The 57,671-nt window shown below is 57.6% G+C and carries 50 protein-coding genes and 1 tRNA gene (2 of these 51 running past the window's edge); 20 read left to right on the plus strand and 31 right to left on the minus strand.

The window, feature by feature from the left end; translation table 11 throughout:
• From QPL94_RS15610 to QPL94_RS15645, 9 genes are all read right to left on the minus strand, one after another.
• Window positions 1–124 carry the 5' portion of a DUF6351 family protein gene (locus QPL94_RS15610; protein WP_285358618.1) on the minus strand. Its footprint begins 2,234 nt before the window's first position, so 124 of the gene's 2,358 nt are visible here — the first part of the coding sequence; it begins with the start codon at window positions 122–124; the stop codon falls past the left edge of the window.
• Between the two features lie 149 nt (window positions 125–273).
• Window positions 274–846, minus strand: a complete 573-nt coding sequence (locus QPL94_RS15615) for a Tll0287-like domain-containing protein (RefSeq protein ID WP_285358619.1) — start codon at window positions 844–846, stop codon at window positions 274–276.
• A gap of 97 nt (window positions 847–943) precedes the next feature.
• Window positions 944–1,849: a patatin-like phospholipase family protein gene (locus QPL94_RS15620; protein WP_285358621.1), complete on the minus strand. Its 906-nt coding sequence runs from the start codon at window positions 1,847–1,849 to the stop codon at window positions 944–946.
• 20 nt (window positions 1,850–1,869) lie between these two features.
• Window positions 1,870–2,547 carry a hypothetical protein gene (locus QPL94_RS15625; RefSeq protein WP_285358623.1) on the minus strand — a complete coding sequence of 226 codons (678 nt, stop codon included), beginning with the start codon at window positions 2,545–2,547 and terminating at the stop codon, window positions 1,870–1,872.
• A gap of 15 nt (window positions 2,548–2,562) precedes the next feature.
• On the minus strand, window positions 2,563–3,297 hold the full coding sequence (locus QPL94_RS15630) for a HupE/UreJ family protein (protein ID WP_285358626.1): 735 nt from the start codon (window positions 3,295–3,297) through the stop codon (window positions 2,563–2,565).
• A 148-nt stretch (window positions 3,298–3,445) separates the two neighbouring features.
• Entirely contained in the window at window positions 3,446–6,403 is a 2,958-nt protein-coding gene (locus QPL94_RS15635; protein WP_285358629.1) for an EAL domain-containing protein, read from the minus strand.
• Between the two features lie 457 nt (window positions 6,404–6,860).
• Window positions 6,861–7,910, minus strand: coding sequence for a reverse transcriptase family protein (locus QPL94_RS15640; RefSeq protein WP_285358631.1), 1,050 nt, complete (start codon window positions 7,908–7,910; stop codon window positions 6,861–6,863).
• The gene (locus tag QPL94_RS21400; RefSeq protein WP_350310640.1) at window positions 7,849–8,145 is read right to left on the minus strand and encodes a helix-turn-helix domain-containing protein; all 297 of its coding nucleotides are present in this window, start codon (window positions 8,143–8,145) and stop codon (window positions 7,849–7,851) included. The genes QPL94_RS15640 and QPL94_RS21400 overlap by 62 nt, the downstream gene beginning before the upstream one ends.
• 38 nt (window positions 8,146–8,183) lie before the next feature.
• Complete coding sequence (locus tag QPL94_RS15645; RefSeq protein ID WP_285358633.1) at window positions 8,184–8,438, minus strand: hypothetical protein; 255 nt, start codon at window positions 8,436–8,438, stop codon at window positions 8,184–8,186.
• Between the two features lie 618 nt (window positions 8,439–9,056).
• On the opposite strand from QPL94_RS15645, the gene QPL94_RS15650 reads away from it, so the two are divergent.
• Complete coding sequence (locus QPL94_RS15650) at window positions 9,057–9,680, plus strand: recombinase family protein (RefSeq protein WP_285358635.1); 624 nt, start codon at window positions 9,057–9,059, stop codon at window positions 9,678–9,680.
• A 713-nt stretch (window positions 9,681–10,393) separates the two neighbouring features.
• Here QPL94_RS15650 and QPL94_RS15655 read toward each other — a convergent pair.
• Both QPL94_RS15655 and QPL94_RS15660 read right to left on the minus strand, forming a co-directional pair.
• On the minus strand, window positions 10,394–11,779 hold the full coding sequence (locus QPL94_RS15655) for a DUF6538 domain-containing protein (protein WP_285358636.1): 1,386 nt from the start codon (window positions 11,777–11,779) through the stop codon (window positions 10,394–10,396).
• Window positions 11,780–11,910: 131 nt separating this feature from the next.
• Window positions 11,911–11,987 (minus strand) — tRNA-Arg (locus QPL94_RS15660).
• A gap of 84 nt (window positions 11,988–12,071) precedes the next feature.
• Here QPL94_RS15660 and QPL94_RS15665 point away from each other — a divergent pair.
• Both QPL94_RS15665 and QPL94_RS15670 read left to right on the plus strand, forming a co-directional pair.
• Window positions 12,072–12,779: a TIGR04283 family arsenosugar biosynthesis glycosyltransferase gene (locus QPL94_RS15665; protein ID WP_285358638.1), complete on the plus strand. Its 708-nt coding sequence runs from the start codon at window positions 12,072–12,074 to the stop codon at window positions 12,777–12,779.
• Entirely contained in the window at window positions 12,766–13,404 is a 639-nt protein-coding gene (locus QPL94_RS15670; protein WP_285358639.1) for a TIGR04282 family arsenosugar biosynthesis glycosyltransferase, read from the plus strand. Before QPL94_RS15665 ends, QPL94_RS15670 begins: the two co-directional genes overlap by 14 nt.
• A 13-nt stretch (window positions 13,405–13,417) precedes the next feature.
• Here the strand turns inward: QPL94_RS15670 and QPL94_RS15675 are convergent, their stop codons facing one another.
• Both QPL94_RS15675 and QPL94_RS15680 read right to left on the minus strand, forming a co-directional pair.
• Complete coding sequence (locus tag QPL94_RS15675; RefSeq protein ID WP_285358641.1) at window positions 13,418–16,270, minus strand: insulinase family protein; 2,853 nt, start codon at window positions 16,268–16,270, stop codon at window positions 13,418–13,420.
• Between the two features lie 25 nt (window positions 16,271–16,295).
• Window positions 16,296–16,595, minus strand: a complete 300-nt coding sequence (locus QPL94_RS15680; protein WP_285358642.1) for a hypothetical protein — start codon at window positions 16,593–16,595, stop codon at window positions 16,296–16,298.
• A 376-nt stretch (window positions 16,596–16,971) separates the two neighbouring features.
• Here QPL94_RS15680 and QPL94_RS15685 point away from each other — a divergent pair, with 376 nt between their 5' ends.
• Window positions 16,972–18,957, plus strand: coding sequence for an SDR family oxidoreductase (locus QPL94_RS15685; RefSeq protein WP_350310642.1), 1,986 nt, complete (start codon window positions 16,972–16,974; stop codon window positions 18,955–18,957).
• Window positions 18,958–19,014: 57 nt separating this feature from the next.
• On the opposite strand, the gene rnt is transcribed toward QPL94_RS15685, so the two are convergent.
• Window positions 19,015–19,671, minus strand: a complete 657-nt coding sequence (gene rnt, locus QPL94_RS15690; RefSeq protein ID WP_285358645.1) for a ribonuclease T — start codon at window positions 19,669–19,671, stop codon at window positions 19,015–19,017.
• Between the two features lie 58 nt (window positions 19,672–19,729).
• Window positions 19,730–20,767, minus strand: coding sequence for a dihydroorotase (gene pyrC / locus QPL94_RS15695; protein ID WP_285358646.1), 1,038 nt, complete (start codon window positions 20,765–20,767; stop codon window positions 19,730–19,732).
• 161 nt (window positions 20,768–20,928) lie between these two features.
• Between pyrC and QPL94_RS15700 the strand changes: the two genes are divergently transcribed.
• On the plus strand, window positions 20,929–21,849 hold the full coding sequence (locus QPL94_RS15700; protein WP_285358647.1) for a flagellar protein MotY: 921 nt from the start codon (window positions 20,929–20,931) through the stop codon (window positions 21,847–21,849).
• A 37-nt stretch (window positions 21,850–21,886) separates the two neighbouring features.
• Here the strand turns inward: QPL94_RS15700 and QPL94_RS15705 are convergent, their stop codons facing one another.
• Complete coding sequence (locus tag QPL94_RS15705) at window positions 21,887–22,813, minus strand: histone deacetylase family protein (protein ID WP_285358648.1); 927 nt, start codon at window positions 22,811–22,813, stop codon at window positions 21,887–21,889.
• A 172-nt stretch (window positions 22,814–22,985) separates the two neighbouring features.
• Here QPL94_RS15705 and QPL94_RS15710 point away from each other — a divergent pair, with 172 nt between their 5' ends.
• A complete protein-coding gene (locus QPL94_RS15710; RefSeq protein ID WP_285358650.1) occupies window positions 22,986–25,730 on the plus strand; it encodes a bifunctional acetate--CoA ligase family protein/GNAT family N-acetyltransferase in 2,745 nt (914 codons plus the stop codon).
• A 10-nt stretch (window positions 25,731–25,740) separates the two neighbouring features.
• Here QPL94_RS15710 and rdgC read toward each other — a convergent pair whose 3' ends face one another.
• The 8 genes from rdgC to QPL94_RS15750 all read right to left on the minus strand — a co-directional run bounded on the left by rdgC (window position 25,741) and on the right by QPL94_RS15750 (window position 31,514).
• Window positions 25,741–26,670 carry a recombination-associated protein RdgC gene (gene rdgC, locus QPL94_RS15715; protein WP_285358651.1) on the minus strand — a complete coding sequence of 310 codons (930 nt, stop codon included), beginning with the start codon at window positions 26,668–26,670 and terminating at the stop codon, window positions 25,741–25,743.
• A 61-nt stretch (window positions 26,671–26,731) separates the two neighbouring features.
• The gene (locus QPL94_RS15720) at window positions 26,732–26,932 is read right to left on the minus strand and encodes a DUF2788 domain-containing protein (protein WP_285358653.1); all 201 of its coding nucleotides are present in this window, start codon (window positions 26,930–26,932) and stop codon (window positions 26,732–26,734) included.
• Window positions 26,933–26,957: 25 nt separating this feature from the next.
• The gene (gene yaaA / locus QPL94_RS15725; protein ID WP_285358655.1) at window positions 26,958–27,728 is read right to left on the minus strand and encodes a peroxide stress protein YaaA; all 771 of its coding nucleotides are present in this window, start codon (window positions 27,726–27,728) and stop codon (window positions 26,958–26,960) included.
• A 12-nt stretch (window positions 27,729–27,740) separates the two neighbouring features.
• On the minus strand, window positions 27,741–27,974 hold the full coding sequence (locus tag QPL94_RS15730) for a glutaredoxin family protein (protein ID WP_137437860.1): 234 nt from the start codon (window positions 27,972–27,974) through the stop codon (window positions 27,741–27,743).
• Window positions 27,975–28,724 carry a YciK family oxidoreductase gene (locus tag QPL94_RS15735; protein WP_285358659.1) on the minus strand — a complete coding sequence of 250 codons (750 nt, stop codon included), beginning with the start codon at window positions 28,722–28,724 and terminating at the stop codon, window positions 27,975–27,977.
• Between the two features lie 21 nt (window positions 28,725–28,745).
• Entirely contained in the window at window positions 28,746–29,414 is a 669-nt protein-coding gene (locus QPL94_RS15740) for an HAD family hydrolase (protein WP_285358660.1), read from the minus strand.
• On the minus strand, window positions 29,411–30,139 hold the full coding sequence (gene ubiG / locus QPL94_RS15745) for a bifunctional 2-polyprenyl-6-hydroxyphenol methylase/3-demethylubiquinol 3-O-methyltransferase UbiG (protein WP_285358661.1): 729 nt from the start codon (window positions 30,137–30,139) through the stop codon (window positions 29,411–29,413). The genes QPL94_RS15740 and ubiG overlap by 4 nt, the downstream gene beginning before the upstream one ends.
• 34 nt (window positions 30,140–30,173) lie before the next feature.
• On the minus strand, window positions 30,174–31,514 hold the full coding sequence (locus tag QPL94_RS15750; RefSeq protein ID WP_285358663.1) for a TRZ/ATZ family hydrolase: 1,341 nt from the start codon (window positions 31,512–31,514) through the stop codon (window positions 30,174–30,176).
• 159 nt (window positions 31,515–31,673) lie between these two features.
• Between QPL94_RS15750 and mtnA the strand changes: the two genes are divergently transcribed.
• Window positions 31,674–32,738, plus strand: coding sequence for an S-methyl-5-thioribose-1-phosphate isomerase (gene mtnA, locus QPL94_RS15755; RefSeq protein WP_285358664.1), 1,065 nt, complete (start codon window positions 31,674–31,676; stop codon window positions 32,736–32,738).
• Here the strand turns inward: mtnA and QPL94_RS15760 are convergent.
• The 4 genes from QPL94_RS15760 to QPL94_RS15775 all read right to left on the minus strand — a co-directional run bounded on the left by QPL94_RS15760 (window position 32,727) and on the right by QPL94_RS15775 (window position 39,287).
• On the minus strand, window positions 32,727–33,449 hold the full coding sequence (locus QPL94_RS15760; protein WP_285358666.1) for a helix-turn-helix transcriptional regulator: 723 nt from the start codon (window positions 33,447–33,449) through the stop codon (window positions 32,727–32,729). The two genes, mtnA and QPL94_RS15760, sit on opposite strands and share 12 nt — an antisense overlap.
• Window positions 33,450–33,483: 34 nt before the next feature.
• A complete protein-coding gene (locus QPL94_RS15765) occupies window positions 33,484–35,658 on the minus strand; it encodes a carboxy terminal-processing peptidase (RefSeq protein ID WP_502881552.1) in 2,175 nt (724 codons plus the stop codon).
• Between the two features lie 237 nt (window positions 35,659–35,895).
• Window positions 35,896–38,046 (minus strand): 3-hydroxyacyl-CoA dehydrogenase NAD-binding domain-containing protein, encoded by a 2,151-nt coding sequence (locus tag QPL94_RS15770; protein WP_285358667.1) that lies wholly within the window; start codon window positions 38,044–38,046, stop codon window positions 35,896–35,898.
• A gap of 32 nt (window positions 38,047–38,078) precedes the next feature.
• Window positions 38,079–39,287, minus strand: a complete 1,209-nt coding sequence (locus QPL94_RS15775; RefSeq protein WP_285358668.1) for an acetyl-CoA C-acetyltransferase — start codon at window positions 39,285–39,287, stop codon at window positions 38,079–38,081.
• Window positions 39,288–39,478: 191 nt separating this feature from the next.
• Between QPL94_RS15775 and QPL94_RS15780 the strand changes: the two genes are divergently transcribed.
• The gene (locus tag QPL94_RS15780; protein WP_285358669.1) at window positions 39,479–39,745 is read left to right on the plus strand and encodes a late competence development ComFB family protein; all 267 of its coding nucleotides are present in this window, start codon (window positions 39,479–39,481) and stop codon (window positions 39,743–39,745) included.
• Here QPL94_RS15780 and QPL94_RS15785 read toward each other — a convergent pair.
• Window positions 39,742–42,219 carry a DUF349 domain-containing protein gene (locus tag QPL94_RS15785; RefSeq protein WP_285358670.1) on the minus strand — a complete coding sequence of 826 codons (2,478 nt, stop codon included), beginning with the start codon at window positions 42,217–42,219 and terminating at the stop codon, window positions 39,742–39,744. The two genes, QPL94_RS15780 and QPL94_RS15785, sit on opposite strands and share 4 nt — an antisense overlap.
• 151 nt (window positions 42,220–42,370) lie before the next feature.
• Between QPL94_RS15785 and QPL94_RS15790 the strand changes: the two genes are divergently transcribed.
• Window positions 42,371–42,838: a regulatory protein RecX gene (locus QPL94_RS15790; protein WP_137437871.1), complete on the plus strand. Its 468-nt coding sequence runs from the start codon at window positions 42,371–42,373 to the stop codon at window positions 42,836–42,838.
• Here the strand turns inward: QPL94_RS15790 and mltF are convergent.
• Window positions 42,833–44,326: a membrane-bound lytic murein transglycosylase MltF gene (mltF, locus tag QPL94_RS15795; protein WP_285358728.1), complete on the minus strand. Its 1,494-nt coding sequence runs from the start codon at window positions 44,324–44,326 to the stop codon at window positions 42,833–42,835. The genes QPL94_RS15790 and mltF overlap by 6 nt on opposite strands.
• A gap of 78 nt (window positions 44,327–44,404) precedes the next feature.
• Here mltF and QPL94_RS15800 point away from each other — a divergent pair, with 78 nt between their 5' ends.
• The 3 genes from QPL94_RS15800 (at window position 44,405) to QPL94_RS15810 (ending at window position 49,281) form a co-directional block, all read left to right on the plus strand.
• Window positions 44,405–44,596, plus strand: coding sequence for a hypothetical protein (locus QPL94_RS15800; RefSeq protein WP_285358671.1), 192 nt, complete (start codon window positions 44,405–44,407; stop codon window positions 44,594–44,596).
• A 2-nt stretch (window positions 44,597–44,598) separates the two neighbouring features.
• Window positions 44,599–48,507 carry a phosphoribosylformylglycinamidine synthase gene (purL, locus tag QPL94_RS15805; RefSeq protein ID WP_285358672.1) on the plus strand — a complete coding sequence of 1,303 codons (3,909 nt, stop codon included), beginning with the start codon at window positions 44,599–44,601 and terminating at the stop codon, window positions 48,505–48,507.
• Between the two features lie 462 nt (window positions 48,508–48,969).
• Window positions 48,970–49,281 carry a YqfO family protein gene (locus QPL94_RS15810; protein ID WP_285358673.1) on the plus strand — a complete coding sequence of 104 codons (312 nt, stop codon included), beginning with the start codon at window positions 48,970–48,972 and terminating at the stop codon, window positions 49,279–49,281.
• A 3-nt stretch (window positions 49,282–49,284) separates the two neighbouring features.
• Here QPL94_RS15810 and QPL94_RS15815 read toward each other — a convergent pair whose 3' ends face one another.
• On the minus strand, window positions 49,285–49,836 hold the full coding sequence (locus QPL94_RS15815) for an NUDIX hydrolase (RefSeq protein ID WP_285358674.1): 552 nt from the start codon (window positions 49,834–49,836) through the stop codon (window positions 49,285–49,287).
• Window positions 49,837–49,935: 99 nt separating this feature from the next.
• On the opposite strand from QPL94_RS15815, the gene QPL94_RS15820 reads away from it, so the two are divergent.
• The 8 genes from QPL94_RS15820 to cobD form a co-directional block, all read left to right on the plus strand.
• Window positions 49,936–50,523 carry an NUDIX hydrolase gene (locus QPL94_RS15820; RefSeq protein WP_285358675.1) on the plus strand — a complete coding sequence of 196 codons (588 nt, stop codon included), beginning with the start codon at window positions 49,936–49,938 and terminating at the stop codon, window positions 50,521–50,523.
• Window positions 50,524–50,735: 212 nt separating this feature from the next.
• Window positions 50,736–51,428: a GntR family transcriptional regulator gene (locus tag QPL94_RS15825; RefSeq protein WP_285358676.1), complete on the plus strand. Its 693-nt coding sequence runs from the start codon at window positions 50,736–50,738 to the stop codon at window positions 51,426–51,428.
• A gap of 15 nt (window positions 51,429–51,443) precedes the next feature.
• Complete coding sequence (locus QPL94_RS15830; protein WP_099618898.1) at window positions 51,444–51,869, plus strand: cobalamin B12-binding domain-containing protein; 426 nt, start codon at window positions 51,444–51,446, stop codon at window positions 51,867–51,869.
• Between the two features lie 76 nt (window positions 51,870–51,945).
• Window positions 51,946–53,367: a phenylacetate--CoA ligase family protein gene (locus QPL94_RS15835; protein WP_285358678.1), complete on the plus strand. Its 1,422-nt coding sequence runs from the start codon at window positions 51,946–51,948 to the stop codon at window positions 53,365–53,367.
• The gene (meaB, locus tag QPL94_RS15840) at window positions 53,368–54,348 is read left to right on the plus strand and encodes a methylmalonyl Co-A mutase-associated GTPase MeaB (RefSeq protein WP_285358679.1); all 981 of its coding nucleotides are present in this window, start codon (window positions 53,368–53,370) and stop codon (window positions 54,346–54,348) included. It abuts the gene before it with no gap.
• Complete coding sequence (locus tag QPL94_RS15845; protein ID WP_285358680.1) at window positions 54,335–56,032, plus strand: methylmalonyl-CoA mutase family protein; 1,698 nt, start codon at window positions 54,335–54,337, stop codon at window positions 56,030–56,032. Before meaB ends, QPL94_RS15845 begins: the two co-directional genes overlap by 14 nt.
• Before the next feature lie 42 nt (window positions 56,033–56,074).
• Window positions 56,075–56,632, plus strand: coding sequence for a cob(I)yrinic acid a,c-diamide adenosyltransferase (locus QPL94_RS15850; protein ID WP_285358682.1), 558 nt, complete (start codon window positions 56,075–56,077; stop codon window positions 56,630–56,632).
• Window positions 56,633–56,663: 31 nt separating this feature from the next.
• Window positions 56,664–57,671, plus strand: partial view of a threonine-phosphate decarboxylase CobD gene (gene cobD / locus QPL94_RS15855; RefSeq protein ID WP_285358685.1) — the 5' portion only. The gene runs 9 nt beyond the window's last position; only the first 1,008 of its 1,017 coding nucleotides appear in the window; the start codon lies at window positions 56,664–56,666; the stop codon falls past the right edge of the window.

A 57,671-nucleotide genomic window follows, 5' to 3' on the forward strand; every position in this document is an offset into this window, starting at 1 on the left:
TGACCTGGTTCGGGTCGCTGGACAGGACTTTCAGGCTAATGTCCGGGTCTTTAAAGCAGCCGGTAAGAACAGTTGCTAGCAGAGCCGCCATTATCAGACGGCAACAGGTTGTTGTCGTGGTCATGCTGGATCCCTCCATATCGACGTTGTTGTTCGATTACTCCTTTTTCAAAGGCTAGTACGGTCTGCGGAAAATAACAGCTAACCGAACAACGAATGTCGCTATGGCAGGATCAATTGTGGCCGCTGGGGATTACCGGCAATCCAACGGTACTACCGCGATGATCTGGAGACTACGAACGCACCACGCAGATCACCTTCGGAGAATCCGGTCGCTTTGTCTTCAGGGTACAACTCTGCCAGTTTGTCCTTCACCTCCGGAGCGATCGATTTGCCGTGACAGCCGAGGCAAAGTTCCTGTGTCGGGATCGCGCTCATGTATCGGAAAGCAGGTTCGCCTGCGGCTTCGGATACCTGCCAGACCTCGACCGGCTTGCCGTTTTTGACGGGCTGTTTCTCCATCGCATGAAGTTGCATTTCCTGCCAGTCCGTTGGGGCGTTATCCGGATTCCGGACTTTCAGACTGGTCCGGCTGATGGTCCATTGCTCGTCGCTGTTGTCGGCGGCAATCTCCGGGGCCACGGTATTGCAGACGCCAATACCGTTGCTGAGGCCACCCTCCTTGATCGCGGCCTGCAGCGCCTGTTTCAGGGAGCCACTGAAGGCGTTAACCATTGAGCGTGCCTCGGCAACCAGCTCGTCCGTGGACTGTGTCGGCGGCTCAGCCACGGCAGGCATGGAAAGAATCGAAAACAGCACTGCAGTCTTGATAATCGGTTTGGCCATTGGGCACCTCCCTGGTTGATTTGCTGGTCTGTGATCAGTATATCGTATGATCAGGGACCGACAATTGAGCCAGAGCAGGTACTGAGAAGGTTGGGACTCACGGCACTGCCGGTGCTGGCGTAGTTCCGGTGGTCAGTGATGGCGAGATGGAATTCAGATAGTGCAGTCCTGCTTCGTAGCCCTGTTGGTAACCAAGCTCCAGCAGTGCCGGTTTGCGTGTCAGGCGGCCTACCGGGAAGTCTTCCGGCGGAGCAATAACGCGAATGCGGCAATCTTCAGGCGGGTTCTGGATGAACTCCAGGGTTGCGTTGTAGCGCTCTGGTCGGAGCAATGTGGCCTCGGACAACGCCGGATACTCCCTGAATAGCCGTTTGGGCACGGAAGGGAATCTGGGCGGTTTCTTGCGATAGCCGGGCGGGCGTGACAGCACCACGGTAATGTCACGGGCGCCGTCGTCATAGGCCCTGATGACCGGTATGGCATCGGCCACGCCGCCATCCGTCATGGGTTCGCCGTTGATTTCCGGATAATCCCGGTAGGCGATGGGTATGGCGCAGGACGCGGTAAACACGTCGTGCATGTTGCGCTCATCGATCCGGAAATAATGCGCTTTCCCGGTACGGGCGGAGGTCGTCGTAACCCACAATTCGGTTGTCCCCGACAGGTAGTTCTCCAGGTTCAACGGCACATCGGCAAACGACTGACTCCAGAGCCAGCGGACATCACACAGGTGCCCGCCACGCGCAAACCGTTTCCAGTCAATGAAATCCGGTTGGCAGGCATGGCCGGTGATGATTTTGCGATTGCGCCCGTGGTCTCCTGCGAGGTAGCCAATCAGATTGGTGGAGCCAGCTGAAACCCCATAGGCCCGCCAGAAGGGCTGGTAGTCGTGCTCAAGGAAGGCGTCGAGAACACCCGCAGCGAATATGCCGCGCATGGCGCCACCCTCGACAACAAGGGCTTTTGAATTGGCAGAGCGGACGCTGGTCTGGGTTTGAGTCATGGTCTGCGCAGGGGCTCCGGTTAAAGCAGTTTCTTCAGCTCACCGTAATCACCACCGGTACGAAGCACCAGCGTGATATCCTTATCGTTCCGGTTGCGGAAAAACCAGCCGTGGTTGCCGGTAAATGCCGCTTCCAGCTCGCCTTCGTCTTCCGGGACGCCACGGCCCTTCTCATAGGAGATGGACTGGCCGCTGCCGTCACCATGGGTATCGTAGTTGATGGGACCGCCTTCGGAAACCCATGAGAAGCGAGCAGTGGCGCCTTCCTCCATGGTGAGTTTGAACTCCGTGCCTTCGCCGGGGGTGAGAACAACACGCACCTCATCGTCCCATTCGGGTTCGGCCGCAGGCGTCGGGGCGGGCTCTTCGGCTTCCGGCTCAGCTTCCGCCTCAGCAGTCACGATGGCCTCTGAGACCGGCTCGGCCGGTTTGGAGGCGGGCTCTTCGACGGAGGATTGCACCGGCACCATTTGCGCGGCCTCATCGGCGGCGGCTTCTTCGGCAAGCTGTTCCTTGATTTCGCCCATCTCCGTCAAACCGAGCAGGCGGCCGGCGCCTGTCGGGTCCAGGGCATACTCGGCGGGCATCACCACGGTAACCAGCAGTACCGCCGCTACAATGGCTGCGATGATGGTCGAGCGAACCAGCTTCGCCGTGCTGGGCAATTCGTTACGTGACGGCACATCAGTGTTGTACATAAAAGGTCTCCAGAATCAGGCAATAAAGTAGCCGGTGAGCTGATAACCGATGAGCAGGAAGCCTGCGCTCATCATGGCCACGTTGGCAGTGTAGGCATGGCGGAAAAAACCATCGGTTTTACGCCAGAAACTCATGACAATCAGGATCATGGCCAGGGCAATGAGCTGGCCGATCTCCACCCCCACGTTGAACGCAAGCAGGTTCGGAAGCAGCCCATCCGGGGAGATGTCGTACTCGATGATCTTGGTGGACAGGCCAAAGCCATGGAAAAAACCAAAGATCAGTGTGGCGGCTTTGGTATTGGGCTGAAAACCAAACCAGCGCTGGTACGCGCCCAGGTTATCCAGGGCCTTGTACACCACCGAGAGACCGATGATGGCGTCAATGAGATAGCTGTTAATGCCGACATTGAAATACACCCCCAGAAGCATCGTGGCGGAGTGCCCCAGTGCAAACAGGCTCACGTAGATTGCGATGTGCTGCATTCGGTAGAGGAAGAAGATGACCCCGAGAAGGAACAGAAGGTGGTCATAGCCGGTGACCATATGTTTGGCCCCCAGGTACATGAACGCAATAAGATTTACCCCGGTGATTTCCTGGATGTAGCCTTTATCGCCCTGGGCAACGGCATGGGCCAGTACATCGGCGCTTATACCCAGCAACCCGAGCGTGAGGAAAATCCGGAGGAGAAGGTGTCCGCGGGCGGTTGTGGGGGTACGCCATTGCCTGTCAAACCGGGGTGACAGCATAACGACTCCTGTAGTTTTCTTTGAAAAAGTGGCAGTGCAACGAGATCACGTGGTCGCATACGTGGTGGATCGGGATCCAGAATGGTAAATGATCACAGGCGTCTATGACATTGCGATATCGTTAAGCACCGGAGGCGCGGCTTTGGGATTATGCTGAGCCAATCCTTCGAGTCCGGTACCAGGACTCGAAATCCTCCCCGGACATGGGCCGGCAGAAAAAGTAGCCTTGTGCCTGCCTGCAGCCACGCGAACGCAGATAATCCAGTGCTGCGGCTGTTTCGATACCTTCGGCGACCACTTCAAGTTCCAGAGTATTTCCAAGTGCCAGCATTGAATCCGTAACGGCACGACTGCTCGTGTCCTGCTCAAGCTGGAAGATAAACGACTTATCGATTTTGATCTTATCCAACGGCAGGCGCGTCAAGTGTGCCAAGCTGGAATGCCCGGTCCCAAAATCATCCAGCAAGATGACAATGCCCAGGTCCCTTAGCCGCGTAAGGACAGAAATGGCTTCGTCAAGGTCGTACATTACCGCGGTTTCCGTGAGTTCTAACTGCAACATGGCCGGGTCGATGGCATGCTCTTTGAGGAGCTGCTCGAAGTGATCAATGAAGTCCCGATCACGGAACTCTACAGCGGACACGTTAACCGCAATGGGAATGGCAGCCAGCCCGTTGGCAGTCCATGCAATGGACTGGCGGATGGCTTCCTGAAGTACCCAGCGCCCTATGGGGTTTATAATGCCAGTGGCCTCCGCAATAGGAACGAATTGCTCCGGGCTTATCTCGTCATTACCCAGCCGCAGCAGAGCCTCGACACTAACCACCTCATGGGTATGAATGTCGATTACAGGTTGGTAGAAGAGGTGAAAAGCATGATTGTGGAGCGCCATTTTCAGCTCCTGTTCAATGCTGATCTGTCGATTGATTCCAGCGGTAAACGCCGAGGAATAGAACTGGAAATTGTCCCTGCCTCCCTGTTTAGCCTGGTACATCGCCGCATCGGCATGGCTCACCAGGGTATCGATGTCTTCGCCATCCCGGGGGAAAATGCTGATCCCGATGGAGGTTGAAACAGAGAGCGTCAACTCTTCCACCAGATATGGTTCGTTGATTTTTCGGATAATATGAAGGGCCAGGTCTCCGGCATCAGTGGCTACGCTGATATCCTGTAACAGAACCACGAACTCGTCGCCGCCCATTCGAACCACCAGGTCTTCGGCGCGCAGGCTGCGGGTAATCCTGCTGGAGATTTCCTTGAGCACCTTATCGCCTACGTCGTGTCCGTGGGTGTCATTAATAGGCTTGAAACGGTCCAGATCAAGAAACAGTACCGCAGCGCACTGCGAGGTTCGCAGATTGTGGGGCAATAAATGGGCGGCATATTCGAACAGCATGGCCCGGTTCGGCAGACCCGTTAATGGGTCATGCAATGACGCATGCCGTATTTCTTCGTCGGCCTGTTTGCGCTCGGTTATATCCCTGAAAAAAACCGCAAGCCCACCGTCAAGGGCAGGGTAAGCTCTTACTTCCAGCCATTTCTGGTTATCGTCGGGAGTTGTAAGGGAGAATTCCATTGCGGCCGGTTCTCCGGTCTCTCTGACCCGGGTATACAGCTCTTCGACCGCCGTGCCTTGCTGCTCAGGCCAAACCTCCCAAAGGTTTCTACCGATCACCTCAGGAGCGGGTTGGTGGCTGATGCGTTCCGCCTCGGCATTGAACTGGGTCATCGTCCAATCGGCGGACATTGCGGCAAAGCCTTCGGTCATGCTGTTCAGAATGTATCGGCTGTAGTCCCGCTCCCGGCGAAGCTCCGCCTGCGCACGGGCAGATTCAACAGCAGCCCAGGTCCGGTCTACCACGTCTTCAGCCAGGGCAATTTCCTTTGCGGTCCAATGGTGGACTTCCGAGTCATGAACCCCCAGCAGTACCCGTAACGAGCCGGCTTTCATGACCGGTACCGCCAGGACCGCCTTTATCCCCCTCTCCAGGTAGGCGTTTGCATAATCGGCCGAGCGTTCGTCAGCGATGACGTCGCCGAGCACAAACACCTCTCCGGCGCGAATTTGAGCCGCCACCACCGGGCCGAATTCTTCCAGCGGCAACTCGTCCCCAACCATTGAGACTGCGCCTTCACTTGTCCATCCTGGCATCACTGTTACGGTTTCGCCGGACTTTGAAACGTCCCCGTAGAATACCCGGGTCACACCCAGAAACTCGCCTAATAAGGCGGTGGCAGCAGCTGTAATCTCATCGGGGTCAGCCAGCGAACGCAGGCTGTCCGTTAATTTCAAACGAAAACTATTCCGCCGCTCGCTCTCTTTCTGGTGGTCCAGAGTTTCAGCCAGTTCACGGTTGACCCGTTCCAACTCCTCCTGGGTCAGAACCTGATCAGTGACGTCTGTGCCCTCTGCGAAGACGCCGCTGATTTTGCCGTCCGGCCCCCAGAGCGGTTGGTACACAAAGTCAAGAATGCGCTCATTTACCGGACCCCCGGGCGTCACCTGTACACCGTACTGCGCGTTGTTTGCCCTATAGGTGGTGCCGGTAGCGTATACATGGTCCAGAATATCCTCAAAGCCCTGTTCAACCGCATCCGGCAGTGCTTCCCGGATGGTTTTACCCAACACTGGCCGATGACCAATTAACTGCGCGTGGCTGGGATTGGCGATTTCGTAGCGATGCTCCGGGCCACTCAGATAAACCATGAAAGCAGAAGCATGGTTGAACATCTGGCTCAGAAGATCGCATTCGGGATTGAACACAGGCGGGGCGCATTCCTGGTCCGTGGCTTCAGTGCAGACAGAAAGAACACCGCCAATACGCCAGGAGGCAGCTTCTTCTTCTTCGAGTGGAGTAAGACTGAATGTCCAATGACCGTATTTCTGTTGGCCGTAGCGTGTATAGGGGAGTTTATAGTTGAGCTGTTTGATCGGGCCTTTGCCCCTCATAACCTGTTCAACGTCTGTGCCAATGACGGGCCAGGCCTCTTTCCATACTTCTCTTGCTGGCCGACCCAGAGCGTGGGGGTGTCGTTCGGGCCCCAGCGCCTGTCGGAAAGTATTGTTATAGAGGCACAACGCTTCCTGACCCCAGAAGATCATCATCGGTTGTTCCAGGTTAAGCATGAGGCGCACGGCCGTGCGAAGAGATTGCGGCCACTGGTGGGGTGAGCCAAGGGGGCTCGTGTGCCAATCATGGTGGCGTAACAACTCACCCATCTCGCCCCCACCTGAGAGGAATTCAAGTGCGGAGGTGGCGGTCCTGCCTGCTTTATCTGACATAATCCACTGTGGGTCTTGAGAGTAGGCTTTCAAACCAGCTTAGCACATAGAGGTTGGGGCGGATGTTTACAAATTTATAAGGATGGGGCCTCCTATAAAACTGTCTTAACGAGCTGGGGTGTGCTGGTCTAGAGATCGGTGCGGAAGGGTAATTGGTACCCCCGGCAGGATTGGTTACCTGTTTATGGGTGGTCAAGGTATTGAATAATAAGGCTCAAAACTGTGATGGCTTCTTAATGTATCACACCTTGTATCACGAGTTGTACCGCAGAATACAGCTTCAAAGGTTTGGGTCTTGACCCTCTCTACGAATGTGATCGAGCTCCTGGAGGTACTTTGTGCCAGCCGTTCTGTTTAGTTTTTTGAACTCTCGGATTTTCCCTTCCAGGCTTCTGATTCGCTTTTCTATGGATTCTCTTGTTTGGCTAGGGTCATGGAGGTCATTTCTGAGGTGGTGAAGCATTGACCTCAACAGGTGTTTCCGCTCTTTACCGGCAGTTGGGCGGCCCGAGTTAACGATGACGTTGTGCACTCTTTGTTGTCGGTTCCGGTCCATTACCTCTGTTTTCCGAGTCTTGATCTTCAAGCCGTTAGCTAAGAATACTTTCTGCGATGCCCGGACGATCTTGTTTTTCTGTGCTGAGCTCAGTCGACAGGTGGTAGACACAACGATGTCATCCACATATCGGCTGTACCTGATGCCATCCTTTTCCAATTGTTGAACTATCACTGGCTCGACTCTCCATAGAGCGAGGTTTGCCAAAAAGGATGATGTAGGAGAGCCTTGTACCAGTCCGCCTTGATACGTAGTCAGTTTGGTTAGAACATCTGATACATCTTCTGAGAACAGGAAGAGGTCTCTCCAAACGGCATACACGAGCTCTTCTCGAATAGAGGGGAAGAAGTTAGTGGCATCAATTCGGATGACCGTCCCTTGTCCTGAGTGCCTTCTAGCGTTGATAAGATAGTTGGCTTCTGCTGATCTAAGTTCCGATTCCGGTGTCCCTTCTCTTGACTTCGATAGGGAGCCGGTCAGGTATGGAGGGTAATAACAGTTCCTGAGGATGTGACTGTTGACGCGTTGCAGTATTGGTTTCAGCGGTTGCTTGAGACTGAAAATTTCCCGCACAGTCCCGTCAGGTTTGCCTTCCCGCGAATGTAGCTTATGGTAAGGCCCCGTATCGGATGCAATCTTACGAAGACATTCAATGTCCGTTTGAAGAGCAGCTTCTAATGCTTCTCCGGAGGATATCCGCTTAGCTCGGTATCTAGGCGAGAGACCTCTCGGACGAAGCCTTAATGAGTTCGCTGGTGACTTGCTTGAGCTCACTGCGAGTTTCCTTTGATAGGGATGAAAGTTCATCACCAGATGCAAGGAAAACGAGAAGGCTGGCGGGAATTCCTAGCGCTTCGGATATCTTCTCGATCGACGCCAATGTGGGTTCCCGTTCCCCCTGAATAATGAGCGTCAGGTACGAAACTGAGATTCCTGCATCTTGAGCGAGCTTGCTCTTGGTATACCCTTTGAGCACTCTACATTGTTCAATAGCTGACCCAAGGTTCATGGGTTTGGTCCTCGAAAATAGATAAGAGGTCTGGGGCGTCAATTCAAGTTCCGGAAGAATTCAGCTACCTCCGGAAGAACCTTCACAATGGAGCCAAGGCTGACTAGGCAATCGGTTATCAAAGCCTGCCTTTTCGCCTCTGAAACTTCATTGCGATGTGCTGACCGGATATTCTCAATCAGCTCATCAAGTTCATTACCGACTTGACTGCTATACCCTGGCTTCCCTTTCAGCTCTTTTTTCAAGCGCGTCAACAGCGCTTCAACACTAGTACTGCTCAGTTGATCTTTCATTGCTCTTTCTCCGGTTGCGACGCGGATGCGCCTGCTCCCGATACACAAACCAAGTCGCTATGCCGAGAAAGGACATAGAGGATGAAGGAAGCCAGAGTCCCAGACCTCTACCTAGCAGCGTTGCTGCTCCCTGCTGCTCCCCCTCGCTACGTGGCGCTCGGCACTATGGCTAAGGTCAGCGTGCGCTGTGCGGGAGAGCTTGCCGACCCCAATGGTTGCGGGTCATGACTTGGTTAAAGCAATGATCAACTGTTAAAGAGCCGCTTCCGGGCGAAACACCCGTCCACACTTTGATGATGCATAGAGTTTTGCTGAGAGTCAAGGAAAGTTTTCTGTCAGAAAAATTTGAGCCCCATCTATCATGCCGGTGTTCGCGTGATTTACCCCCCGTACCCCGTCCACGAGTCTCCAGTTGCAACGTAGGGGTCTTTCTCTGACCACATACCATACCCCGTGACCCCTAGCCTCATCTCCAGTCATATCGCTGGTACGTTTTAGGTACACCTGAACAGAACCACTGTTCCTGCCTGTTGATGATGGTTCGATAATTCTGTTGACAGACCCAAAGCGAACCGTCAATATGAAACTACTCAAACCGAACCGGAGTGGTAGCCAAGCATGTACGTCAGGGCATATCTCAGAGCATCAACCAAGGAGCAGGACGCAGAGCGGGCAAGGGAGCAGGTGGAGAGTTTCGCGCAAGAGCGGGGTCTGACCATTGCTGCCTTCTATGTTGAGAACGAATCAGGGGCCAGCCTCAAACGTCCTGAGTTGTTCCGCCTGCTAAAGGACAGTAAGCCGGGGGACATTCTCTTGGTGGAACAGGTAGACCGTCTGAGCCGTCTGAACGCTGAGGACTGGGACAGCCTGAAGCGGATGATCACAGACCGTGGTGTCCGTGTGGTGGCCCTAGACCTCCCGACGTCTTGGATGATGATGAGGTCAGACGACGAGCTAACAGCCAGGATGATGGATGCCTTGAATAGCATGATGCTGGATATGCTGGCGGCGATTGCACGGAAGGACTTTGCAGACAGGCGTAGGCGTCAGGCTCAGGGCATCAAGAAGGCCAAGGCTGAGGGGAAGTATAGGGGCCGTCCTGCTGACAGTGAGAGGCACCAAGTCATTGCTGAGATGATCGACAAAGGGATGAGTTGGTCGCAGGTAACCAAGGCTACTGGGGCGTCACGGTCTACCATCTCCCGAGTGCTGAATGATCGCAGGGTAACGATTACGGAATGACGAAGTTACGTTGTGGGTCTGATGTCCTCCCCCCGGTCTTTTTGATGGGCTGGAGGGCATGCTGAGGCGTAACTATCAGGGTTCCTCCGGCTCTCTGTGGGCTGTTTCGTGTCCAGGGTGACCTTCTTATAATTCGGCTTCAGTAGGTGCTGTGGGCTCTCTGAGGAGGTCTGCAAGCGTAGGCGCTCCATGTTCTCAGGGACTCTGGTCTGACTCACAATTGATCAATATATCTACAGTTCTTGTTGGGAAATGACCCTCTGAAGGCCTTCTGCCGCAAGGGCTGAATAATGTCGTACCTAAGGGGAAGCCCAGAGATCATAACTATAAGTTAGGCATCTCGTTCCCTGACCACTAGTTCCGTTACCTCTCCTTCCTCATACCTATAGTCTAACTCGTGGTTAGACCCCTGGTTCCAGCTTGGAGTCAAACTACGGGCCCGTGTCTGTGGTGTTCTCCAAGTCAGTCAGAGGATGTGTTCACGAGCCTTTGCCTATGGCTGAGTAGAACCATTGAGGTCATCAGCAGTACCAGTTCAGTGACCCCTGGTGATAACTCTGGGTGTGACCCTGAGGCAGCGATCAGAACGACTGTATGCCCTTGCTCAGTGTCTTGAGCCAGAGCCCTTGTAAGTTCCTGACCTCATGAGAGGAGCAGAACCAGTTAACTATCATCTTGGTCTCAAGCCAAGCGCCCCACCTCTTGCCATACTTTCAGCCCAACTCTCGGTTAACCCCGTAGGTTGGGCTTTTTTTCTGACTCAGGGGTGAACTGCCGGTTGTGAGGTCTCCGACTGGAATAACGACTTTCAATAGGTCACCCTGCTTTCGCTTCAACATGCGACCTATGCCGTAGGTGTCATCCATATCCCCAGCGCCATGACCCTGAATCTCATCCCGTATGTCCTTGGTCACGTCAGCGTTACGTAGCCTGTCCTTCATCGCATGCCGGAAACTGTGGGAAGTGAGTCCCCACGGTCTCAAGCGTTTGTTCACGGCTGCCGACGCTGAGTCATTGCCCCTTGGTTTGGCATAGTTGGGAAACAACCACTCATGCTTACCACGGTGAGACGCTATGGCCTGCCTTGCTGCATGGAGAGCAACCCCGACAAGTGGAACAAAACGCGGCCTACAGTCGTTCTTGAGTGTCCGCCACTCGTTATCCTTGAGGTCGATGTGAGGTGTCTCATGGTCAAGCACAACGTCCGCCAGCTTGAGGCCTGAGATTTCGCCTACTGACGCGCCAGTCTCCAGTTGCATCAAAATTATGAGAGCAGTGGGTGAGGGGTCATCCAAGAACTTTACGACAATCTCCCTCAGTTCCGTATCACTGGGAACCTTCTTGTCCTTTGCGTCTTTGCCTTCGTTCTGGATGCTGACCGAGCGGAATGGGTTAGACCTGTTCGCCTCAGTCTCGGTAATGCACGTTTGGGCAATAGCCCTAAGCTGATTCAGTTCACGCCTGACGGTTCCTGTCGCCATGCCGTCTGCCAGCCTATGATCAATGTAAGACCTGACGTGCGAGCGTTTGAGGTCAGCGAAGGATATATCACCAGTGACCCCGACGAACTGGCTCCAGTAGCGACGACACCGCTCGATAAACTGAGGGTCATTGCCCTTCGTGTGGTGCTGCTCGTAGTAGGTGAAGACCCCTGATAACCGTAGTTCCTGTGGATTCTGTAACCGCTTCAGGGTCTCTTGTTCAACAGGGGTCAGAAACTCTTCGACAGGTGCATGCTCGTAGGTTTCCCAGCATTGGCCGGCGTATGCCTGCCTTTTGGGTTCAGCCACCGCATCAACGAAGGAATCGGGGTCCTGGTAACGCTCAGCCATGCGGGAGGCCGCTTCTATGGTCTCACTAGGGGTCAGGCTCCTGTCCTGACTGAGTGCCGCGAACTCGGCCTTGTACGTCCGAGCCAGTCGTTCAGCTTTACGCATGGCTTCCAGTTCGTCTGAGGTCCTCAACGACTTGCGTAGGCTCTGCCTGCCGTAGTGAGACACCAGTTCAGTGGGGATGCGCATGACAAACTGCCAGACGTTGCCACGCTTCTGAAGGTAATTGGTTTTGATGGACAAGGCATAACCCAACTTCACTATCACTGCATACCGCTCCTACAATGGGAACCGGCAATCTACGGCTGATGTATCACGCCGTGTTGCCACTTTGTATCACAGTGAGCCTATGGAATATCGTTCAAGACCTTGAAAAAGCAGGGTTTCTCGCGAAACTTTGGTACCCCCGGCAGGACTCGAACCTGCTACCTTCCCCTTAGGAGGGGGACGCTCTATCCAGATGAGCTACGGGGGCATCTCTGCAAGAAGGGCGGTATGATAGCGGCCTGAAGCCTGCGGCTCAAGGTGTGTTGCGGATTCGTCTTTTCCGGGGGGTGTTTTGTCTGAATCGCTTTCGCTGAGTGTCATTGTGCCTGTATGGCGCGAGGCCGCTTCCATTCAGTCGTTTCTGCAATCCCTGCAGCAGGTGCGCGCCGCGGGGCATGAAGTGATTGTTGTGGATGCGGGCAGTGACGATGGCACTACGGATCTGGCTGGGCCCTGGTGCGATCAGGTGCTGACCGGGGGCAAAGGCCGGGCCTTGCAGATGAATGCGGGGGCGGAGGCGGCGCGGGGCAATGTGCTGTTGTTTCTGCATGCCGACACTCTGTTGCCGGATACCGCGATTGATCACCTTGAGCGCTTTGTCGATAGCCCGGAACAATGGGGGCGTTTCGATGTACGCCTTAGTGGCCAGCGTGCGATTTTCCGGGTGGTGGCCTGGTTTATGAACCGGCGCAGCCGGCTGACGGGGATTGCCACGGGCGATCAGGCGATGTTTGTTCGTACCTCGGTGTTCCGGGCGCTGCAGGGGTTCGCTCTGATTCCGCTGATGGAAGACGTGGAATTGAGCAAACGGCTTTGCGGCCTTTCACGGCCCTATTGTGTCGGCGATCCGGTTATTACGGATAGTCGGCGGTGGGAGCAGGGGGGTGCCTGGCGCACCATTTTTCTGATGTGGAGGTTGCGCTGGCGGTACTGGCGGGGGGAGTCCCCGGAGTCCCTGGTGGCAGCCTATCGGGCGGATGTACGACATGCAGATAGTTGATCCGGATTCGGTTCTGGTCATGCAGTTTGCCAAGTGGCCGGAGGCGGGCCGGGTTAAAACCCGCCTGATGCCGGAGCTTGGCGCGGAAGGAGCGATGAACGCCCATGTGCGGCTCAGCCTTGCCGTGCTTGAGAACCTGGTTGCCAGTGGTTATGACGTCCGGTTTTTGTGGGACCGGCCGCTGGATACCATTCCTGACGCTGCCTCGCCCATTAATGAACGGCTTGAATACTATGGCGTGGGCTGCGACTGGCAGCAGGGTGATGTTCTGGGCGAGCGCATGACCCTGGCGCTGGACACAGGTCTTCAGAAGGCGAGCAAGGCAGTGATTGTGGGCAGCGATTGCCCGTCGGTGGATGCCGAATATGTCCGCCTGGCGGTTGCCGCGCTGGACGAGGTAGATGTGGTGCTGGGGCCGTCGGACGATGGCGGCTATGTATTGATCGGTGCCCGCATAATTGTTCCGGATATGCTGGCCGGAGTGGCCTGGGGTACCGAGAACGCGCTGGAGCAGACGTGCGATCGGCTCACCCGGGCCGGGCTGACCTTCGCTCTGCTTCCGGAAAAATGGGATGTGGATGAGCCTGAAGACTGGCGCCGGTTTATTGGCCAGTCTTCAGGCTGAAGGCTGAGTTGCTTCAGGCCCCGGGTACGCTCGGTCGTTGAACCAGTTGTTCAATGGCGCTGGTGTTGTCAGCGGCATCATCAACAGTGAACACGCGCAGGGCTTTTTGCCGTTCAATCACCTGATTTTCCAGGGTTTCGATCAGGGTTTCAAGGTTTACGCCGTTAATGGCCTCCGCCAATTTTTCCCGTGAGTCAAAGTCGGTCTCGCCGCGGTCGATCTCGCGCCAGTAACGCTCCGATATCTCGCCCAGGCGGCGGTCCTGTTCCATCAACTTGCTGAGGACCGCCTGTTTCTCCCGTTGCAGATCCTGTTCAGACATTTCTGACAGGGTACCCTTGAAGGTTTTCGAGAACTCTCGCACTGCCTTGTCGATCTGCTCACTGCTGGCTTCCGGAGACTGCACCACGAAGCCCAGTGCCGGAGTTTCGAGCATTTCGAACGGCGTTGCGTAGACGATGTAGCCAAGCTGGCGGTTGGTGCGAAGTTCTTCGTAGAAGGGGCTGCTGATAATCTGGCCCAGCAGGCGGAAGGCAGCCCGTTCCTCGAAGCTGGTATTGTCGCCCTGTACATAAAGGGTGTAACCAGTATCCGGGTGGTCCACCTCCAGTGGCAGTGCTGTCTCGTCTTCCGGCAGCGACCGTACGCTGCTACGCTCCACGGTTACCAGTTCACTCTCATCCAGCACCATGGCGTGAACCCGTTTGGTGAGGTTGAGTGCCGAGGCGTAGCTCATGTTGCCGTGGGTGAGCAGAACCGGGTCAACCTGGGCCAGGAAGGCATCGGCAAAGGATCTGAGCTCATCCAGGGTGACTTCCCGGGCCGCCCGGAGTTTTTCTTCCGTGCTCCAGGCGCCTTCGATCAGCAGGGTCTGGATGAATTCGGACGTCTGTTGAACCGGGCGTTCCTTGGCCTTGTTCAGCAGTCGGTCGATCATTTTCTGACGGGCAATGTTGAACCGTTGCTCGGTCAGTTCCGGCTCCGCCACCTGGGTCAACAGGCGTGCCATCAGTGTGTGCAGTTTGTCGCTGTAACCGCCAACCCGGATGGTGATGCCGCGAAGGTGGGGATAGATGCTGTAGTCCAGCCCGGCCAACTGTGCGGGGTAGGCCCAGGCGTTCACGTTGGTGTTGATGGCGTCCACCAGAAGGGTGGAAAGCACATTGCTGCGGGCAGACGCCAGGGTGGCCGGGGTGCGCAGGCTCAGATAAACATTGGCCTTGGGGGTTTCAAAGCGGGTATCCCTGGCGTACCACACCTCCATGCCGCTGATGGTTCCCATGGAAACCGGCTTGTCCATGGTTGGGCCGGAGATCATCCCCAGTTCCTCGGGGATAAACGGGTTCTCAAGGGGCAGTGCCAGGCTCGCTACCAAAGGGTTCTCATCAGCTGTTCTGACGGCACTGGTATCGAGTGGCTTGATTTTGAAGGCGGTGTCGTACCACTGGGTCAGGCTGGGGTTCTCGATGTCTGGCTCAGGTTCCAGCACCGAAACCAGCACATTATCCGGCGTAAGACGCGCCAGGATGGCCTGGTACTGGTCCGGTGCGTAATCCTCCATCATCCAGGGCGCCTGCAGGACATCCTCCGGTGCCACGTGCCGCATTTGCCGCGACAGGTGCATGACCTCCTGAACCGGCTGGTTTTTTTCCCGGAACCGGAAATCGATTTGTGCCAGCTGTTTCATTTCTTCAAAACGATGCCGGGCAATGCCCTCGTTTCGCACCTTGTCGATGTAGGCAAAGGTGAGTTCAAGGATCTTCTCCTGCTCTTCAAGCCCTTCCGGCGTCAGCGACATGTTCAGTTCCAGCGTGGCTTCTTCACCGGTATCCATGCCGCCACCCGCAGACAGACTTTCCACAAGTCCGGCCCGTTTCAGTACGTCGAACAGGCTTCCCGGCCCTTCATGGCCGAGCAGGCTGGCGACGTAGTTGGCAGGTTTGTCGCGGTAGTTTTCCTCTTGAGAAGGAATCGGGAACGTCAGCGTCAGGCTGCGTATGTCCTTGAGGGCATCCACCGTTACTTTGGCTGGCAGTCTGTCCGGGCTGAACAGTGGCTCATCATGAACCTCCGCCGTCAGGTTGCGGTTTTCAATGCGGTCGAACCGCCCCCGCACCATGGCTTCCAGTTCATCCAGCGATTGCGGGCCATAAACCGCCAGTGTCATCAGGTTGGACGAGTAGTGCTGCTTCCAGAAATCAATCAGGTCTGGGCGCAGGGGGCGCTCATCGGTGTTTTCCAGGGTGGTCAGGTTGCCCACGGCAAACTGGTTGAAGGCATGTTCCGGGTTACTGATGGCCTTCTTTACGGAGTAGAAACGGCGGCCGTCTTCCTTCTGTTTGGCACTGAACTCGGAGTGCACGGCCCGGCGTTCACGGTCGACCAGCTCCGGTGTGAATAGCGGGGCGGAGAACTGTTCGGCGAAGCGGTCCAGGGCGTCATCCAGGTGTTCGGCCTGAACATCGAAGAAATAGTTGGTGTCCTGGAACGCGGTAAAGGCGTTATGGCTGCCGCCGTGGCTCTTGATGAACTGCTGGTACTCTCCCGGGTCGGGGTATTTTTCCGTGCCCAGGAACAACATGTGCTCAAGGAAGTGGGAGAGGCCTTCCCGGTCGGCGGGGTCATCGCCGCTGCCGACGGCTACGTTCATGGAAGCCGCCGCCTTGTCAGATTCTGGCGCGGATATCAGCAGCACCCGAAGCTGGTTTTCCAGCTCGACGTAGCGGTATTGGTTGTCGTCGTTCGGGCTTTTGACGGGGGAGGTGTTGGCCAGTACCGCTGAGCTGAAGGCAAGAAGAAGTACCAGAATAAAGCCTTTCTTCAGGCCAGGGAAACCGTGGGCAAATCCATGAATGCCTGGGCGCATAGTGCCTCTCATCGTCGGTGAATGGTCAGTGAATCAGTTCGTTGCGAGTGCTTTCCGGTTGTTGATCCAGCGTCTTTTTCGCCAGGCTGGCGGCGGCGTCTGCATCAAGCTGGCCGGAGGCGATGCGTTCGAGCACGGTCCCCATCACCGCCACAGACCGGCGATAGTCTGCGAACTCGGCCTGGAAAGCGTGGTCTATGGCCTGGTAGACGGCCTGGATTTTCTCTTCTCTGGTACCGGCGTCCGCGGCTGTATCGTTGATGGCCTTCAGGCAGGCGCGGGCGATGGCAATGTAACGTTCAGCGTTGGGATCGTCTTGGTTCATAGTCGGGATTCCGAAAACCGGGATGTTAGGACAGAAGCTGTCATGAATGGTTCCGATTATGTCATTGCTCCTGACAGGTTTCATTTCTTCTCTGTAATGGTAGGGATTTGCGGGCAGGCTGCACACCATGTGCTAGTCTCAATTTCAGTATGTCGGGCAATCGAACAGGTCAGGGCCTGCTTCCATGCCGGTACTAGAGTAATAGCTCTAAATAAAACAAAGGGTTAAAGAGTAATTGCTCTAAAAAAGTTGGATACATGAGAGTTGCAATTAAGTACAATGCCGGCGTTCCGGGAGCGTATAAGACTTTGGTCTAATACCTCGCTGGCGACTAAGGGACAGACAACAAATGAGCAACAAGCAGGGTGGACAATCAATGAATTACTTTCTGACGGGTGGCACCGGATTCATCGGCCGTTTTCTCGTTGAAAAACTGCTGGCTCGTGGCGGCACAGTACACGTACTGGTGCGCGAGCAATCACAGGACAAACTGGCCCAGCTCAGGGAGCGTTGGGGCGCCGATGAGTCCCGGGTGAAGGCAGTGATCGGCGACCTTACCAGCCCCGACCTGGGCATTGACGCCAAGACGATGAAATCGCTCAAGGGTAACATTGATCATTTCTTTCACCTTGCTGCGGTTTACGACATGGGGGCCGACGAAAAGGCCCAGCAGGCGACCAACATCGAGGGCACGCTCAGCGCAGTACAGGCGGCAGAAGCCATGGAAGCCGGTTGTTTCCATCACGTGTCCTCCATCGCCGCAGCTGGCATGTTCAAGGGCACGTTCCGTGAGGACATGTTCGAGGAAGCAGAAAAGCTGGATCATCCTTACCTGCTGACCAAGCACGAGTCAGAAAAGGTCGTTCGCCAGAGCTGCAAGGTACCGTTCCGGATCTATCGACCGGGTATGGTCATCGGTCACTCAAAAACCGGTGAGATGGACAAGGTCGACGGCCCCTATTACTTCTTCAAGATGATCCAGAAAATCCGCCGAGCGCTGCCTCAGTGGGTGCCGACCATCGGTATTGAGGGCGGTCGCCTGAACATTGTTCCGGTGGATTTTGTGGTGAATGCCATGGATCACATCGCGCATCTGGAAGGCGAGGACGGCAACTGTTTCCACCTGGTGGATTCCGATCCCTACAAGGTGGGCGAGATTCTCAATATCTTCTCCGAGGCCGGTCACGCGCCCCGCATGGCCATGCGTCTGGATTCCCGGATCTTCGGATTTGTTCCTCCGTTCATCCGCCAGAGCCTGAAAAACCTGCCTCCGGTGAAGCGTCTGACAACTGCGGTACTGGACGACATGGGCATTCCGCCGTCAGTGCTGTCGTTCATCAATTACCCCACGAAGTTTGATGCCCGTGAAACCGAGCGGGTTCTGAAGGGTACCGGCATCGAAGTGCCACGCCTTGATAGCTACTCTGCCGTGATCTGGGATTACTGGGAGCGTAACCTGGACCCCGACCTGTTCAAGGACCGCACCCTGCGCGGCACCGTTGAAGGCAAGGTCTGTGTGATCACCGGTGGTACGTCCGGCATTGGACTGGCGACAGCAGAAAAGCTCGCAGATGCCGGTGCGATTCTGATCATCGGTGCCCGCAAGAAAGAACGCCTGATGGAAGTCGCTGCGCAACTCGAGGCTCGAGGCGGTAACGTCCATGCCTACCAGTGCGATTTTGCCGAGATGGAAGACTGCGACCGGTTTGTGAAAACGGTGCTGGATAACCATGGCCATGTGGACGTGCTGGTGAACAACGCCGGCCGTTCAATCCGCCGCTCACTGGCGCTGTCGTTCGATCGTTTTCATGATTTCGAGCGTACCATGCAGCTGAACTATTTCGGCTCGGTTCGCCTGATCATGGGCTTTGCGCCGGCCATGCTGGAGCGCCACCGCGGTCACGTGATCAATATTTCCTCCATTGGTGTGTTGACCAATGCGCCGCGGTTTTCGGCCTATGTGGCCTCCAAGTCGGCACTGGATGCGTTCAGTCGCTGTGCGGCTGCGGAGTGGTCGGATCGCAACGTCACCTTTACCACCATCAATATGCCGCTGGTAAAGACACCGATGATTGCGCCTACCAAGATCTACGATTCCGTGCCCACGCTGACGCCGGACGAAGCCGCCGACATGGTGGTGGATGCCATTGTCTACCGGCCCAAGCGCATTGCCACGCGGCTGGGCATCTTTGCCCAGGTGCTGCAGGCGCTGGCGCCGAAGATGGGCGAGATCGTGATGAACACCGGTTACCGTATGTTCCCGGATTCTCCGGCCGCTGCTGGCAGCCGCTCGGGTGAGAGGCCGAAGGTCTCATCTGAACAGGTGGCCTTCGCCGCGATCATGCGGGGTATTTACTGGTAAGACTTACCCTGAAAACAAAAACCCCGCTTCCAGGGAAGCGGGGTTTTTTTGTGGCCGTTATTCCGGTTCGTCCGGAACAGGCGGCGGTGGGAAGCCGCCAATTTCCCGCCAGCGGTTCACGATGCCGCAGAACAGGTCGGCGGTCTTCTCTGCGTCATACGCGGCAGAATGGGCTTCCTTGTTACTGAAGGGAATGCCCGCCAGCTTGCACGCCTGCGCCAGTACGGTGTGGCCGTAGGCAAGCCCAGCCAGGGTTGCGGTATCAAACGTGGAGAAGGGGTGGAACGGGTTGCGGCGGATATCCGCGCGCAGGGCAGCGGCGAACACGAAATTGTGATCAAAGGTGGCGTTATGACCTACCAGCACGGCCCGCTTGCAGTCGTGGGCTTTGACCGCCTTGCGAATCGGCCCGAAAATCTCGCTCAGGCCCTCGCGCTCGGGCACCGCTTCCCGCTCGGGGCTCCAGGGGTCAATGCCGGTGAAATCGAGGGCTGACTGTTCCAGGTTGGCGCCTTCAAACGGATCAATCTGCTGCAGGTGGGTTTCTCCACGTACCAGCCAGCCGTCTTCGTCCATGGTGAGTATAACAGCGGCAATTTCCAGCAGGGCATCCCGCTCGGGATTGAATCCGCCCGTTTCCACATCCACCACTACAGGCAGGAATCCGCGAAAGCGGCGGGACATGGGGTGGCGTTCTTTGTTTTCGTCAGTCACTTGAACTCCCGGAGTTTCTGGCCAGCTCCACCGGCCTGGTATAGGAACAGGTGTTGAATCAGTTCTGGGCGAGGCGCCATCTCAGGCTTTCACCTGCTTTCAGCGGGACAATGGTGCCATCTGCCAGGGGCAGCTCAGCGGGCATGTCCCAGTTTTCCCGCACCAGGGTTATGGTGTCGGTGTTTCGTGGCAGCCCGTAAAAATCGGCGCCGTTGAAACTGGCAAAGGCCTCCAGTTTGTCGAGAATGCCAAGGTCTTCGAAGACTTCCGCGTACAATGCAATGGCGCTGTAGGCGGAATAGCAACCAGCACAGCCGCAGGCGGTTTCTTTCCGGTCCTTTGAATGCGGTGCCGAGTCGGTACCCAGGAAGAAGCGCCGGTCGCCGCTGACGACCGCATCCAGCAGTGCCTGTTGGTGCCGGTTACGTTTGAGAATCGGCAGGCAGTACAGGTGAGGGCGAATGCCGCCGACCAGCATATGGTTGCGGTTGTACATCAGGTGCTGGGGGGTGATGGTGGCACCCAGGTTGTCGCCCTCGTGATTGCGGACGAACTCGGCCGAGTCTGCTGTGGTGATATGCTCAAGAACAACCCGCAGCGAAGGAAAGGCTTCAAGTGTCGGCGCCAATACCCGCTTCAGGAAAATCTTCTCCCGGTCAAAGATATCGATGTCCTGATCAGTCACTTCACCGTGGACCAGCAACAACATGCCACAATCCTTCATGGCTTCCAGTACCGGGTAGATATTGCGGATATCAGTAACACCGGAATCGGAATTGGTGGTGGCGCCGGCAGGGTAGAGCTTTGCGGCAACCACCCCCGCCGCTTTGGCGTCGCGGATCTGGTCCGGTGTGGTGGTCTCTGTCAGGTACAGCGTCATCAGTGGGTCAAAGTCATAGCCCCTTGCGGCGTCCAGAATCCTGTCGCGGTAGGCCATGGCCTGTTCCGCATCGGTTACAGGTGGCACCAGGTTGGGCATGATGATGGCGCGGCGAAAGCAGCGGGCCGTGGCTGGCACTACGTCCTTGAGAATGTCTCCGTCCCGTACGTGAAGATGCCAGTCATCCGGGCGGGTAATGGTGATCTGATTGGTCATTGACGGTTTCCGGCTTGCCGGGGCGTTTGGTATGGGGCCCCTGAAAAATTCTGGCGGAATTATATCAGAAGCCGTCATCGATTGTTTCAGGCCAGAACCCTAAAGAATGCTTTGTGGCGGCCGTTAAGTAACCAGTGAACTTTCTTTGACGGACTGATGGTATGGCACGAATTCCAGCCTTCCTGCGTAGTGCAGTGATCTCCAGTGCATGCTGCTTACTGGCTGCCGCCAATGCGGCCCAGGCCGCCACCTATGGTGCCGGTATCGAGAACAGCCAGTGGTACCTGTCGGAGTCTGTCTTCGAATGCACCCTGGTGCATCAGGTGCCGGGTTACGGCCGTGCCATATTCCGTCATCGGGCCGGCGAATCCCTGTCCTTTTTCCTGGAGTCGGAAACTCCGGTGATGCGCCCTGGCCGGGGCCTGCTGGTTGTAGAGGCTCCATCCTGGCGTCCGGGAATAGCACCCCGCTCCCTGGGACGGGTAAACATAGACGACGGTCGTCGCCCTGTGTCACTGGATTCACGCCAGGCCATGAACATGGTTCAGGGCCTGCTGGAAGGGATGGACCCAACGGTGACCCGGGAGTCCTGGTATGACGGCAGCCCGGTTCGTGTGAAGGTCTCAAACATCAACTTTGCTGGCCAGTTTTCCGGCTACCGTTCCTGTACGTCCGGTTTGCTGCCGGTGAACTATGACCAGATCAAGCGTTCCCGTATTCCGTTTTCAGCCGGCAGCACCAGTCTTTCCGGGGCCGACAGGCAGCTGCTGGATAACATAGTGGCTTACGTTCAGGCAGATTCCACGGTGGAACGGATTTTCGTGGACGGGCACACGGACAGCAGCGGCAGCCGTATCAATAACCGGGCACTGTCCGAAGAACGGGCCAATGTGGTGGCGGATTACCTGATCGGGGAGGGTGTTGATACCAATATGGTGACGGTCAGGGCCCATGCGGACCAGTACCAGGTGTCAGGCCGCCCGGCGGATAACCGACGCACCACCATCCGCCTGCAGCGGGAAGGCGAACGGCCGGATCTGCAGCAGGCCAATGGCTATGATGCCGCAACACCCAATACCTGACCTCTGGCACCTGAGGCGCCGGCCTTGAATCCAGCAATCAGCGAATGGAATTGAGCACTTCAAGGTGCACATTCACGCTTTCTGCCAGCGCCTTCAGATGATACCCCCCTTCAAGCGTGGAGATGATCCGGTCATTGGCGGAGTCAGCGGCTATGCTGGTGATCATCTCCGTCAGCCAGCGATAATCATCCACTTCCAGATTCAGTTCCGCCATGGGATCGAGCCGGTGGCCGTCGAAACCGGCGGAAATCAGCACCAGCTGTGGGCGGAAATCCTGTAGCCGTTTCACCCAGGCAGCTTCCACCGTTTTACGATATTCGTCAGCAGAGGTCCCGGCCTGGATGGGGGTGTTGATAATGTTCTCAGCCTGCCGGTGCACGTGGGAGTGGGGATAGAACGGGTGCTGAAAACTGGAGCACATCAGAATGCGCTCATCACCGCCCACGATATCGACGGTGCCGTTGCCCTGGTGGACATCAAAATCAATGATGGCCACCCGTTCCAGGTGGTGGAAATTCAGGGCGCGCATCGCAGCCAGGGCAATGTTGTTGTAGAAGCAGAAACCCATGGATTTACTGCGCTCGGCATGGTGCCCCGGTGGCCGGGCACACACGAATGCATTGGTGAGCTGACTGCTGAGTACCATGTCGACCGCTTCAATACTGGCGCCGGCGGCCAGGCGGGCGGCCCGCAGGGTATCCGGCATCATCGCGGTGTCGGGGTCGGTATAGACCCGCCCCCTGGTGGGCTGCATCAGCTCCAGTTGATGCAGGTAGCGCTCGGGATGAACGGTCAGCAACTGGTCCCGCGTGGCTTCATCCGGCCTTACCCAGTCCAGTTCCTGCTCCATGCCGGTATCTGCCAGGTAACTGATAATGGCCGCAAGCCGTTCCGGGGACTCCGGATGCTCTGCCCCCATGGTGTGTTTCATGCAGTCGTCGTGAGAGAAAAATCCCGTAGTCATGCTGATCCCGAACGCTCTGGTTATGCTTGTATTTTGTTCAATATTATCAGGGATACGGTAGCCCTGCCGTGTTTCTTTGGTCTTATGGTGGCGATAGACATTTTACATCACCAGACAAGCGCCTAAGATAGGGTGTACATCCGCCCGGTCGATCCGCAGCAAGGAGCAACGCTTGAGCACCCGATACCTGGAAAGCCTTTTCAATCCCTCTTCCATAGCGGTTATCGGGGCCTCGGAGCGGGCAGATAACCTGGGCGGTATGGTGCTGCGTAACCTGCTTGGCGGTGGTTATCCCGGCCAGCTGCTGGTGGTCAACCAGAATGATTATGACAACGTACACGGCGTGCCCTGCGTCCGGAAAGTGTCCCATATGGACTTTAGCCCTGACCTGGCGATTATCTGTACACCCCCGGACACCGTGCCAAAGGTGATCAAACGGCTGGGGGAGGCCGGTGTCCGTACCGCGATTGTGATGACCGGTGGCATGTCCCGTAGCCACAGCAAGACCGGCCAGCCGTTGATGTATTCGGTCCGCGATGCGGCCCGGGAAACCGGCATCCGGGTGCTTGGACCGAACACCATCGGCCTGATGGTGCCTGCTCGCAGCCTGAACGCAACCTATGCCCACATGGGCGCGATACCCGGCAAGGTGGCGTTCGTGGGCCAGTCGGGCACCATCGCCAGTTCGGTGATTGACTGGGCTTTTGCCCGGGGAGTGGGCTTCTCCTACTTCCTGACCCTGGGCGATGGCATGGATATCGACCACGATGACCTGATCGACTACCTGGCCCAGGACAGCCAGACCCGCGCCATACTGCTGCACATCGAGAACATTCCCAATCCGCGCCGTTTTATGTCCGCCGTCCGTGTGGCTTCGCGCACCAAGCCGGTGATTGCGGTGAAAAGCGGCCGGGTGCCGGAATCGGAGTGGTTCCACCACGAATTACCCGCCGGGATCACCCGCAGTGATCCCATCTATGATGCCATGTTACAGCGTGCCGGTGTGTTGCGGGTGGACGGCCTGGGGCAGATGTTCGATGCCCTGGAAACCCTCACCCGAATGCGTCCGTTGCGGCGTGAAACCCTGGCGATCATGGCTAACGGTGTCGGCCCCGGGGTTCTGGCGGTGGACCGGCTGGCCTATCTGGGTGGCGAGCTGGCGGAATTGTCCGGAAAGTCCATTGACTCACTGGCGGAATTGCTGCCCCCTTACTGGACCCGCAAAAACCCGATCGATCTTGGTTATAACGCCTCGCCGGAACTGTATGCCCAGGCGGTCAAGGTCCTGGCCAAAGACCCGGAAGTGGCCAACGTTCTGATTATGTACGCGCCAAGCCTGACCCAGGATAGCCTGCAGATTGCGGATGCGGTGGTGCAGGCGACCAAGGGCACACGGTTGAATGTGTTTACCTGCTGGCTGGGGCAGAGCACGGTGCTGGACGCCCGTGACGAATTCTACCGGGCCGGACTGCCGTCGTTCTTCAACCCGGAGAAGGCGGTGGTGGCATTCATGCAGCATGTGCGTCACCAGCGTGTGCAGCGGCTGCTGACGGAAACGCCGGAGTCCTTTACCGACCACCTTGCTGACCACACGCAGACCCGTCGGGTCGTGGTCAACGCTATACGCGCGGGGCGCAGCCACCTTTCCAACCGGGAAGCCCGGGATGTGATTGGTGACTATGGCATCAACGCGGTGGACACCATCTACTGCGACGATATGGAAGAGGTGCTGGAAGCCTTTGCCGTGGAGCGTCGGCCGGTGGATATCACTCTGATTCATGAACAGTCCTGTCACCCTTTGATCGCGCTCAGCCCCGGCCAGCGCCGTTACAAGGGTACCGTCCAGAAGCTCAACAGCGAGGGTGCCATCATGGACTCCTGTCGCTTCCTGATGGAGGAGTACCAGAAGCATTACCCCGACAGTGGTTTCCTCGGGTTTGCGGTTCAGCGCTCCTACCAGCATGTTGGCGGTATCGAGTTCAGCGTTGGCATCACCCGGGACAAACTGTTCGGCCCGCTGGTGGTGTGCGGTGCTGCCGGTGCCCAGATCAATGTGATGACGGACCGCCAGATCGCCCTGCCGCCACTGAATATGGTGCTGGCGCGGGAACTGTTGCGGCGAACCTACATGTACAAGCTGCTGAAAGAGCACAGCCTGAAACCGGAAGAGGATATTCGCGCGGTATCGGAAACCCTGGTGACCCTGTCCCAGATTGTCATTGATAATCCGGAGATCCGTGGGCTGGAAATTTCCCCCTTGCTGTTCAATGAGCAGGGTGCTGTTGCTGTCAACGTCGCCATTGATCTGGCGGACAAGCCGGGGCGCCCGATTATTCAGCCGTATCCCAGGGAACTGGAAGAATGGATACTGCTGCCGAAGTCTGGTCGCCGTGTGATTATCCGTCCGGTACTGGCGGAAGACGAGCCCGCCCACCGGGCCTTCCATGAGCTGCAGTCTCCTGAATCCATCCGTTATCGCTTCTTCCAGTACCGTAAGCATTTCTCACGGGAAGACGTGGCCCAGATGGTCCAGATCGACTATGACCGGGAAATGGTGTTCATTGCCAATGCGCCAAAGGAAGACGGGGAAGGCGAAGAAACCCTGGGCACCGTGCGTACCTGGACAGACGCCGACAACCTGCGGGCCGAGTTTGCGGTGATGGTGCACGACAAGATGAAGGGCGAAGGCCTGGGCGTGGCCCTGATGCAGAAAATGATCGATTACTGCCGCGCCAAGGGCACGATGGAAATGGTCGGTAATGTGCTGGCGGATAATCGCCCGATGTTGCGGCTGGCAGAGCACCTGGGCTTTGAGATCCGTTACAACCCGGAAGAGGAAGTCATGGACCTGACCCTGGTGCTCAACGAGCCGGAGAAAGACTGGCAGCGGGAGCGTCTGGAGCAGACCTCCCACTGACGACCGGTTATCAGCCTTCTTCAACAATGGCGGAACGGTCTTCCCCGCCCAGTGCTTCCAGCAGGCCGGGGATCAGCCTGGCCAGCTCCAGTGTCATCAGGGAAAATGCCGCATCAAAGCGGGCGGCGGCATCGTCTGCGTCCACGTCGTCCAGCTTTTCCTGCAGGGTGTCGCCGAATTTCAGGCGACGGATTCCCAGCTCCTCATCCAGCACGAAGGAAAGGTTGTCATCCCAGGTCACGGACAGCTTGGTGACCTGCATACCGGCGTCCAGGTGGCTGCGGATTTCATCGCCCTGAAGGTCCAGGCCCTTGCAGCGCACCACACCACCGTCCTCCGAAGTATCTTTCAGCTCACATTCAGTGCCCAGCTCGATACTGGCAGGCAGGTCGATGGACTCGTTCAGCCAGCCGGTGAAGGTGAACGCCGGCGCCTGTTCCACCGCAGGTGGACGAACCGGCAGTGAGCCCACGCTCTTGCGCAGGGTAGAGGCCAGGTCTTCCGCCTGCTTGGCGGAGCCGGCATCCACTACCAGCACGCCATCAGCGGGGGCCAGGTAGGCGTAGCAGCGGCGGTTCTTGGAAAAGGCCCGGGGCAGCATTTCCAGCATCACCCCTTCTTTGAGCTCGTCCTTTTCCTTGCGTCGTACCTTGCGATGCTGCTCAGCCTCGATCATTTCAGCCTTCTCGTCCACCAGCTCCTTGATAACGGAGGCGGGCAATAGCTTTTCTTCTTTTCGCAGGGCGATCAGGTGGTAACCACCGGCACTGTGAACCAGCAGGTCGCTGTGCTTGCCCATGGGCGGTACCCAGCCCTGGCGTGACGTTTCCTGTGGACCACAGGGCTTGAAGGCGTCGGCCTGAAGCTTCGCTTCCAGGGCTTCGGCCGTTATTTCAAATGGCTTGGTAAAACGGAAAACGCGGGCATTACGAAACCACATGGTCCGGGTCCTTGTTGGTTATGGGGTGATGTTGAAAGTCAGGAAGGGGAGGGATGATACCTCAAATCTGCATGATTTCGACCATTACGGTTTTAACGATAAAACCCACCACTCCGGCGCCCAGAATGGTGAACAGGGCAACGGTGCCGAACCGGCCCGCCTGGGACTTCCTGGCGAGGTCCCAGACAATAAAACCCATCCAGACAATCAGGCCGGTCAGCAAGACCAGCATGGAAATCTCTGCGAATACTGCTTCGTTCATTAATGACTCCGGGTTTGTGAAACGTTTACTGCTCGTCCCTCAGGAACACCCAGTTGTCTGCACTGGACTGCTCCTCGCTATAACGATAGCCCTCAAGATCAAAGCCCTTGAGATCGTCTGCCTGGGTAATGTTGTTCTGGATGGCGTAGCGGCACATCAGTCCCCGGGCCTTCTTGGCGTAGAAGCTGATCATCTTGTACTGGCCGTTTTTCCAGTCCTTGAACTGGGGGGTGATCAGGCGGGCATCCAGCTCTTTCTTGCGCACGCTCTTGAAGTATTCATTGGAGGCCAGGTTCACCAGCACGCCGTCATCCGCCTTCAGCAGCCGGTTGAGTTCGTCGGTAATCTTGCTGCCCCAGAAGGCATACAGGTCTTTACCGCGATGATTCTCGAATTTTGTACCCATTTCCAGGCGGTAGGGCTGCATCAGGTCCAGGGGTTTGAGCACCCCGTAGAGGCCGGAGAGTATCCGCAGGCGCTTCTGGGCAATCTCGAATTCCTTGTCGCTGAAGCTTTCCGCATCCAGCCCGGTATAGACGTCGCCTTTGAACGCCAGCACCGCCTGGCGTGCATTCTCCAGTGTGAAGGGGGTGTGCCACGAGCGAAAACGCTCGGCATTGAGCTGGCCGAGCTTGTCGCTGACCCCCATCAGGTTGCTGATGTCGTGGGGTTCCAACTCCTTGAGCTGGTCAACCAGCTCGCAGGCGTCGTCCAGGAAAGCCGGCTGAGTGGCCTTGGTGGTGGCCAGCGGGCTTTCGTAGTCCAGCGTTTTTGCAGGGGAAATAACCATCAACATGTCGGGCAATCCTCATCGGAGAAAGTTCAGTAACTGGTCACTGGTGAAAGGCCAGTCCAGCTCCTCGCCGGTGTCGTTACGGCGCAGTACCGGAATGCGCGTGCCGTAGCGTTCCACCAGTTGCCTGGACTGGGCAATGTCCACCGCGTCGACGGGAATGGGCGCAGGCATGGGCGTATTCACCAGCAGCGCTTCCGCCAGTTCGCACAGGTGGCACTGGGACGTGGTGTAAAAAGTCAGTTCCATTTACTTGGGCTGTGCGTCTATCTGCTGGCCATTGATGCCTGCGCTGTCCCGCCCCATCAGGTACAGGTAAACCGGCATCAGGTCTTCCGGTGCGGGATTCTGCTGCGGGTTCTCGGCGGGATACGCCGTGGCTCTCATATTGGTGCGGGTTGCGCCCGGATTGAGGCTGTTCACCCGCACATTATGGCGATCATCATCCAGTTCTTCTGCCAGCATCTGGCTCAACCCTTCGATGGCGAACTTGGAAACCGCATAGGCGCCCCAGTACGGCTTGGCTCTGCGGCCGACTCCGGAAGAGGTGAAAATCACCGAGGCATCATCGGACTTGCGCAGCAGCGGGATCATGGCGCGGCTCAGCAGGAACGGAGCGGTGGAGTTCACGTGCATCACCTTGTTCCAGATTTCCGGGTCATAAAGCTCGATGGGGCTGCGCGTGCCCAGGATGGCAGCGTTGTGAAGCAGGCCGTCGAGATGATCGAAATTGTCTTCGATCGTCATCGCCAGCTCTTCGTACTCCTTGACTGCAGCCCCCTCGAAGTTAAGCGGTACGATGGCCGGTTTCGGGTGGCCGGCAGCCTCGATTTCGTCATACACGGATTCCAGCTTGGAAACGGTGCGGCCTACAAGGATCACAGTGGCACCATGGGCCGCGTAGGCTTTTGCAGCCGCCCGTCCGATGCCGCTACCGGCACCGGTTACCATAATGATGCGATCTTTCAGCAAGTCTGCCGGTGCTTTATAGTCCTGCATTCTGTGTCTCCGTTTGGAACTCTATTGTAACAGTTTTGCCAGGTCGCTGACGGTGTCAGCCACGATGTCAGCTTGCCACAGGTCAACCGCCTCTGGCTGTTCGATATAACCGTAACGTACCGCGATGGTTTTCATGCCCGCGTTGCGTCCGGCCTCGATGTCCCGTTCATGGTCACCCACGTACACGCCGGTGGCGGGGTCGGCGCCCACCTCGCGGCAGGCCAGAAACAGCGCCTCCGGGTGCGGTTTCCGGTTAGTGACATGGTCGGGGCAGATCAGGGTAGAGCAGCGCTCCGCCAGGCCCAGGGCCTCTATCAATGGCGCCGCAAATCGAACCGGTTTGTTGGTGACGATGCCCCAGGGAATATTCCGGGCTTCCAGGTCCTTCAGGATAGCGTCCACGCCTTCGAACAGGGTGGTTTCCACAGCCACGCCGGCTTCATACAGGTCGAGAAACGCCGTGTGTTTCTCCAGGTAGTCCGGATGATCCGGCTCAAGGCCAAAGCCCACGAGGATCATCGCCCTGGCGCCGTTGGAAACCGAACGGCGGATGTGGGGCGCCGGCAGTGCCTGCAGCCCGTGGGCCCGGCGCAGTTCATTCAGGCAACGGATAAAATCCGGTGCGGTATCAATCAGTGTGCCGTCCAGGTCGAACAGGACGGTTGAGGGCGCGGAGGGCGATGATGTCACGACGGATCCGTTTCCTCGCGTGTATCCATGGCATGCATCATATAGTTGACGTCCACATCCCGCCCCAGGCGATACACTTTGGTGATCGGGTTGTAGGTCATGCCCGTCAGTTCGCAGATGTTCAGCCCGGCGTGGCGCAGATGATCCGACATTTCCGAGGGGCGGATGAACTTGCGCCATTCGTGCGTGCCCTTCGGCAGCAGCCTGAGCACATACTCAGCGCCCACAATCGCGAACAGGAACGACTTGGGGTTACGGTTGATGGTGGACACGAACAGATGTCCGCCGGGCTTCAGCAGGGCAGCGCAGGCCTTGATGACGGAAGCCGGGTCCGGCACATGCTCCAGCATTTCCAGGCAGGTGACCACATCGTACCGGCCGGTGTGTTCCGGGTCGATTGCCAGCTCTTCAACAGTGATCTGGCGATAGTCCACCTTGATGCCGCTTTCCATGCCATGGAGCCTGGCCACTGCCAGCGGTGCTTCGCCCATGTCTATGCCCGTCACGTGCGCGCCCCGCTGTGCCATGCCCTCGGACAACAGGCCGCCGCCGCAGCCGACATCCAGGGCCCGCTTTCCCGCCAGGGGCACGCGCTCGTCAATGTAGTTGAGGCGCAGGGGGTTGATGTCGTGCAGAGGGCGGAACTCGCTGGTGGGGTCCCACCAGCGGCTGGCCAGTGCCTCGAATTTGGCGATTTCGTTGTGGTCTACGTTCTGAGTGCTCATAGTTGGTTCTGCCTGATAACGAATATGTCGGGCGTCAGCTGGTTTGCTGCTCGCGGATACGGTCTGCCCAGCCCCGGACGCGGAGCATCAGGTCTGGTACGTCAATACGGGTCAGCCTGCCTTCCTGTACCTGAGGTACGCCGTTGATCCAGCTATGGCTTACCTGGCGGCCATGGTTGCTGTAAACAAGGTGAGAGGCCGGATCGTACACCGGCTGCAGGAATGGGTCGCCCAGGTCCACGGCAATGATATCTGCCAGCTTACCGGCTTGCAGTGATCCCAGCTCATGGGCGCGCCCCAGTGCCTTTGCACCGTCGATCGTGGCCATGGCCAGCGCCTCATGGGCAGACAACGCCGTGGCATCATCAGCCACCACCTTGGCCAGCATGGACGCGGTGCTAAGTTCGCCAAACAGATCCAGGTCATTATTGCTGGCAGCACCGTCGGTGCCAATGGCGACATTGATGCCCGCCTCGCGGAATTTCTGTACCGGGCTGAGGCCGCTGGCCAGCTTGAGATTGGATTCCGGGCAATGAATCACCTGGGCGCCGGTGTCTTTCAGCAATTGTATGTCCGAGTCATCAATCTGGGTCATGTGGACACACTGGGTTGTGGGCCCAAGTACGCCCAGCTCTGCCATTCGTGCTGTGGGTCGTTTGCCGGTTTTCTCCAGGGCATCGGCCACCTCGAAGGCGGTTTCATGGAGGTGGATCTGGATAGGCGTGCCAGTGCTCCGTGACAGCGCCACGGCTTTTGTCAGTGGCTCGTCAGACACCGTGTAAGGCGCATGGGGGCCGATGGCCGGCATAATGAACGGGTCGTCCTGCCACTGGCGGATGAAGCCCTCGCCCTTGGCCAGGTATTCGTCTGGCCCGGCTCCCCAGGGCGTCGGGAAATCCAGCAGGGGAAAACAAACCTGGGCGCGCATGCCGGCGTCTTTGGCAAGCTGTGCAACGATTTCGGGGAAAAAGTACATGTCCGCAAAGGTGGTGGTGCCGGTGCGAAGCATTTCTGCCATGGCCAGCTGCGTACCATCGGCAATGAATGGCTCGCTGACAAACGCGCCTTCGGCGGGCCAGATATGGTCATTCAGCCAGGTCATCAGCGGCAGGTCGTCTGCCAATCCCCGGAACAGCGACATGGCGGCATGGCCATGCATATTGATCAGGCCGGGAAGCACCACATGGTTGGGCAGGTCGATGGTTTCCTTGGCACGGTAACGGGCATCGGCTTCATCCCGGGAGACCACTGCGGCAATCCGTTCGCCCTGGACAAGCACCGCCTGGTGTTCCAGTACCGCGTTCGCGGGCTCTATGGGGATAACCCAGCGTGCGTTGATGCGAATATCTGCTGCGGTAATGGTGTCTGCCGTCATTTACCCTGCCTTGGCCGGGCCGCCCGGAAAACGTCCGTGCAGCCGAAGAATGTAGCCCGAAAGTATAGCGACCACCCGGACCAAGAACTACCCTGGGGGCTGAGTTTGGAGTGTTATCACAGGTATACTGCCTTTTTGTAACCTGTCTGGAGTGACTGAATGAGCAAAACCACTGGTTCATCCGGTAAGCGCTCCATTGGAACCGTGGCCATACGCTGGCATGGCGGCAGTCTAGAGCTGCTGGATCAGCGGCTGCTGCCCGACCAGGAGCACTGGATTACGCTGGAGGGCGCCTCCGGTGTTGCCCAGTGTATCCGGGACATGGTGGTGAGAGGTGCCCCGGCCATTGGCATAAGCGCCGCCTATGGAGTGGCCCTGGCCGCCCGCCATGCCGGCGGTGGTGACTGGAAAGCCGAGATCAAGCAGGCCATACGCGAATTGGCCGCATCGCGGCCGACAGCGGTCAACCTGTTCTGGGCGCTGCAGGAAATGGAGCGTGAATTCGCCGGTTGTCACTCCCTGGATGAAGCTGTGAAACGGCTTGCCAATACCGCGGAACGCATTCATGAGGACGATCTGGCCGCCAACCTGGCCATGGCCGATAATGCCCTGGAACACATGGCTGCCGACAAGCCGTTTTCTGTACTCACCCACTGCAATACCGGTGCCCTGGCCACCGGCGGTTATGGTACCGCGCTGGGCGTAATCCGTCGGCTTCATGAGGCGAAAATGCTCAGGGACGTGTTTGCGGATGAGACCCGCCCCTGGCTGCAGGGCAGCAGGCTGACCGCCTGGGAACTGTCACGGGATGGTATTCCTGTCACTCTGAACGCAGACGGTGCGGCGGCTGCCATTATGGCTGCGGGTAAAGTGCGCTGGGTGATCGTCGGTGCCGACCGGATTACCGCCAATGGTGACGTTGCCAATAAAATTGGCACCTACAGCCTCGCGGTGCTGGCTCGCCACCACAAAGTGGGGTTTATGGTGGTGGCACCGTCCAGTACCGTCGACATGTCGCTGGAGTCCGGCAAGGATATCCCCATTGAAGAACGCGAAGGCTCAGAGCTCAGGCAGATCAGGGGAGTGGCCATTGCGCCGGCCGGGGTCAAAGTATTCAACCCGGTATTCGATGTGACGCCGGCAAGCCTGATTGACGTAATCGTGACCGAGAAGGGGGTTGTCAGCACGCCCAATGTGACCGGAATGTGGTCGCTATTCGACTGAGTCGTCCTTTTGCGCCCGCAGTTCCGCCATTTCCTTTTCCTGCTCTTCGATAAAGTGCAGCGACATTTCGAAACTCTGACGGGTGAAATCCAGAACCTTCCGGAAACCCTCGTCAGAGAGGGTGCGGGCGTCGTCATGGCTGCGGAAGATATTGATGAACTGGCGCTCCCGCTCGAATTGCAGCGGTAGTCGGCCAATGCCCCAGTCGTTGAGTATTCGCCAGACCTCGGGGTTGTAATTGCGGGTGGTGCGAAGAATAAACGGAATCGGGTCGTTACGTGCTATCAGCGCTGCCAGGCGCAGTATCAGCTCAAATGACAGTGTGGTAGTGCCGTTTTCAATGGCCTCGAGAACCGATTTGTCTTTCAGATTCAGGGCTTCGCTCATTTCCGACCGGGTCAGCCCGGCCACTTCGCGGATGTCTTTCAGGGAGTTGCCGGCTGCCAGCATCATGCGAAGCTGATCCTGGGAGTTCATCAGTGCGCGGCCGACTTTCAGAGAGGTATCCGTGGATTTGGCGGCGAAGCGTAGTGCTGATCCTGTGAGGCCGGCAATGCGGTCAATGAGTGACTCGGACCCCTTGTTTTCCTCCTGACCTTCGGCACCCTGAACATGTCCTACCTCTTCCATGGACCTCATGGCATGCATGGCGTCCATCAGCATACCTTCCAGCAGGCGTGCCCTGTTCCGGTCTTCTTCCTTGTCAGCCATGGCTAACGCCCGTTCACGGAGGAGTTTGGGCCGCTCAGCGCGCCTGGGCCTGAGCGGTTATCTGTTTGATGTCCAGGATGGAGGCCATGCGTTGATCCAGTTCCAGCATGTCGGCCATGATGTTGCCGCCTTCATGAACAATAAAGTCCATTTCCTCATCGGTGCTGTCCAGATCTGCTGCCTGTTGGTCCTGCCATTCGTCCAGCTCTTCCAGGCTGTCGAACGGGTCGCCACCATGAATCTCGCGGCGGGCATTGGCAATGCTGAGGCGCGTACGTTCAATCTGTGACTGATATTCCTTGCGGTCGTCGATGTTGAGGCTGACGGACGTCTGCTCCCGCTGTTGCTTGAGAAATTCGATTTCTTTCTGCAGCAACTGGAATTCCGGATGGTCTTCAAACCGGTTGTCGTGACGTGTGCGCAATTCGTCAATCACACTGCTGAAGTCAAAATAGCGGGTGTGGGGTACGGCTTCGATCTGGTCCCAGGGCAGGGCATGATCCAGGGCATCTTCACCGATGCGGGTCTTGTCCACTCTTGACGGGATCTCGATATCGGGAATCACGCCCTTGTGTTGCGTGGAGCCGCCGGAAACCCGGTAGAACTTGCTCTGGGTGATCTTCAACTGGCCATGGTTCAGCGGGCGTACTGCCTGAACGGTGCCCTTGCCGAAGGTTTGGGAGCCTACTACCAGGCCCCGGCCATAATCCTGAATGGCGCCGGCAAAGATCTCTGATGCCGATGCACTCATGCGATTGACCAGAACCACCAGCGGGCCGTCGTAGGAAACCGAGGGGTCTTCGTCGTTCAGTACCTGCACGTCGTTATTGGAGTTGCGGATCTGAACGGTGGGGCCCTTTTCGATAAACAGGCCGACCAGGTCGTTGGCTTCGTGAAGAGCGCCGCCGCCGTTGTTGCGGAGGTCCATCACCACACCATCAATTCCTTCTGCCTTGAGCTCATCGATCAGTTTGCGGACATCGCGGGTGGTGCTCTTGTAATTCGGGTCACCGTTCTGCATCGCCTTGAAATCGGCATAGAAGGTGGGAATGTGGATCACGCCGATGCGGAACGTGTCACTACCACGATCGAACTCAATCACTTCGCTGCTGGCGCTTTGCTCTTCCAGCTTCACCTTGTCGCGCTTGATGGCGATGGTCTCGGTGACGGTTTCATCCGGGGCGTCAGCGGGAATAACTTCGAGGGTAACGGTCGACTCACGGGGACCACGAATCAGGTCCACCACTTCATCGAGGCGCCAGCCGATAACGTTTACGGCCTTGCTCTCATCTTCCTGTTTGACCGACACAATGCGGTCCGCTGGCTCAAGCTGGCCCTGCTTGGATGCTGGCCCGCCGGGTACCAGGCGGACCACTTTGGTGTACTCGTTGTCTGACTGCAACACGGCGCCAATGCCTTCCAGCGAAAGGCTCATGTTGATGTTGAAGTTCTCGGAGGTGCGCGGTGAGAAGTACGACGTGTGCGGGTCCCACATGCCGGCAAAGGCATTCATATAGGCCTGGAAGGCATCCTCACTGCGGGCCTGGTAGGCACGCTTCAGTTGGCCTTCGTAGCGGCGGCGCAGAGCATCTTCAATGCCTTCATCATCAGTTCCGTTGAGGCGCTGGGCGAGCACAGCGTTCTTGATTCTCTTCACCCACAAGGCATCCAGCGCTTCCTTGTCGGCTTCCCAATTCGCCTCGGACCGGTCCAGCAGGATGCTTTCAGCGGCTTCGAAGTCGAGCTTGTCGATACCTTCATCGACAATTGCCAGGGCGAACTCAAGGCGTTGGATAATGCGTTGCTGCACCAGGTTGTAGATATCGAAGCCGGGCTGTAGCTGGCCGGTTTTGAGGGCCGAGCCAAGCCCCAGCCGTACGGCGTTGAAGTTCTCGATGTCTTTTTGCGTCAGGTAGATGCGCTGACCGTCGAGGTATTCCAGGTAGGCATCAAACACGTCTCCGGACAGAGAGTCGTTGATGCTCATGTCGCGGAAGTGGGTAAATTGTAATTGCCGCGCGATCAGGATGTTCGCCCTGGCTTGTTCCACGGTCGGGGACACAGGCTCGTAGACTTTGTCAGTATCCACCTTGGCCGAGACTGGCAGGGTGAGCGCCAGCATCAGGGTCAGGACGGCTGCCTGTTTGCCGGCTCTGCCGCCCTTGCCGGAGTTGCTGCAACGGCTGATAAATCGTTCCGCGATGCTCATAAGCTTGTGTACCTGACGGTGGGTGGCGATACGGTTGACAAAAAAGGGGTCAGCGGATATCGCCCGATTGACTCATGGTTTTATTGTAGGCAAGCGCAGGTGCGGTTGCCATAGCGATGAAGTATCGGTTCGTGACAATCTGTCCATGGAGTGGGCAGGTTCGTAAACGGGAAAGCTCTCAGGCAAGGCAGGAGCCCTTGCCGGAGCGTAAAGGGCTCCGGCAAGGGAAGGCGGGGGTCAGATGAAGTTTTTGTTGGATTCTGCATTTTCCAGCAACAGGGCCGGTGGCGTGAAACGCTCACCAAATCGCTCCGCGAGATTTTTTGCCCGTTCTGCGAAGGCTCTCACACCATACTGGTTGATAAACTGGATGGCGCCGCCGGTCCAGGGCGCAAAGCCGATACCGAAAATGCTGCCGATATTGGCATCTTCTACCGTGCGGAGTACGCCTTCCTCGAGGCAGCGAACGGTTTCAATTGCCTGGATGAACAGAATGCGGTCTTTCAGGTCTTGCAGCTCCGTAGTCCGGGCCTTTTCCTGATCCACAAACAGGTTTTCCAGTTCCGGCCACAGGTGTTTCTTGCCGGAGTCGGGATAGTCATAGAACCCGGCACCGGCAGCCTTGCCCTTGCGGTTGTGGCTGCCGACCATCTGGTCGATCACTGCCTCCGCCGGGTGCGCCTTCCAGGTTTTACCGGCGGCTTCCGTGTCCTTTTTACTCTGGTCACGGATGTGCTGCATCAGGGTCATGCTGACTTCATCCGAGATCGCCAGCGGCCCCACAGGCATGCCGGCCAGAACACCCGCGTTCTCGATGCTGGAAGGGTGAATGCCTTCGCCCAGCATGGCGATGCCTTCATTCACGAAGGTGCCGAAGACCCGGGAGGTGAAGAATCCACGGCTGTCGTTCACGACAATGGGAATCTTGCCGATCTGCTGGACATAATCAAAGGCACGGGCCAGGGTCTCATCGGAGGTTTTGGCGCCCACGATGATTTCCACCAGCTGCATCTTGTCCACCGGGGAGAAGAAGTGCAGGCCAATGAAATTGGCCGGGTTGGTTGACGCTTCCGCAAGCTGTGTAATGGGAATGGTGGAGGTGTTGGACGCAAAGATGCCGTTGTTGACCAGCTTCGCTTCCGCTTCCTGAGTCACCTTTGCCTTCAGTTCGCTGTCTTCGAACACGGCTTCGATGACGAGATCGCAATCTTCAAGATCGTCGGCGGAGCCGGTGGCCTTGATGCGGTTCAATACCCCGGTTTTCTGCTCTTCGGTCATACGCCCGCGGCTGACTTTCTTCGCCAGCAGCTTCTCGGAATAGGCTTTGCCCTTTTCGGAGTTTTCCGTGGAAACGTCCTTGAGCACCACGTCAATACCGCGAGTGGCGGTAGAATAGGCAATGCCGGCGCCCATCATGCCGGCACCGAGAACGCCCACCTTGCGGAAGGTTTCCTTTTCCACGCCTGCGGGCCGGCTTTCACCGGCATTCACCGCATTGAGCTGGAACCAGAAGGTGCCGGTCATGTTCTTGGCGACCTGGCCGGTAACCAGCTCTGCAAAATAACGGGTTTCGATCAGACTGGCGTTATCAAAGTCCACCTGCGCACCTTCTACGGCCGCGGACAGGATACGCTCCGGTGCGGGGTAGCAGCCTTTGGTCTTCTGCTTCAGCATCGCCGGAGCGATGGCCAGTTTCTGTGCCATGGCCGGGTGATGGGGGGCTCCGCCGGGGAATTTGAAGCCTTTCTGGTCCCAGGTCTGCTGGCATTTCGGGTTGGCTTCGATAAAGGCCCGGGCTTTCGCCATCATGTCATCGGCGGAGGAGGCCAGTTCATCGACAATACCGGCCTTGAGCGCGGCTTTCGGGTTCACCTTTTTGCCTTCCATCAGGAAAGGGAAGGCAGCCTCGAGGCCGATCATCCGGGGCAGCCGCTGGGTGCCGCCACCGCCAGGAAGCAGGCCCAGGGTGACTTCAGGCAGGCCCAGCTGGATCTTGTCGTCATCCATCACCACGCGGTGGTGGCAGGCCAGGCAGATTTCCAGACCGCCGCCCAGGGCGGAGCCGTTGATGGCCGCGACAATGGGCCTGCCGCTGGTTTCCAGTGCGCGCATTTCAGCTTTGAGGCCGTTAACCATGTCTTCAAAGGCTGCTGCGTCTTCCCGCGTGACCTTGTGAAGTTCTTTCAGGTCGCCGCCGGCAAAGAAGGTTTTCTTGGCGGATGTAATGATAATGCCGCGAATGTTGTCGAGATCAGTTTTAACCTTGCCCACGGTCTCCGTCAGCCCCGTGCGGAAGTCGGCGTTCATGGTGTTCGCGGACTGGCCGGGCATGTCGATGGTCAGGGTCAGGATCTGGTCTGAACCCAGGTCGTAGTGAATGGCGCTCATATTCGTTTCTCCTCTCAGAATCAGTGGTCGGCTCAGACGCGCTCAATGATGGTGGCAATACCCATTCCGCCACCCACACACAGGGTGGCCAGGCCGTAGCGCAGTTCTCTCCGCTCCAGTTCGTCGAGCAGGGTGCCCAGAATCATGGCACCGGTGGCACCCAGGGGGTGGCCCATGGCGATGGCGCCGCCGTTAACGTTCACTTTCTCGTCGGGAACCGACAGTTCCTTCTGGAAGCGCATGACCACGGAGGCAAAGGCTTCGTTCACTTCAAACAGGTCAATCTGGTCCGCCGTCATGCCAGCTTTTTCCAGTGCCTTGCGGGCCGCCGGCGCAGGTCCGGTCAGCATGATGGTGGGGTCGGTACTGGTGACCGCAGTTGCCAGGATGCGAGCGCGTGGTTTGAGCCCCATGGCCTTGCCCTTGGCTTCGCTGCCGATCAGCATGGCGGTCGCACCATCGACGATGCCGGAAGAGTTGCCGGCGTGGTGGACGTGATTGATCTTCTCCACGTAGTGGTATTTTTCCCGGGCGACTCCGTCAAAGCCCATCTCGCCCATCATCTGGAACGAGGGCTTGAGGCCGGACAGGGATTCCACCGTGGTGTTGCCGCGCACATGTTCGTCGCGGTCCAGGATCATCACACCATTCTGGTCGGTAATAGGAATGATGGATTTGGAAAAATAACCCTTTTCCCAGGCGTTGGCCGCCTTCTGCTGGGATCTCACGGCAAATCCGTCCACGTCTTCCCGGGTGAAGCCCTCCAGGGTGGCGATCAGGTCCGCGCCGATGCCCTGGGGCATGAAGCCGGTATGCAGGTTGGTGGCCGGGTCGGTTGCCCAGGCGCCGCCATCGGACCCCATGGGTACCCGGGACATGGCCTCGACACCACCAGCAACAACCAGGTCTTCCCAGCCGGAACGCACCTTCATGGCGGCCAGGTTGACGGCCTCAAGACCGGAAGCGCAAAAGCGGTTGAGCGTGACGCCAGCCACCACTTCGTCCCAGTCCGCTGCCAGGGCGGCAGTTTTGGCAATATCCGCGCCCTGGTCGCCAACCGCAGTGACACAGCCCATGACGATATCGTCAACCTGGGCGGTGTCCAGGCTGTTTCTTTCCTGCAGTGCCTTGAGCACGGTGGTCAGCAGCGAGATGGGTTTGACGCTGTGCAGGGAACCGTCTTTCTTGCCGCGTCCACGTGGCGTGCGAACGGCATCGAAGATATAGGCTTCGGTGGTCATTTCCTGTCCTCTGTTGGTCTTTGACTCGGGAAGAGCATTTCAAATGCCTAACCATAGCGGTTTGCGGCCTCGATGCGTAATGACGTGCGCTGCCAATCCCATTGGCGAAAGTGCTCACGCCGGTCATGACATTTCGTGCCGGTGGATCTATGTTGTAGGCAGAGACTGATAGCAAAAGCAGGAGTAAGACGATGTCCCTGAGAGATGCCATTGATAACTTTTACGAGCCGCTGGTTGCCGAGGCCATTGATGAAACCAGGGAGGAGGATGACAGCCAGGATTTTCTGGCGGATGTGATGTGCGTGGCACTGAACCGGCTACCCGCAAAATACTATCGTCACAGCATCGACATGATGTTCTATCTTGCCGACGGGGAGCTCGAAGGCATGAAAAAACACGCCCTGACCGCCGTGCAGGAGGCCAGGGCGTTTGTTAAAAGCCATAAACGGGACGATTAACCCTTACGCCCCAGCACAGCCTCCAGTGCTCGCCCAAGGCGCAGGGCCAGGGGCTCGCTCGCCACATCCACTGGTTGCACAACGCACCAGTTTGCAACCAGCATTTCCAGTTGCTGTGACTTGTCGTTGTCGGACGCCGAGTTACCCATCCCTTCGGCAAGTCGCTGAACCTGGATCTCCATACGGCGGCCCTGGTCTTCGTCCGGGGAGGGAACCTCCGCCAGTATTTCGGCGCGGATAACCAGTTCTACGGGGTCCGGTTGCCCCACATTCGCGGCGAGCCCGGCCCAGTGGTCAGGCAATGCATTGCTGTCCAGGGTGCTGGTGCTTCTGGCCGTTATCCAGTGCTTCCAGGTTTCAATCTGCTCCTGCAATTGGCGGTTGGAGGCAAGCGCGGAAAGTCGGCTGCGTTCGTTGCTGACCTGTTCCCTGGTCCCCGCTGACAGAGGCTCGCTCTTGAGAGTATCCAGCTCGGTCAGGGTAGCCTGCAAGGTATCGATGCCTGCATCGGCGCCCAGCGAACTGCTGGCGGCAAGCACCGGTTCCGCTTTTTCATCCGCCTCCCGGGCAAGTTGTTCCTGTTCATTCTTGTGGGCATCGCGGCGCGCAAAAATCTGGTCGCAGGCCTTGCGAAACGCCTGCCACAGTTTCCGGTCTTCACGATGACGGGTGATGCCGATGCTGGTCCACTCGCTTTGCAGGGATTTGGCCTGGTTCATGGCCTCACCAAGGGGCTCGTGATCAATCAGGGCCTCCGCACGTTCCACAATTCCCTGTTTGAGCGCTTCATTTTTCTTGCGCTCTTCGTCCAGGGGCTGTTCCAGTTGTTTGAGCAGGTCATCGAACTGTTTCTGTACCGGGCGGTTGTCACGGAATTCTACCGGCCAGGCCGCTTTCCACTCTTCCCGGGCGGTCTGATGGATGCGTTCGGCGGCTTTCCAGTCGATGGCGTGCCAGTCCGCATTGTCGAGGAAGGTGCGGAGTTGCTCGCAAATTGTTTTACGGGTCTCAAGGTTTGCTTTCTTCAGGCCGGATTTTGCAGAGAAATAGGCCTTGCAGGGCTCATAGGCCAGATCCGAGGCCTGCTTGAAGCGTGACCACAAGTCGCGGTCCGATGAGCCGCCAAGGTCGCGCCATTCGTTCTGCAGTTCCTTGATTCGTTCGGCTTTGGCTTCCGGTTCTATCGGTTGCTCTGCCAGATACTCCATTTGCTCACACAGGGAAATCTGTTTGGGGCGGGTTGCAAAGCCCTGCCAGTCGGTCAGTTCCCGGAGCTGCCCGCCCAGAAGGTGAATTCTCGGCTGCAAGGGTTTGCTGTGACGGTGGTCCAGACGTTTGAGCGCCTGTTGCGCGGCCTTGAAAAGCTGGCGGGATTCCTTCAGCTGTTTGGCTTCCAGGGCAGCGTCCAGCTTGTCCAGCGTCTGTCGCAACGAATCGGCCAGGTGTTTCTGCTCTGCGGTGTCCGGCTTTTCGGTTTTTGCCGGGCGGGGCTTGCCGGCGATACGGTAAAGGGCGTCCAGCAGGGAGGGACGACGGAAGTCCTTTGGCCACTCTACAGCTTCCAGGATCTCCCTGGCCTTGCTGGTGGCTGTCTCATCCTCGGGGTCACCTTCGGCAGGGGTCTGCAGTGCGATGACCTCTTCCCGATGCTGGCCCAGGCGTTTGACGGCGGAAATATAGGCTCGCAGTGACTGCATCAGGTTCTCGTAGGATTTCTGTTCCTGCTTGTCGACCTGGGTGTCCCGGGTTGCTTCCAGCCAGCGGTTTTCCTGGGTTTTCTGCAGGGCGTCGAGGGAGGCCAGAGAAGGCTCCAGGTCCGGATCCTGCTGTTTCAGTTCATCAAGGGTGCTCTCCAGCAGGGACAGGGTTTCCGCTCGCTGGCTCCGCTGCTCCTGCTGTTGCTTGAGCAGTTCTTTTTCAGCGTGCATATCATGGAGGCGTTCACGGCACTGGTGCACTGCCTGCAAAAAATCGGTGGTCTGCTCCCGGGAGGCCCGGGACTCAACGTCGGCCCATTTCTGCAGCAGAGCTTCCAGGCGGGCTTCATACAGTTTCGTGTCGTCACTGCGTGCCTGTTCGGTGGCATTGCGCACCAGTGTCTGTATGGTTTCGGCCAGTTTCCGTTGCTGCTCCTCTTCATCACGAATGTGCTGGAGCTTCTGGCGTACCACCTGGTAGACCCCTTTGTCCTTTCCCTTGGCAAGCTTCTGGACACGTTGCAGCGCGGCTTTGTCGGCCAACGCTTCGGCAGCTTCAACACGGATGCCGGCCGTCATGCCGACGGTTGCCAGCTCTTCAAGCTGAGCTTCGGAGGGTGCGGACTTGAGCATCTTTGCCTGCTGCTCACGTTTGTCGTCCTGTCTGCTCACCTTTTCCAGGTCTTCAGGCGTCGGTTCCCGTCGAACTGCAGCAGCAGGAGGCGGCGTTGTGTTGGCCTTGCGGGTTCTGAACAGTTTCTGGATGAATGCAGCCATGGGGTTACCCTTTGATATTGAAACCAGTTCCCGGTGCCGGCAAAGTATGCCTGCACCGACCATCGGCCTTATCCGGTGTTCCGGATGCCGGGTACGATTATCGAGTGGGGGCTAGTCTAGCGTTTTGTCGGCAACTGCGGGAAGAGTCAGAATGGGAAAAGCATCAAATCAGGATGATCAGGATTACAAGGCCCGCTCCGCTGCGTTGCGGCTGTTGGCCCGCAGGGAACACAGCCGGCTCGAATTGTCCCTGAAGCTCAGGCAGAGGAAGATCGAATCCGACGTAATAGAGCGGGTTCTGGATGACTATGAGGCGGAAGGCTGGTTGAGCGATGAGCGATTTGCCGATGTCTATGCGCGTCAGCGAATGGACCTGGGGTACGGGCCGCTCAGGATTCTGGCGGAGCTCCAGCAACGGGGCATTCACACAACACCGGATTGTCTCCGTGAGTTGACCGATGCCGACTGGGTCGAACGGGCCACGCTGCTGCGGGAGAAGCGGTTCGGTCTGAGTGATATCAGTGAAGACTGGGATGAAAAGGTACGCCAGGCACGGTTTCTGGCAAGAAGGGGATTTGCTTCCGATCAGGTCGAGTCGGCGCTGGAGCGGCGTTTATAGGGTAGGGGGAACGAAGCCCAGTTCACTTGGCAGGCTTGCCCGGGTTTGTTGCTCTCGCGCCGTGTCGCCGGGCCGGATAATCTTTTCCATGCCTTCAAGGTCTTTGAACCAGGGCTTTTCCGGGGTTTCGGCGATTTTTGTTGCCTCTGTCATCCAGGCCAGAACGTCGTAGTAGCGCCGGATATTCTGCACGTAGATAACCGGTTCGTGGCCACGGGCGTAGCCAAAACGGGTTTTGGAGTACCATTCCTTCTGGGTCAGTAGCGGTAGAAACTCCTTTACATCCATCCAGCGGTCAGGATCCTTTCCGGCGCCCTCTGTCAGCCGGCGGGCGTCTTCCACATGGCCCCAGCCAACATTGTATGATGCCAGCGCAAACCAGGTGCGGTCCGGTTCCTGGATACGCTCGGGGACCTTACGGTGAACCATGGTGAAATATTTGGCCCCACCCTGGATGCTTTGCTCCACATCGAGCCGGTTCTTTATGCCGATATGCTTGGCGGTTGTGCGGGTCAACATCATCAGGCCGCGCACGCCGGTGGGCGACACGGCGTTGGGGCGCCAGTGGGATTCCTGGTACCCGATAGCTGCCAGCAGGCGCCAGTCCAGCTCGTAGGTGGAGGCATAGTCCCGGAACAGGCTTTCATACTTCGGCAGGCGGTTTTCCACGTGGTGTACAAACGTCCGTGCACCCACGTAGTTGAGGCGGTCCAGGTGGCCGTAAAATCGCTCTGAAATCTGGGCCAGGGCGCCGCTTTCCCTCAGCTCACTGATGAAATCCCTGGCAGCCACGGCCAGGCTCTTGTCCTGCTCTCCGGGGAACAGCCATAAAAGGTCTTCCGGCTCGCCCAGGCTGAACGCGCTTTTGACCATCGGGAAGAAGACATGGTTGAGGTCAAGTTCATTGGAAGAGACGATGGCCAGCGGATATTCCCCCGACTCTACACGCGCCAGTATGCCGGCGGCATCCAGCCCCGAATGAACTTTCCACTGCAGGCCCGGGTTTTCCGCCTGCAGTTGCGCCAGCTGGTGCTCGTGGTTGCTGTCTGCAACAAGGTGCAGGGTCTGTCCTTCCAGGTCTTCAACGGATTCGGGGCGGTCTGTGTCGCGGTTGTATACCACCACGGACTCTGCCTCCACACCATTGGATACCGTGTGATACCGGCCCGGGAAATCCGGGCGTGCAGAAAACCCGGCCAGCCCGATGTGGGCATAGTCCTGATCGATCACCGAGAGCACGCCGGTGTTGTCATCTGCCACCCGCACCTTGAGTTCCACGCCAAGATCGTTGGCAAACAGCCGGGCCAGCTCGTAGTCATAGCCAGTAGGGCCATCGCGGCCTTCGTAGTAAACGGAAGGGGCATTGCGGGTGATAACATGCAGTACACCCTCAGAGCGAATCTCCTGAAGAGTGCTCGGCCTGGAGCATCCGGCAGTAATGAGGGTGATAGCAAGCAGGCAAGCGTACGCTGCCAGTGCGAAACCCATCGGTTGGCGATCTGTGTTTTGCAAATTCTGAACTCCCTGTCCTGGCCTCAATAATCCCCGGTCGGAGGTGGCTGGTCAATGGAAGTGATCATTTTATATGCAAAACAATGTGAAATGCAGGGGGCAGGTTATGACCTTTTGACGCTGTATCCCGAACCCCGTTTCGAGTATCATTGCGGCCTTTCAAATGGCCAGCATTTTCCTGTTTCCGGACGCTCCGGCGAACAGGAGGCGTGCCCCGGCTCCCAGTTTCGCGCGTACAGGTTTTGATCATGCTTGAACTTCGCGGCGCTCCTGCGCTTTCGCCCTTTCGCTCCCGCAAGCTGCATACCCGCATTCAGGACATTGTTCCCGAAGTGGAGCATGTGTATGCCGAGTTCATGCACTTCACGGACCTGGAGTCACCGCTGTCCGAATCTGACCAGGTGGTACTCGATCGGTTGCTGACATACGGGCCCAGTGTTCCTGCCGAAGAACCTGACGGCGTGCTGTTCCTGGTGGTTCCTCGGCCCGGCACCCTTTCGCCCTGGTCCAGCAAGGCTACCGATATAGCGCGCAACTGTGGGTTGAAGCAAATCCGGCGGATTGAGCGCGGTACGGCCTACTATATAAAGGCAAGCCGAAAACTGGGGCTGGCGCAGAGAGAAAAGATTGCGGCGCTGCTCCATGACCGCATGACCCAGAAAGTGTTCCACGAGATGGGTGGGGCAGAGTTGTTGTTCCACACCGATGAGCCTCGCACCCTCAACCGCATCCCGGTGCTGTCTGGTGGACGCCAGGCGCTGGTGGAGGCCAATCGTTCGCTGGGCCTGGCGCTGGCGGAAGACGAGATTGATTACCTGGTCGAGTCTTTTTCGGACCTGGAGCGTGACCCCACGGATGTCGAACTGATGATGTTCGCACAGGCCAACTCGGAGCACTGCCGCCACAAGATATTCAACGCCTCCTGGGATATTGATGGTGAGGGGCAGGAAAAATCCCTGTTTGCCATGATCCGTAATACCTTCGAAATGAACAGTGAAGGTGTGCTGTCTGCCTATAAGGACAACGCGTCGGTCATTACCGGCAGTCGTGGTGGCCGTTTCTTTCCGGAACCGGAATCCGGAGTGTATCGCTACCACGAAGAAGACATCCACATCCTCATGAAGGTGGAGACCCACAACCATCCCACGGCAATTGCGCCTGCGGCGGGTGCGGCAACCGGGTCCGGTGGCGAGATCCGCGACGAGGGCGCAACCGGCCGTGGTTCCAAGCCCAAGGCTGGCCTGGCCGGCTTTACCGTGTCCAACCTTAATCTGCCGGACGACCCGCAGCCCTGGGAACTTGGCTACGGCAAGCCGGACAGAATAGCCTCACCACTGGATATCATGATTGAAGGCCCCATTGGTGGTGCGGCTTTCAACAACGAATTCGGGCGTCCCAACCTGACCGGTTATTTCCGTACGTTCGAGGAACTGGTGCCGGGCGCAGCTGGTGAGGAAGTCCGCGGCTATCACAAGCCCATCATGATTGCAGGTGGCCTGGGTAATATCCGTGCCAGCCATGTAGAGAAAGGCAATATCCCTGTCGGCGCCAAACTGATTGTTCTGGGCGGCCCGTCCATGCTGATCGGTCTCGGTGGCGGTGCTGCCTCATCCATGGATTCCGGCTCCAGTAACGAAAACCTGGATTTTGCCTCCGTCCAGCGGGATAACCCCGAAATGGAGCGTCGCTGTCAGGAAGTGATTGACCGCTGCTGGCAGATGGGCGACGACAACCCCATCTGTTTCATCCACGACGTTGGTGCCGGTGGGCTTTCCAATGCCATGCCGGAGCTGGTGAAAGACGGTGGCCGTGGTGGCAGGTTTGAGCTGAGGGACATTCCCAGTGACGAGCCTGGCATGTCGCCCCTGGAAATCTGGTGCAATGAATCCCAGGAACGCTACGTCATGGCCGTTGCGCCGGAGAACCTGGAGCAGTTCGATGCGCTTTGCCGCCGCGAGCGCTGCCCCTACGCAGTGATCGGCGAAGCTACCGAGACGCACCACCTGGAGCTTGGCGACTCCTACTTTGATGATCGCCCGGTTGATCTGCCAATGGACGTTCTTTTTGGCAAGCCACCACGGATGCACCGGAGCGTTTCCCGCACCTCGTTTACCAAGCCCATTTTCGATTCCACAAAGATCAATCTTGAGGATGCCATCAACCGTGTACTCCGGTTGCCGTCAGTGGGTTCAAAGAGTTTTCTGATTACCATTGGTGACCGCACCATCACCGGCCTTGTGGCCCGGGATCAGATGGCCGGCCCGTGGCAGGTGCCAGTCAGCGATGTGGCCGTCACGTCAACTTCCTTTGATGTGAAAAGCGGCGAAGCAATGGCCATGGGTGAGCGCACGCCGGTTGCCGTTATTGATGCCCCGGCGTCCGGTCGCATGGCCGTTGGTGAGGTGATTACCAACCTGGCTGCGGCGCCCATTGCCAGGCTGCAGGACATCCGTTTGTCCGCCAACTGGATGGCCGCAGCGGGGCACCCGGGAGAGGATGAAAACCTCTACGAAACGGTTCGCGCTGTGGGTATGGAGCTTTGCCCGGCACTGGGCATCACCATTCCCGTGGGCAAGGACTCCATGTCCATGAAAACTGTTTGGGAAGAGGACGATAATGGTGAACAGAAAAGTGTGACCTCGCCCCTGTCACTGATTATCAGCGGTTTCGCGCCGGTGACCGACGTTGACAGAACCCTGACGCCGCAACTGATTACCGATGCCGGCGAGACGGACCTGATTCTGATTGACCTGGCAGCCGGCCAGAATCGCCTGGGCGGCTCTGCCCTGGCGCAGGTTTATCGGCAGATGGGCGCAGTGGCGCCCGATCTGGACGACCCCGAAGACATCAAGGCGTTTTTCGCGGTTATTCAGGGACTCAATGAAGACGGCAAGCTGCTGGCTTACCATGATCGTTCCGATGGTGGTTTGTTCGTAACCCTGGCCGAGATGAGCTTTGCCGCGCGCTCGGGCATTGATATCAAACTGGATGGACTGGCCGAGGATTCGTCCCAGTTCCCGCGCGAGCTCTTCAATGAAGAGCTGGGGGCGGTCATTCAGGTCCGGCGCGACGAAACCGGCTTTGTGCTGCAACAGTTCTCCGCAGCCGGTCTTGGTGACCACACGTCCGTTATCGGTACGCTCAACCAGGATGATTGTATTCGCTACACCTTCGAAGGTAATGAAATTATTGCCCGGCCACGCGCCGAACTGCAGCGCTTGTGGGCGGAAACCAGTTACCGGGTGCAGTCGCTTCGCGACAATGCCGATTGTGCGCAGGAAGAATTCGATAACCTCCTGGATGCCGACGATCCCGGCCTTCATGCCAAGCTGACGTTTGACGTCAGCGAGGATATCTCTGCCCCTTATGTCAACACCGGCGCGCGACCAAAGATTGCGGTGCTGCGGGAGCAGGGTGTGAATGGTCAGGTCGAAATGGCGGCAGCCTTTGACCGTGCAGGATTCGAGTCTGTTGATGTGCATATGAGCGACCTGTTGTCAGGCCGGGCTTCCCTGGAAGTCTTTAACAGCCTGGTGGCCTGTGGTGGGTTCTCCTATGGCGATGTGCTGGGCGCTGGAGAGGGCTGGGCCAAGTCCATCCTGTTCAGCGACCGGGTTCGCGATCAGTTCGCCGCTTTCTTCAATCGCCAGGACACTCTGGCTCTGGGCGTCTGTAATGGCTGCCAGATGCTGTCCAACCTTCATGAGCTGATTCCCGGTAGCGAAGGCTGGCCCCGTTTTGTTCGCAACCAGTCGGAGCAGTTTGAAGCCAGGCTGGTGATGGCCGAGGTGACGCCTTCCCCGTCCGCCTTCATGGATGGCATGGTGGGATCCAGGATGCCGATAGCGGTGGCACACGGTGAGGGCAGGGTAGAGTTTGCCTCTGGCACATCAGCGGAGCAGCTCAACGAGAGTGAACTTGTTGCACTGCGCTATGTGGATAATCGTGGCGACGTCACCACTCGCTACCCCTACAATCCCAATGGCTCTGAAGCAGGCATCACTGGCGTTACCACCAGGGATGGCCGGGTCACCATCATGATGCCCCACCCTGAGCGGGTCTTCCGCACATCTCAGCACTCCTGGCACCCGCAGGAGTGGTCAGAAGATGCACCGTGGATGCGTATGTTCCGCAACGCGAGGCGTTGGTTCGCCTGAGCCTGAACAGGCAAAAAAAGCCGGCCCGGGGGGCACCAGAAAGGTGACTGATCCCGGGCCGGCTTTTTCGTTTCCGGATCTTGAAATTTGAGCGGTTTTCAAGGGAAATTTTTGTTTATAAGTGCGAAAATCCCCTTGACTAAAATGGTTTATGCACATTTTGCCTGCCGTATTGTGTGTTCCGTGAACAAAGCGCTGGTTTCAGGTTCATTTTTTGTTCAGCGCTCCTAACGTGCTGATAAATATACAATTAATGAAGTAGGTGAATTTGTCGCCAATTTAACGAAAGTGTAGTAATTACGGGGGGTGAGGGCGTGTTCCCAAAATCTTTCCCCAGAGTTATCCACAGATTCTGTGGGTAAGTAGCTAACTGCTTAATCTGTACAAAAAAGATGCGTATTGGCACGCCGAACCCGCGAATGTTAATCCTGCTGAACGTCTTTAGAAGGGAGCAGACTGGTCATGTACAAGATGTGTTATTTCGTGCCCGAGAGTCACCTTGAAGTCACCAAAGCTGCGCTGTTTGAATCCGGCGCTGGTCGCATCGGAGACTATGACTGTTGCGCCTGGCAATGTAGGGGGCAAGGGCAGTTTCGCCCGCTTGAGGGGAGCAATCCCTACCTTGGTCAAACGGGGGAAGTGGAGCAGGTCGATGAATTTCGGGTAGAACTGGTTTGCAGGGACGAACTGATCCGGGCGGCGGTTCAGGCACTGAAGGAGTCGCATCCCTATGAAGAGCCGGCTTACGAAGTGTTCCGCATGGAGGACTTGTAGCGTCTACTGCCCTACGGGCTTCATACGATAGCGTATGTCGTCCACGTGCACCGGGAAGTGCTCTTTGTGTACGTCTTCCAGGTAAAGCTCCAGAGTGCGACGAACGGTCGGGAACGACAGTTCATCCCAGGGAATATCTTCGAGGGCAAACAACCTGGTTTCCAGGGATTCCTGGCCGGCACCAAAATTTTCGCTGGTAAGGGTCGCCCGGTAGAACATGTGGACCTGGTCGATGTGGGGGACATGGATAATGGTGTAAAGGTTGTCCACGGTGACTTCGGCCAGAGCTTCTTCCCAGGTTTCCCGGGTCGCGGCTTCAAGAGTGGTTTCCGAGTTTTCCATAAATCCCGCGGGCAGGGTCCAGTAGCCGTAGCGGGGTTCGATGGCCCTCCGGCACAGTAAAACCTGCCCCTGCCAGATCGGAACCGTTCCCGCGACAATGCGTGGATTCTGGTAATGTATGGTTTCGCAGCTAATGCACACATAACGGTGACGATTGTCTCCTTCGGGAACGCGCTGTTCGACAGGATGGCCGCAGGTACTGCAGTATTTCATTCGTTTCACCGTATACTGGACAATTGTGGGTTGGCAGGTGTAACTATCGGTGCTGCCGGCGTCTCATTCAATAGTCAGATGTAAAAACGGAGCCGTGTTTTGCGCGATCTTCTTACCAAACGCCTCTCAGGTTATGTTCCCCGGTTACTGACGCTCGACTACCCCGAAGCCGGCGTACTGGTTCCGGTGACCGACGACCACCGCAATCCTGAAATCGTTTTTACCCTGAGGTCTGAAAACCTGAGTACTCACCGGGGCCAGGTGTCTTTCCCCGGCGGTCGCCGTGATCCGGAGGACCACTCCATTGCCGACACGGCTTTACGGGAAACCCATGAAGAAATCGGATTACCTCCGGAGCAGGTTCAGCTTATTGCACCTCTGAGCCAGGTGATGTCGCTGCATCAGATCCTGGTAACTCCATACGTTGGGGTGATACCCGGCGATCACCCGCTGACGGCAAACCCGGCGGAGATTGAAAGCATATTCAGGGTGCCGGTTGAGTTTTTCCTGGAAGACAAGCGCCATCGCACCGACCCGCTGAATTTTCTCAATAATACCTTTTACGTGCCGTGCTATCGCTGGGAGCGCTACCAGATCTGGGGTCTTTCCGCTGTGGTACTGGTTGATTTCCTGAACGCTGTCTACGATGCGGGCATTGACCTGCTTGAGCCGCCTCAAGGGGGCTGATCCCCCACACCCTCTCCCCAGGTTCCCCTCCTGATTTTCATGATTTTCCCGGCTCCCGCCGTTGCAGGCGGAGCCGGGGCGGAGAGCTTTGTCTTCAAAAAAGTGCTCAAAAATTAGACTAAAGTCTAATGTGATTACAAAGTGATCAGGTATTACATGGTGAATACTGTATGCAAACGACAGCCGAGGAGTTGCGTCGTGGAGATTGATCAATGAAGAAAATCCAGGCTGAGAAAAACCTCCCGGAGCTTATTTACGACTCTGTGGTCAATGCCATCGTCGAAGGTCTGCTCAAGCCGGGCGAGCGGGTCACCCAGGAGACCCTGGCCGAGAGACTGGATGTCTCACGGTTACCGGTGAGCCAGGCCATGCAGCGTCTTCGTGATGATGGCTTCCTCTCTGCGGTAGGGCGTCGCGGCCTGATGGTTTCGGTGCTTGATGAGAATTTTGTGGCGCAGTTGTACGAATTCCGGTGCGGGATTGATCTGATCAGTGCCGGACTCGCCGCCCAGCGGGTGGATGCCGGGGTACGAAAGCGTGGGGAGGACATTATTGCGGAAGGGTTCGCAGCGGGGAAGGCCCATGACCTTCCCGCTCTTATCGACGCTGATATGCGCTTTCACGGTTTCATCTACGAACTGGCAGGTAACACCTTCATCCTGGATTCGATGGAAGCCCACTGGAACCACGTAAGACGAGTGATGAGCGACATTCTCATTGTTGAGAAAAACCAGCAACAGATTTGGGAAGAGCACGAGGCAATACTCAATGCGGTGTTGGCCGGCGACGTGCAGAACGCTGAAACGCTTGCGAGGCAGCATGTGGAGACTGCATCAAAATGGCTTCAGCAAGAAATACAGGGCTCCCGTGAACCTTTGAAAAGAAGCGGCAGCGCAATCACATAATCCAAGGAGAATACGATGCAAAACAATGACAACAACGCAACTGTGATTCGGGTAATGTTGGCCAAAATCGGTCTGGATGGTCATGACCGGGGCATAAAAGTGGTTGCGCGTGCGCTCCGGGATGCTGGCATGGATGTGGTCTATACCGGGCTGCATCGCACACCGGAAGAAGTCGTCGATGCCGCTATCCAGGAAGACGTGGATATCCTGGGCATCAGCCTGCTCTCGGGCGCGCACATGCACATTTTCCCCAAAGTTCTGGAGCTCCTGAAAGCGAAGGAAGCGGAAGACATGATCGTTGCCGGTGGTGGTGTTATCCCGGATGACGATGTCAAAGAGCTCTACCAGATGGGCGTCCACAAGATTCTGTTACAGGACACTCCTCCCCAGGAAATCATTGATTCGTTCCGGCAACTGGTTGCTGACCGTGGTGCCCGATAAGTCCGGTGCCATGCCGGCCGGGCGGCCATGACAGGTTTCCTCAGACGACAACCAATAACAATATCAGGAGTCTCCGATGGAAGAGTGGAATTTTCCCCCCAATTACAACAAAGACTATTTTCCGGACCCGAACAGCCCTTACTGGTTCCGCGACCGGGAAACGATGGACCCGGAAAAGCGGGATGAGCTGATCGTTGCGCGCATCCGCGACGTGATGGCCTATGCCTACGACCACTCGCCCTTTTACCAGCGCAAGTGGGACGAGGCCGGTATAAAGGCCAAAGACATCCGCACCCTTGCAGACTTCGAAGAAGTGCCTGTCGTCACCAAACAGGAACTGCGTGATTCCCAGGCAAAAAATCCGCCCTTCGGGGATTATCTCTGCTGCCCTGAAAGCGATATCCATCATATCCATGGCACCTCCGGAACAACCGGCCGGCCCACCGCCTTTGGTATTTCCCGCCGTGACTGGGACACCATCGCCAACAACCATGCCCGGATCATGTGGGGTATGGGCCTGCGGCCGGGAGACACGGTGTTTGTGGCCGCTATCCTCAGTCTCTATATGGGGTCCTGGGGTGCGCTGATCGGTGCCGAAAGATTGGGCTGCAAGGCGTTTCCCTTTGGCGCTGGCGCTCCCGGGATGACGGCACGAGCCGTTACCTGGCTGGGTATGATGAAGCCCGCCGGGCTCTACTCCACACCTTCCTATGCGCTGAGGCTGGCGGAAGTCGCTCGTGAGGAAGGGGTTGACCCCAAAGAGTTCGGTATCAAGGTGCTGTTCTTTTCCGGTGAGCCGGGCGGATCCATTCCGTCCATCCGGGACAAGATCCAGGATATCTACGGTGCCAAGGTGGTTGATTGCGGAACCATGGCCGAACTGACCCCTTGGATGCATGCCTCCGGCAGCGCCGACACCGAGGGCATGCTGCTGTGGCAGGACATTGTCTACACCGAAGTCGCAGACCCGAATACCAATCGTCGTGTTCCCTACGGCGAGCAGGGCACTCCGATCTATACCCACCTCGAGCGGACTTCCCAACCGATGATCCGCATGGTCTCCGGCGACCTGACCCATTGGGTGATGGAAGACAACCCGTGCGGACGAACCTATCCACGACTGCCCAAAGGTATCTACGGGCGGATCGACGACATGTTCCAGATCCGTGGTGAAAACGTCTACCCCAGCGCCATCGCTGAAGTTCTCGAGGGCCTCGCCGGCTATGGCGGTGAGCACCGAATCATCATCTCACGGGGCGGCTCCATGGATGAGCTGGCAGTCCAGGCAGAATTCGACCAGGAGACCGCGAACAAGGGCCCGGATGCGGTCAAGGCGATGGGAGAAAGGGTGGAGGCCGAGCTCAGCCGGGTGCTGGGTGTTCGGGCAAGGGTCGTCATGGTCGAGCCGGAGACCTTCCCGCGCACCGACTTCAAGGCTCAGCGTGTCGTTGACGACAGAGATCTGTACCAGAGCCTCAACCAGAAGCGGGGTGGTTGAATGATTAACCGCATACCCTCGATGGAGCTGGCTGAACGGGTTCGGGAGGGACACCTCCGCGCCATCGCCAGGCTTATTACCCGGGTTGAAAGCGGCGGTGACCCCGACGTTCGCCAGGCACTGGCCGAACTGTACAAGAGCACCGGCCGCGCCCATGTGGTGGGCATTACCGGCGTGCCGGGGGCAGGGAAGTCCACCCTTGTTACACAACTGGTTCACGAGTACCGGAAAAGTGGCCGGACGGTGGGCGTTGTGGCCATTGACCCCTCAAGCCCGTTTTCCGGCGGCGCCATCCTCGGGGATCGCATACGCATGGGCGACCTGGTATCCGACCCTGGCGTCTTCATCCGCAGCATGGCCACCCGGGGTACCCTGGGTGGCCTGGCCAGACCGGCTCTTGATGCGGTCGACCTCCTGGATGCGGGCGGGTTCGACGTGGTGTTGATCGAAACCGTCGGGGTGGGCCAGGACGAAGTCGATATCGTGCGTGCAGCTCACACTACCGTGGTGGTCAATGCGCCTGGACTGGGTGACGACGTTCAGGCCATCAAGGCAGGGGTGCTGGAAATTGCCGATGTCCATGTTGTGAGCAAAGCCGACCGACCGGACTCCAACAAGACCATCCAGGAACTCAAGGCCATGCTGATGATGAGTCTTGAGCCCGGTAAGGATGTCTGGCGGGTGCCGGTGGTGCCCACCAGTTCTGAAAAGCACACCGGTTTCGGCGAGTTGATGGCCGCGATTGATCGCCATGCGGAGCATCTGGAACGAAGTGGCGAAATTACCGAAAGGCGACGCCAGATTGCGTTAACCCGGGTAGTGAAAGTCGCCGAAGAAATCGTCCGGGACAATTTTGCACGTGACAGCAGGTCGCAAACCGAAGAGCTGCTCAAGAAGGTTACCCAACGCGAACTGGATCCCCATGGCGCAGCGGTGACCTTGTTAAAAGCCATGAAGGAGACGATTCATGAATCGCACTGACCAGTATGACCCCGCTGCACTCAAGCACATTGAAAAAGAGTTCAACGAGTGGGAAAAGAACGAAGTTGAATCATTTATCAAGCGGGCGCCGGAGAGCCAGTCCGAGTACACCACCGCCTCCGGTATGCCCACCAAGCGCACTTACACGCCGCTGGATCTGAAGAATACCCCGTTCGAGGACATTGGCTTTCCCGGCCAATACCCGTTCACCCGGGGTCCATACCCCACGATGTATCGCGGCCGGAACTGGACCATGCGCCAGATTGCGGGCTTCGGTACCGCCAGGGAAACCAATGGGCGTTTCAAGTACCTTATCGCCCAGGGCCAGACCGGCCTGTCGATCGATTTCGATATGCCCACACTGATGGGATATGACTCCAGCCACCCGATGAGTCAGGGTGAAGTGGGCCGTGAGGGTGTCGCCATCGATACGCTGGCGGATATGGAGGAGCTGTTCGACGACATCGATCTGACCAAGATATCCGTCTCCATGACGATCAATCCGTCGGCATGGATCCTCTACGCCATGTACATTGCGCTGGCACAGCAGCGTGGCTATGACCTCAATGATCTGTCGGGCACCATCCAGAACGACATTCTCAAGGAGTACATCGCCCAGAAGGAATGGATCTTCCCGGTGCGGCCGTCTGTTCGCCTGGTCCGTGACTGTATCCAGTACGGATCCGAGAACATGAAGCGGTACAACGCCATCAATATCTCCGGTTATCACATATCGGAAGCCGGCTCGACCGCTGTCCAGGAAGTGGCGTACACCATGGCCACCACCATGGAGTACGTCAAGACGGCAATCGATGCAGGGGTGGACGTTAACGAGTTCGGGCCCCGACTCTCTTTCTTCTTCGTGAGCCAGGCGGACTTCTTCGAGGAAATTGCCAAATTCCGGGCCGCCAGGCGAATTTACGCCAAGATCATGCGGGAAAAATTCGGTGCCACGAACCCCGCGGCCAGCCGGCTACGTTTCCACGCGCAGACTGCAGCGGCAACCCTGACCAAACCGCAGTACACGATCAACCCGATCCGTACTGCGCTGCAGGCGCTCTCTGCCGTGCTGGGCGGCGCGCAATCGCTGCATACCAATGGCATGGACGAGGCCTTCGCCATACCCACCGAGGAAGCAATGCGGATTGCCCTGCGTACCCAGCAGATCATCGCCTACGAGACCAACATCACCCAGGTTGTAGACCCGTTGGGCGGTTCCTACTACGTGGAAAGCCTCACCGACGAGATTGAGCGGGAAGCCTGGAAGATCCTCGATGAGGTTGAAGAACTCGGCGGCACGCTCCAGTGTATCGACGATGGTTACTTCCAGAGAGGCATTTCCGACTCGGCCTATGATTTCGCGCTGCGCAAGGCCAGTGGCGAAAGACCGGTTATCGGCGTCAATATGTTCGTCCAGGAGGAAGAGGATGTTGAAATCGAAACCCATCCCCACGATCCGGAAACAGAGCGCCGTCAGATTGAACGCCTGAACAAGGTCAAGAACAATCGCGACGAGGAAAAGGTCCAGAGCATGCTCAAGCAGCTAAAAGAGCAGGCCGAGGATGAATCGGTAAACCTGATGCCTCTCACCATTGAGTTGGTCAGAGAGGGCGCTTCGATGGGTGACATTGTTGAAACCCTGAAAGGCATCTGGGGAACCTATCGCGAAAAACCTGTAATCTGACCGGCTTCATACACTGACTGAAGCGGTTCACGGGAGAAATGAATGGTCAGGCTCACCAAGATCTATACGAAAACCGGAGATAAAGGCGATACCGGCCTCGGCGATGGCAGCCGTGTTGCCAAGCACGATCTGCGTGTGGAAGCCTACGGCACGGTGGATGAGGCCAATGCCGTTATTGGCCTGGCGCGGCTGCATGTGGACGAGGAGCTGGATGGCATACTGGCGCGCATCCAGAACGATCTGTTCGATGTGGGTGCGGATCTGTGCACGCCGTTTGCGGAAAACCCGAAATACCCACCGCTGAGGCTCGCCGAAGCCAAGACCCTGGAACTTGAGCAGGAAATTGACAAGTTCAACGCAGACATTCCGTCCCTGCGTTCGTTTATTCTCCCGGCGGGTAACCCCGCCGCAACGCACCTTCACCATGCCCGGACAGTAGCCCGCCGGGCCGAGCGGATCATCGTTCAGTTGAAGAAAGACCAAGAGATCAGCCAGTCGGTGCTGGAGTACATGAACCGCCTGTCTGACCTGCTTTTCGTGCTTGCCCGACATGCCAATGGCAAGGGAAAAGATGACGTGCTCTGGGTGCCCGGGGAATGATGTCGGACTGCGACGGAGGCTCTGACGAATCATGATGCCGGCTCCGGAGCATGGCGGCCGGCTTCGCGCTGCTGCGCGAAAGTGGGAAATCCCGCTGGAACAATGGCTGGACCTCTCCACCGGCATCAATCCGCAGGGGTGGTCCGTTCCGGCGATTCCCGGGGACGTGTGGCGTCGATTGCCGGAGCCTGATGATGGTCTGGAACAGCGCATAAGACAGTGGGTCGGTGCGCCCGATTCCTCGGCTGGTATTCCGGTTGCCGGCAGCCAGGCAGCGATCATGGCATTGCCCCGTTTGCGCTCACCGTGCCAGGTAGGCGTGCCTTCGCCGGGTTACCAGGAGCACGGGCACTGTTGGGCCTCTGCCGGCCACCGGGTCACGGAAATTGGTAGCGAGCAGTTTGCCAGCAATGACGAGAGTTGGCTTGATGAACTGGACGTGCTGGTCTGCATCAACCCCAACAACCCGACGGGCCAGACCATTGAGCCTCAGCGGCTGTTGAACTGGCATGACCGTCTTCAATGCCGCGGCGGCTGGCTGATCGTTGATGAGGCGTTCATGGATGCCACGCCGGAACTCAGCGTGGGCTTTGCGACTGGTCAGCCCGGCCTCGTAATGATGAGGTCCCTGGGCAAGTTTTTCGGCCTGGCGGGTCTCAGGGCCGGGGCTGTTGTCGGCGACCCGGATATTATAGGTATGCTGGCGGCCACGCTGGGGCCCTGGTCGGTCAGTGGGCCCGCACGTTTTGTCATGGGTAAAGCGCTGGCAGACCACCAGTGGCGGGCCGCAACCGCCGAGCGGTTGCACAGTGAGAGCCGGCGGCTGTCGGAGTGCCTGGCGTACCATGGCCTGGAGCATTCTACTGGCACCGCGTTGTTCCGGTACATACGGCACAGCAGGGCAGCGGATATAGCAGCCGCGCTTGCGCGAGAGGGAATTCTGGTCCGGGAGTTTGAAAATCCCGCGGCGCTGAGGTTTGGATTGCCTGGTTCCGAGCCGGATTGGGCGCGTTTTGATCGGGCAATGTATTTAAAGGAT

It is taken from the genome of Marinobacter sp. SS13-12, from assembly GCF_030227115.1.
Taxonomy (GTDB): Bacteria; Pseudomonadota; Gammaproteobacteria; order Pseudomonadales; family Oleiphilaceae; genus Marinobacter.

Bases quoted from the DNA above. Each gene is read 5' to 3' on its own strand.
- QPL94_RS15785 (WP_285358670.1), bottom strand. From the start codon at position 42,219: ATGGCTGCATTCATCCAGAAACTGTTCAGAACCCGCAAGGCCAACACA.
- QPL94_RS15625 (WP_285358623.1), bottom strand. From the start codon at position 2,547: ATGTACAACACTGATGTGCCGTCACGTAACGAATTGCCCAGCACGGCG.
- QPL94_RS15760 (WP_285358666.1), bottom strand. From the start codon at position 33,449: ATGGCTGACAAGGAAGAAGACCGGAACAGGGCACGCCTGCTGGAAGGT.
- QPL94_RS15735 (WP_285358659.1), bottom strand. From the start codon at position 28,724: ATGCAGGACTATAAAGCACCGGCAGACTTGCTGAAAGATCGCATCATT.
- QPL94_RS15800 (WP_285358671.1), top strand. From the start codon at position 44,405: ATGGAAGTGATCATTTTATATGCAAAACAATGTGAAATGCAGGGGGCA.
- QPL94_RS15765 (WP_502881552.1), bottom strand. From the start codon at position 35,658: ATGAGCATCGCGGAACGATTTATCAGCCGTTGCAGCAACTCCGGCAAG.
- QPL94_RS15825 (WP_285358676.1), top strand. From the start codon at position 50,736: ATGAAGAAAATCCAGGCTGAGAAAAACCTCCCGGAGCTTATTTACGAC.
- QPL94_RS15705 (WP_285358648.1), bottom strand. From the start codon at position 22,813: ATGACTACGGGATTTTTCTCTCACGACGACTGCATGAAACACACCATG.
- QPL94_RS15810 (WP_285358673.1), top strand. From the start codon at position 48,970: ATGTACAAGATGTGTTATTTCGTGCCCGAGAGTCACCTTGAAGTCACC.
- QPL94_RS15730 (WP_137437860.1), bottom strand. From the start codon at position 27,974: ATGGAACTGACTTTTTACACCACGTCCCAGTGCCACCTGTGCGAACTG.
- QPL94_RS21400 (WP_350310640.1), bottom strand. From the start codon at position 8,145: ATGAACCTTGGGTCAGCTATTGAACAATGTAGAGTGCTCAAAGGGTAT.
- mtnA (WP_285358664.1), top strand. From the start codon at position 31,674: ATGAGCAAAACCACTGGTTCATCCGGTAAGCGCTCCATTGGAACCGTG.
- yaaA (WP_285358655.1), bottom strand. From the start codon at position 27,728: ATGTTGATGGTTATTTCCCCTGCAAAAACGCTGGACTACGAAAGCCCG.
- QPL94_RS15680 (WP_285358642.1), bottom strand. From the start codon at position 16,595: ATGAACCAAGACGATCCCAACGCTGAACGTTACATTGCCATCGCCCGC.
- QPL94_RS15815 (WP_285358674.1), bottom strand. From the start codon at position 49,836: ATGAAATACTGCAGTACCTGCGGCCATCCTGTCGAACAGCGCGTTCCC.
- QPL94_RS15615 (WP_285358619.1), bottom strand. From the start codon at position 846: ATGGCCAAACCGATTATCAAGACTGCAGTGCTGTTTTCGATTCTTTCC.
- ubiG (WP_285358661.1), bottom strand. From the start codon at position 30,139: ATGAGCACTCAGAACGTAGACCACAACGAAATCGCCAAATTCGAGGCA.
- mltF (WP_285358728.1), bottom strand. From the start codon at position 44,326: ATGGGTTTCGCACTGGCAGCGTACGCTTGCCTGCTTGCTATCACCCTC.
- QPL94_RS15635 (WP_285358629.1), bottom strand. From the start codon at position 6,403: ATGATGATCTTCTGGGGTCAGGAAGCGTTGTGCCTCTATAACAATACT.
- QPL94_RS15670 (WP_285358639.1), top strand. From the start codon at position 12,766: ATGCAGATAGTTGATCCGGATTCGGTTCTGGTCATGCAGTTTGCCAAG.
- pyrC (WP_285358646.1), bottom strand. From the start codon at position 20,767: ATGACCAATCAGATCACCATTACCCGCCCGGATGACTGGCATCTTCAC.
- QPL94_RS15650 (WP_285358635.1), top strand. From the start codon at position 9,057: ATGTACGTCAGGGCATATCTCAGAGCATCAACCAAGGAGCAGGACGCA.
- QPL94_RS15830 (WP_099618898.1), top strand. From the start codon at position 51,444: ATGCAAAACAATGACAACAACGCAACTGTGATTCGGGTAATGTTGGCC.
- QPL94_RS15775 (WP_285358668.1), bottom strand. From the start codon at position 39,287: ATGACCACCGAAGCCTATATCTTCGATGCCGTTCGCACGCCACGTGGA.
- QPL94_RS15780 (WP_285358669.1), top strand. From the start codon at position 39,479: ATGTCCCTGAGAGATGCCATTGATAACTTTTACGAGCCGCTGGTTGCC.
- QPL94_RS15700 (WP_285358647.1), top strand. From the start codon at position 20,929: ATGGCACGAATTCCAGCCTTCCTGCGTAGTGCAGTGATCTCCAGTGCA.
- QPL94_RS15620 (WP_285358621.1), bottom strand. From the start codon at position 1,849: ATGACTCAAACCCAGACCAGCGTCCGCTCTGCCAATTCAAAAGCCCTT.
- QPL94_RS15750 (WP_285358663.1), bottom strand. From the start codon at position 31,514: ATGACGGCAGACACCATTACCGCAGCAGATATTCGCATCAACGCACGC.
- QPL94_RS15845 (WP_285358680.1), top strand. From the start codon at position 54,335: ATGAATCGCACTGACCAGTATGACCCCGCTGCACTCAAGCACATTGAA.
- QPL94_RS15630 (WP_285358626.1), bottom strand. From the start codon at position 3,297: ATGCTGTCACCCCGGTTTGACAGGCAATGGCGTACCCCCACAACCGCC.
- QPL94_RS15770 (WP_285358667.1), bottom strand. From the start codon at position 38,046: ATGAGCGCCATTCACTACGACCTGGGTTCAGACCAGATCCTGACCCTG.
- QPL94_RS15790 (WP_137437871.1), top strand. From the start codon at position 42,371: ATGGGAAAAGCATCAAATCAGGATGATCAGGATTACAAGGCCCGCTCC.
- meaB (WP_285358679.1), top strand. From the start codon at position 53,368: ATGATTAACCGCATACCCTCGATGGAGCTGGCTGAACGGGTTCGGGAG.
- rdgC (WP_285358651.1), bottom strand. From the start codon at position 26,670: ATGTGGTTTCGTAATGCCCGCGTTTTCCGTTTTACCAAGCCATTTGAA.
- QPL94_RS15850 (WP_285358682.1), top strand. From the start codon at position 56,075: ATGGTCAGGCTCACCAAGATCTATACGAAAACCGGAGATAAAGGCGAT.
- QPL94_RS15720 (WP_285358653.1), bottom strand. From the start codon at position 26,932: ATGAACGAAGCAGTATTCGCAGAGATTTCCATGCTGGTCTTGCTGACC.
- QPL94_RS15835 (WP_285358678.1), top strand. From the start codon at position 51,946: ATGGAAGAGTGGAATTTTCCCCCCAATTACAACAAAGACTATTTTCCG.
- QPL94_RS15645 (WP_285358633.1), bottom strand. From the start codon at position 8,438: ATGAAAGATCAACTGAGCAGTACTAGTGTTGAAGCGCTGTTGACGCGC.
- purL (WP_285358672.1), top strand. From the start codon at position 44,599: ATGCTTGAACTTCGCGGCGCTCCTGCGCTTTCGCCCTTTCGCTCCCGC.
- QPL94_RS15685 (WP_350310642.1), top strand. From the start codon at position 16,972: ATGAATTACTTTCTGACGGGTGGCACCGGATTCATCGGCCGTTTTCTC.
- QPL94_RS15675 (WP_285358641.1), bottom strand. From the start codon at position 16,270: ATGCGCCCAGGCATTCATGGATTTGCCCACGGTTTCCCTGGCCTGAAG.